Origin of the sequence: Amycolatopsis sp. cmx-8-4 (assembly GCF_046548675.1) — a bacterium.
In the GTDB taxonomy this organism is placed as follows: domain Bacteria; phylum Actinomycetota; class Actinomycetes; order Mycobacteriales; family Pseudonocardiaceae; genus Amycolatopsis.
Map to the genome: position 1 here is coordinate 1 of NZ_JAEBDZ010000037.1, position 57,671 is coordinate 57,671.

At 71.2% G+C, this 57,671-nt stretch carries 46 protein-coding genes and 1 pseudogene; 19 read left to right on the plus strand and 28 right to left on the minus strand.

Annotation, left to right across the window (positions count from 1 at the left end; all coding sequences use genetic code 11):
• The 5 genes from ACLJQZ_RS42325 to ACLJQZ_RS42345 form a co-directional block, all read left to right on the plus strand.
• Positions 1–3,201, plus strand: a 3,201-nt coding sequence (locus ACLJQZ_RS42325) for an SDR family NAD(P)-dependent oxidoreductase (RefSeq protein ID WP_410626676.1), incomplete at its 5' end; no start/stop codon positions are given.
• A gap of 32 nt (positions 3,202–3,233) precedes the next feature.
• Positions 3,234–8,525, plus strand: coding sequence for an SDR family NAD(P)-dependent oxidoreductase (locus ACLJQZ_RS42330; protein ID WP_410626771.1), 5,292 nt, complete (start codon positions 3,234–3,236; stop codon positions 8,523–8,525).
• 22 nt (positions 8,526–8,547) lie between these two features.
• Positions 8,548–11,649: a type I polyketide synthase gene (locus ACLJQZ_RS42335; RefSeq protein WP_410626772.1), complete on the plus strand. Its 3,102-nt coding sequence runs from the start codon at positions 8,548–8,550 to the stop codon at positions 11,647–11,649.
• Between the two features lie 20 nt (positions 11,650–11,669).
• The gene (locus ACLJQZ_RS42340) at positions 11,670–12,458 is read left to right on the plus strand and encodes an arylamine N-acetyltransferase family protein (RefSeq protein ID WP_410626678.1); all 789 of its coding nucleotides are present in this window, start codon (positions 11,670–11,672) and stop codon (positions 12,456–12,458) included.
• 13 nt (positions 12,459–12,471) lie between these two features.
• Entirely contained in the window at positions 12,472–14,046 is a 1,575-nt protein-coding gene (locus ACLJQZ_RS42345; protein WP_410626679.1) for a bifunctional 3-(3-hydroxy-phenyl)propionate/3-hydroxycinnamic acid hydroxylase, read from the plus strand.
• Positions 14,047–14,113: 67 nt separating this feature from the next.
• Here the strand turns inward: ACLJQZ_RS42345 and ACLJQZ_RS42350 are convergent, their stop codons facing one another.
• On the minus strand, positions 14,114–15,871 hold the full coding sequence (locus ACLJQZ_RS42350; protein WP_410626680.1) for an HAD-IA family hydrolase: 1,758 nt from the start codon (positions 15,869–15,871) through the stop codon (positions 14,114–14,116).
• The gene (locus ACLJQZ_RS42355) at positions 15,868–17,031 is read right to left on the minus strand and encodes a DegT/DnrJ/EryC1/StrS family aminotransferase (protein ID WP_410626682.1); all 1,164 of its coding nucleotides are present in this window, start codon (positions 17,029–17,031) and stop codon (positions 15,868–15,870) included. Before ACLJQZ_RS42355 ends, ACLJQZ_RS42350 begins: the two co-directional genes overlap by 4 nt.
• A 235-nt stretch (positions 17,032–17,266) precedes the next feature.
• Here ACLJQZ_RS42355 and ACLJQZ_RS42360 point away from each other — a divergent pair, with 235 nt between their 5' ends.
• Positions 17,267–17,701: a type II 3-dehydroquinate dehydratase gene (locus ACLJQZ_RS42360; RefSeq protein ID WP_410626684.1), complete on the plus strand. Its 435-nt coding sequence runs from the start codon at positions 17,267–17,269 to the stop codon at positions 17,699–17,701.
• 59 nt (positions 17,702–17,760) lie between these two features.
• On the opposite strand, the gene ACLJQZ_RS42365 is transcribed toward ACLJQZ_RS42360, so the two are convergent.
• Positions 17,761–18,777 (minus strand): 3-dehydroquinate synthase family protein, encoded by a 1,017-nt coding sequence (locus ACLJQZ_RS42365; RefSeq protein WP_410626686.1) that lies wholly within the window; start codon positions 18,775–18,777, stop codon positions 17,761–17,763.
• Positions 18,774–19,550: a hypothetical protein gene (locus ACLJQZ_RS42370; RefSeq protein WP_410626687.1), complete on the minus strand. Its 777-nt coding sequence runs from the start codon at positions 19,548–19,550 to the stop codon at positions 18,774–18,776. Before ACLJQZ_RS42370 ends, ACLJQZ_RS42365 begins: the two co-directional genes overlap by 4 nt.
• A gap of 168 nt (positions 19,551–19,718) precedes the next feature.
• Between ACLJQZ_RS42370 and ACLJQZ_RS42375 the strand changes: the two genes are divergently transcribed.
• Both ACLJQZ_RS42375 and ACLJQZ_RS42380 read left to right on the plus strand, forming a co-directional pair.
• Entirely contained in the window at positions 19,719–20,948 is a 1,230-nt protein-coding gene (locus ACLJQZ_RS42375) for a 3-deoxy-7-phosphoheptulonate synthase class II (RefSeq protein ID WP_410626689.1), read from the plus strand.
• Positions 20,949–21,058: 110 nt separating this feature from the next.
• Positions 21,059–22,525 (plus strand): MFS transporter, encoded by a 1,467-nt coding sequence (locus tag ACLJQZ_RS42380; RefSeq protein ID WP_410626691.1) that lies wholly within the window; start codon positions 21,059–21,061, stop codon positions 22,523–22,525.
• 229 nt (positions 22,526–22,754) lie between these two features.
• On the opposite strand, the gene ACLJQZ_RS42385 is transcribed toward ACLJQZ_RS42380, so the two are convergent.
• The gene (locus tag ACLJQZ_RS42385; RefSeq protein ID WP_410626692.1) at positions 22,755–23,015 is read right to left on the minus strand and encodes a hypothetical protein; all 261 of its coding nucleotides are present in this window, start codon (positions 23,013–23,015) and stop codon (positions 22,755–22,757) included.
• 62 nt (positions 23,016–23,077) lie between these two features.
• Here ACLJQZ_RS42385 and ACLJQZ_RS42390 point away from each other — a divergent pair, with 62 nt between their 5' ends.
• Positions 23,078–23,284 carry a hypothetical protein gene (locus ACLJQZ_RS42390; protein WP_410626694.1) on the plus strand — a complete coding sequence of 69 codons (207 nt, stop codon included), beginning with the start codon at positions 23,078–23,080 and terminating at the stop codon, positions 23,282–23,284.
• 110 nt (positions 23,285–23,394) lie between these two features.
• Here the strand turns inward: ACLJQZ_RS42390 and ACLJQZ_RS42395 are convergent, their stop codons facing one another.
• The 8 genes from ACLJQZ_RS42395 to ACLJQZ_RS42430 all read right to left on the minus strand — a co-directional run bounded on the left by ACLJQZ_RS42395 (position 23,395) and on the right by ACLJQZ_RS42430 (position 32,453).
• Entirely contained in the window at positions 23,395–24,015 is a 621-nt protein-coding gene (locus ACLJQZ_RS42395) for a histidine phosphatase family protein (RefSeq protein WP_410626696.1), read from the minus strand.
• Between the two features lie 45 nt (positions 24,016–24,060).
• Complete coding sequence (locus ACLJQZ_RS42400; protein WP_410626698.1) at positions 24,061–25,320, minus strand: sugar ABC transporter permease; 1,260 nt, start codon at positions 25,318–25,320, stop codon at positions 24,061–24,063.
• A complete protein-coding gene (locus tag ACLJQZ_RS42405; RefSeq protein ID WP_410626699.1) occupies positions 25,313–26,140 on the minus strand; it encodes an ATP-binding cassette domain-containing protein in 828 nt (275 codons plus the stop codon). The genes ACLJQZ_RS42400 and ACLJQZ_RS42405 overlap by 8 nt, the downstream gene beginning before the upstream one ends.
• A gap of 24 nt (positions 26,141–26,164) precedes the next feature.
• Positions 26,165–27,247 (minus strand): substrate-binding domain-containing protein, encoded by a 1,083-nt coding sequence (locus ACLJQZ_RS42410; RefSeq protein WP_410626701.1) that lies wholly within the window; start codon positions 27,245–27,247, stop codon positions 26,165–26,167.
• 13 nt (positions 27,248–27,260) lie between these two features.
• Positions 27,261–28,331 carry a 2-hydroxyacid dehydrogenase gene (locus ACLJQZ_RS42415; RefSeq protein ID WP_410626773.1) on the minus strand — a complete coding sequence of 357 codons (1,071 nt, stop codon included), beginning with the start codon at positions 28,329–28,331 and terminating at the stop codon, positions 27,261–27,263.
• A 23-nt stretch (positions 28,332–28,354) separates the two neighbouring features.
• Entirely contained in the window at positions 28,355–29,869 is a 1,515-nt protein-coding gene (locus ACLJQZ_RS42420) for an FGGY-family carbohydrate kinase (RefSeq protein WP_410626703.1), read from the minus strand.
• Entirely contained in the window at positions 29,862–31,451 is a 1,590-nt protein-coding gene (locus ACLJQZ_RS42425) for an FGGY family carbohydrate kinase (RefSeq protein WP_410626705.1), read from the minus strand. Before ACLJQZ_RS42425 ends, ACLJQZ_RS42420 begins: the two co-directional genes overlap by 8 nt.
• 186 nt (positions 31,452–31,637) lie before the next feature.
• Positions 31,638–32,453, minus strand: coding sequence for a DeoR/GlpR family DNA-binding transcription regulator (locus tag ACLJQZ_RS42430; protein ID WP_410626706.1), 816 nt, complete (start codon positions 32,451–32,453; stop codon positions 31,638–31,640).
• 479 nt (positions 32,454–32,932) lie between these two features.
• Here ACLJQZ_RS42430 and ACLJQZ_RS42435 point away from each other — a divergent pair.
• The 7 genes and pseudogenes from ACLJQZ_RS42435 to ACLJQZ_RS42465 all read left to right on the plus strand — a co-directional run bounded on the left by ACLJQZ_RS42435 (position 32,933) and on the right by ACLJQZ_RS42465 (position 40,306).
• Positions 32,933–33,630: pseudogene (locus ACLJQZ_RS42435) on the plus strand (SDR family NAD(P)-dependent oxidoreductase).
• 87 nt (positions 33,631–33,717) lie between these two features.
• Positions 33,718–34,719, plus strand: a complete 1,002-nt coding sequence (locus tag ACLJQZ_RS42440; RefSeq protein WP_410626707.1) for a LacI family DNA-binding transcriptional regulator — start codon at positions 33,718–33,720, stop codon at positions 34,717–34,719.
• Positions 34,720–34,841: 122 nt separating this feature from the next.
• Complete coding sequence (locus ACLJQZ_RS42445) at positions 34,842–36,599, plus strand: glycoside hydrolase family 35 protein (protein ID WP_410626708.1); 1,758 nt, start codon at positions 34,842–34,844, stop codon at positions 36,597–36,599.
• 39 nt (positions 36,600–36,638) lie between these two features.
• Positions 36,639–38,006 carry an ABC transporter substrate-binding protein gene (locus ACLJQZ_RS42450; protein ID WP_410626709.1) on the plus strand — a complete coding sequence of 456 codons (1,368 nt, stop codon included), beginning with the start codon at positions 36,639–36,641 and terminating at the stop codon, positions 38,004–38,006.
• Between the two features lie 11 nt (positions 38,007–38,017).
• Complete coding sequence (locus tag ACLJQZ_RS42455; RefSeq protein ID WP_410626710.1) at positions 38,018–38,971, plus strand: carbohydrate ABC transporter permease; 954 nt, start codon at positions 38,018–38,020, stop codon at positions 38,969–38,971.
• Between the two features lie 53 nt (positions 38,972–39,024).
• Positions 39,025–39,840 carry a carbohydrate ABC transporter permease gene (locus ACLJQZ_RS42460; RefSeq protein WP_410626774.1) on the plus strand — a complete coding sequence of 272 codons (816 nt, stop codon included), beginning with the start codon at positions 39,025–39,027 and terminating at the stop codon, positions 39,838–39,840.
• Between the two features lie 244 nt (positions 39,841–40,084).
• Positions 40,085–40,306, plus strand: coding sequence for a hypothetical protein (locus ACLJQZ_RS42465; RefSeq protein ID WP_410626711.1), 222 nt, complete (start codon positions 40,085–40,087; stop codon positions 40,304–40,306).
• Positions 40,307–40,323: 17 nt separating this feature from the next.
• Here the strand turns inward: ACLJQZ_RS42465 and ACLJQZ_RS42470 are convergent, their stop codons facing one another.
• A complete protein-coding gene (locus ACLJQZ_RS42470; protein WP_410626713.1) occupies positions 40,324–40,731 on the minus strand; it encodes a winged helix-turn-helix transcriptional regulator in 408 nt (135 codons plus the stop codon).
• Between the two features lie 251 nt (positions 40,732–40,982).
• Here ACLJQZ_RS42470 and ACLJQZ_RS42475 point away from each other — a divergent pair, with 251 nt between their 5' ends.
• A complete protein-coding gene (locus tag ACLJQZ_RS42475) occupies positions 40,983–41,363 on the plus strand; it encodes an ester cyclase (protein WP_410626714.1) in 381 nt (126 codons plus the stop codon).
• A 338-nt stretch (positions 41,364–41,701) separates the two neighbouring features.
• Here ACLJQZ_RS42475 and ACLJQZ_RS42480 read toward each other — a convergent pair whose 3' ends face one another.
• The 14 genes from ACLJQZ_RS42480 to pstC all read right to left on the minus strand — a co-directional run bounded on the left by ACLJQZ_RS42480 (position 41,702) and on the right by pstC (position 54,136).
• Positions 41,702–42,442, minus strand: a complete 741-nt coding sequence (locus tag ACLJQZ_RS42480) for a response regulator (protein ID WP_410626715.1) — start codon at positions 42,440–42,442, stop codon at positions 41,702–41,704.
• Positions 42,439–43,737: a sensor histidine kinase gene (locus ACLJQZ_RS42485; RefSeq protein WP_410626717.1), complete on the minus strand. Its 1,299-nt coding sequence runs from the start codon at positions 43,735–43,737 to the stop codon at positions 42,439–42,441. The genes ACLJQZ_RS42480 and ACLJQZ_RS42485 overlap by 4 nt, the downstream gene beginning before the upstream one ends.
• A gap of 68 nt (positions 43,738–43,805) precedes the next feature.
• Entirely contained in the window at positions 43,806–44,642 is an 837-nt protein-coding gene (locus ACLJQZ_RS42490; protein WP_410626718.1) for an ABC transporter permease, read from the minus strand.
• Positions 44,639–45,577, minus strand: a complete 939-nt coding sequence (locus ACLJQZ_RS42495; protein ID WP_410626720.1) for an ABC transporter ATP-binding protein — start codon at positions 45,575–45,577, stop codon at positions 44,639–44,641. The genes ACLJQZ_RS42490 and ACLJQZ_RS42495 overlap by 4 nt, the downstream gene beginning before the upstream one ends.
• A 153-nt stretch (positions 45,578–45,730) precedes the next feature.
• A complete protein-coding gene (gene uppS, locus ACLJQZ_RS42500) occupies positions 45,731–46,507 on the minus strand; it encodes a polyprenyl diphosphate synthase (protein ID WP_410626721.1) in 777 nt (258 codons plus the stop codon).
• Positions 46,508–46,519: 12 nt separating this feature from the next.
• Complete coding sequence (locus ACLJQZ_RS42505; RefSeq protein WP_410626722.1) at positions 46,520–47,233, minus strand: hypothetical protein; 714 nt, start codon at positions 47,231–47,233, stop codon at positions 46,520–46,522.
• Positions 47,230–47,526, minus strand: coding sequence for a PadR family transcriptional regulator (locus ACLJQZ_RS42510; protein WP_410626724.1), 297 nt, complete (start codon positions 47,524–47,526; stop codon positions 47,230–47,232). Before ACLJQZ_RS42510 ends, ACLJQZ_RS42505 begins: the two co-directional genes overlap by 4 nt.
• 54 nt (positions 47,527–47,580) lie before the next feature.
• Positions 47,581–48,381 (minus strand): M56 family metallopeptidase, encoded by an 801-nt coding sequence (locus ACLJQZ_RS42515; RefSeq protein ID WP_410626726.1) that lies wholly within the window; start codon positions 48,379–48,381, stop codon positions 47,581–47,583.
• Positions 48,382–48,749: 368 nt separating this feature from the next.
• Entirely contained in the window at positions 48,750–49,040 is a 291-nt protein-coding gene (locus tag ACLJQZ_RS42520) for a hypothetical protein (protein ID WP_410626727.1), read from the minus strand.
• Between the two features lie 38 nt (positions 49,041–49,078).
• Positions 49,079–49,507, minus strand: a complete 429-nt coding sequence (locus tag ACLJQZ_RS42525) for a hypothetical protein (protein ID WP_410626728.1) — start codon at positions 49,505–49,507, stop codon at positions 49,079–49,081.
• Between the two features lie 129 nt (positions 49,508–49,636).
• Positions 49,637–51,160 carry a substrate-binding domain-containing protein gene (locus ACLJQZ_RS42530; RefSeq protein WP_410626730.1) on the minus strand — a complete coding sequence of 508 codons (1,524 nt, stop codon included), beginning with the start codon at positions 51,158–51,160 and terminating at the stop codon, positions 49,637–49,639.
• Positions 51,157–51,987, minus strand: a complete 831-nt coding sequence (locus ACLJQZ_RS42535) for a phosphate ABC transporter ATP-binding protein (protein WP_410626775.1) — start codon at positions 51,985–51,987, stop codon at positions 51,157–51,159. Before ACLJQZ_RS42535 ends, ACLJQZ_RS42530 begins: the two co-directional genes overlap by 4 nt.
• Positions 51,988–52,013: 26 nt before the next feature.
• Complete coding sequence (pstA, locus tag ACLJQZ_RS42540) at positions 52,014–53,150, minus strand: phosphate ABC transporter permease PstA (RefSeq protein ID WP_410626732.1); 1,137 nt, start codon at positions 53,148–53,150, stop codon at positions 52,014–52,016.
• Positions 53,150–54,136 carry a phosphate ABC transporter permease subunit PstC gene (gene pstC / locus ACLJQZ_RS42545; RefSeq protein WP_410626734.1) on the minus strand — a complete coding sequence of 329 codons (987 nt, stop codon included), beginning with the start codon at positions 54,134–54,136 and terminating at the stop codon, positions 53,150–53,152. Before pstC ends, pstA begins: the two co-directional genes overlap by 1 nt.
• A 251-nt stretch (positions 54,137–54,387) precedes the next feature.
• On the opposite strand from pstC, the gene ACLJQZ_RS42550 reads away from it, so the two are divergent.
• On the plus strand, positions 54,388–56,691 hold the full coding sequence (locus ACLJQZ_RS42550; protein WP_410626735.1) for a hypothetical protein: 2,304 nt from the start codon (positions 54,388–54,390) through the stop codon (positions 56,689–56,691).
• A complete protein-coding gene (locus ACLJQZ_RS42555; RefSeq protein WP_410626737.1) occupies positions 56,688–57,593 on the plus strand; it encodes a sortase in 906 nt (301 codons plus the stop codon). Before ACLJQZ_RS42550 ends, ACLJQZ_RS42555 begins: the two co-directional genes overlap by 4 nt.
• The last annotated feature ends 78 nt before the right edge of the window (positions 57,594–57,671 follow it).

A 57,671-nucleotide genomic window follows, 5' to 3' on the forward strand; every position in this document is an offset into this window, starting at 1 on the left:
TCGGTGGTGGTGGCTGGTGATCCCGACGCGGTGGACGGGCTGCGGCTGCGGCTCGAGGCGGAAAACGTGCGGGCCCGGAGCATTCCGGTCGATTATGCGTCGCACACTTCGCACGTTGAGTTGATCCGGGACGATCTGGCGGTTTTGCTGGCCGATGTCGAACCGCGGACGCCGGTGGTCCCGATGTTCTCGTCGGTGGACGGCGCCTGGGTCGAGGGACCGGTGTTGGCGGGTGACTATTGGTTCCGGAATCTGCGGCAGCGCGTGAATTTCGGTGCGGCGGTGGAGGCGCTGGCGGAGTCCGGGTTCGGGCTCTTCGTCGAAGTGAGTACGCATCCTGTGCTGGTGATGGCGATCGAAGATGCGGTGGAGAGCTCTGGCGCTCTTGTGGTGCCGACGCTGCGGCGGGATCAGCCGGAGTGGCGGATGATGGTGTCGGCGTTGGCGCGGGTGCACGCTGCTACCGACTTGCCGGTCGATTTCGGGTTGCCTGAGGCGAGGCTCGACGTCGATGCGCCGTTGCCTACTTACCCGTTCCAGCACGAACGGTTCTGGCTGAAGACGGTCGGCACCACCGACCTTCCGGCGCTCGGCCTCGCCGAGACCGGGCACCCGCTGCTGGGCGCGGCCGTGCACCTGCCCGGCGACGGCGCGGTCTTCACCAACCGCCTCTCGGTCCGCGGCCAGCCGTGGCTGGCCGACCACGCGGTCGCCGGGACCGTGCTGGTCCCTGGCACCGCCTTGCTCGAACTCGTCGTCCGCGCCGGTGACGAGCTGGGCGCCGCCGTCGTCTCCGAGCTGGTGATCGAGACTCCGCTGAGCTTGCCTGCCGACGGCGCGGTGCAGCTGCGGGTCAAGGTCGGCGAGCCCGGCGAAGACGGACTCCGGCCGGTCTCGGTGCACTCGAGGACCGACGACGTGGCCACGGCCGACGCGGAGTGGACCACCCACGTCAACGGGTTCCTCAGCCGCATTCCCCAGCCGCCCACTGTCGAGGACCCGGCGGGCTGGCCGCCGCCCGGCGCCGAGGCCGTTGACGTCGGCGACTTCTACCCCCGCCAGCGCGAAGCCGGGTTCGAGTTCGGCCCGCTGTTCCAGGGACTTCGCGCCGCGTGGCTGCGCGACGGCGAGGTGTTCGCCGAGGTCGAGCTGCCCGAGGGCACCGAGGTCCCCAGTGGGTTCGTGGTGCACCCGGCGCTGCTCGACGCGGCGTTGCACGCGGCGGCGTACCTGCCCGGCCGGGAGGCCACGGCCGCGCGGCTGCCGTTCGCCTGGAACGGCGTGGCCGTGCATTCCGTCGGCGCCACGGCGCTGCGCGTGCACATCCGGGCCACCGGTGCGGACGACGTCGCGATCGAGGTCGCCGACATGACCGGGGCGCCGGTCGCCTCCATCGCCGCGCTGAGCACCCGGCCGGTCGACCCGCGCCGGCTGGAGGCCGCGGGGGTCGAGGACGGCCTCCTGTTCCGGATGACGTGGCCGACCCTGGCGGTCACCGCGGTCCCCGATCCGCTGCCCGGCCCGCTACTGGACCTGGCCGCACCCGGCGACCTCGCCGCGCCCGAGTGCGCCCGGGCACTCGTCCACCGGGCGCTGGAGGCGATCCAGCGGCACCTCGCGGCGGCGGAGACCGCGCCGCTCGTTGTGCGCACCCGCGACGCCCGGCGGGATCCCGCGATGGCCGCGGTATGGGGCCTCGCCCGGGCCGCGCAGACGGAGAACCCGGGCCAGGTCGTGCTGGCCGACGTCGACGACGTCCCGGCGTCCGCGCGGCTGCTGACCGCCGCGGTGGCGACCGGCGAGCCGCAGTTCGCCGTCCACGACGGCGTGGTTTCGGTGCCGAGGCTGGCCCGCGCCGGCCGGGCCGGCCGCGAACCGCGGCGGCTCGCCCCGGACGGCACCGTGCTCGTCACCGGCGGCACCGGCACGCTCGGCGGCCTGGTCGCCCGGCGGCTGGTCACCCACCACGGCGTCCGGCATCTGTTGCTCACCAGCCGCCGGGGCCCGTGCGCGCCCGACGCCGTCGAGCTGCACGCCGAGCTGACCGAGCTCGGCGCGACCGTCACCGTGGCCGCGTGTGACGTCGGTGATCGGGACGCCCTCGCCGAGCTCCTCGAAGACATCCGGCCCGAGCACGCGCTCACCGCGGTCGTGCACACCGCAGCGGTGCTCGACGACGGCGTCTTCACCACGCTCGACGACGAACGCGTGAACACCGTCTTCGGTCCCAAGGTCGACGGCGCCTGGTACCTGCACGAGCTGACGAAGGACCTGGACCTCGCCGCGTTCGTGCTGTTCTCGTCGGCTTCGGGCACCCTCGGCAACGCGGGGCAGGCGAATTACGCGGCCGGCAACGGGTTCCTCGACGGGCTCGCGGAGTACCGCCGCCACCTCGGCCTGCCGGCGACGTCGCTCGCCTGGGGCCTGTGGAAGCGGGCCAGCGAGATGACTGGATCGCTGCTGGACGGCAGCCGCGGTCACCTCAAGCAGGACGTCCGCGCGATGGGCGACGAAGACGGCATGCGGCTGTTCGACGCCACGCTCGGCCGGGACGACACCGCCGTGCTGGTGCCGATCGCCCTCGACCTCGGCGCGCTGGGCCGGTCGGCGAACCCGCCGGCGGTGACCCGGGGCCTGCTCGGGCCTGGCCGGGCCGCCGCCCGGACGCGGGCGGGGAACCCGGATCCGGCCACCGCCGGCTCCTTCGTCGACGGCCTGCGCCGGCTCACCCCGCCGGAACAGGTCAAGAAGCTCCTCGACGTCGTGCGCGCGCACACCGCGGCGACGCTCGGCCACCAGGGTTCGGGAGCGATCACCGACACACAGCCGTTCCGGGACCTCGGGTTCGACTCGCTCGCCGCGGTCGACCTCCGCAACCGCGTCGGCGCCACCACGGGCCTCCGGCTGCCGGCGACCCTGGTGTTCGATTACCCGACGCCCGTCGCCCTCGCCGAGCACCTGTGCGACGCGCTGGGAATCACCGAGGAACCGGCTGCCGACCGGGTGCTGGCCGAGCTCGATCGGCTGGCGGCGGCGTTCGACGAGGTGCTCGTCGAAGCGGCCGACCGGGCACCGGTCGCCGCCCGGCTACGCGAGCTCGCGGCGCGCTGGCGGCCGGCGGCGGAACACGCGGACCTCGGCGCCGCGGCCACCGACGACGACATCTTCCGGCTGGCCGAGGCCGAGCTGGACCTGTCATGAGCAGCACCGAGCGCACGGAGGAAGGCGTTGCCGTGACCAACGACGAGAAACTGCGCAACTACCTGAAGCGGACCTTGGAGGAGCTCCGCCAGACCCGCGACCGGCTGCGGCAGGCCGAGACGGCGCGCCGTGAGCCGATCGCGATCGTCGGGATGGGCTGCCGGCTGCCGGGCGGGATCGGTTCGCCGGAGGAGCTGTGGGAGCTGGTCGCGCGGGAGCGTGACGGCGTCGGCGCGTTTCCCACCGACCGGGGCTGGGACCTCGAGGACCTGTACGACCCCGATCCGGACGCGCCAGGCCGGTGCTACGTCCGCGACGGCGGGTTCCTGGCCGACGCCGGTGGGTTCGACGCGGAGTTCTTCGGCATCTCGCCGCGGGAGGCCATGTCGCTCAACCCGCAGCAGCGGCACCTGCTGGAGGTGTCGTGGGAGGCGCTGGAGCTGGCCGGCATCGATCCGGCGTCCCTGTCCGGCAGCCGGACCGGCGTGTTCGCCGGCGTCATGTACCACGACTATGCCCCGCCGGTGCGCGAAATCCCGCCGGAGCTCGAAGGGCTGTTGAGCGTCGGCAACGCGGGCAGCGCTGCGTCCGGCCGGATCTCCTACACGCTCGGTCTGGAAGGCCCGGCGGTCACGGTGGAGACCGCGTGTTCGTCGTCCCTGGTGGCGTTGCACCTGGCGGCGCAGTCGTTGCGGGCGGGGGAGTCCGACCTGGCGCTCGCCGGCGGCGCGGCGATCATGGCCACCCCGGACACGCTGGTGCAGTTCTCGCGGCAGCGGGGGCTGGCGCCGGACGGGCGCTGCAAGGCGTTCGCGGCAGCGGCCGATGGTACCGGCTGGTCCGAGGGCGCCGCGATGCTCGTCCTGGAGCGGTTGTCCGACGCGCGCCGCCACGGTCACCCGGTGCTCGCGACCGTGCTGGGCAGCGCGGTTAATCAGGATGGTGCGTCGAACGGTTTGACGGCGCCGAACGGGCCGTCGCAGCAGCGGGTGATCCGCCAGGCGCTGGCCAACGCGGGGCTGTCTCCTTCGGATGTCGATTTGGTCGAGGCGCATGGTACGGGTACGACGCTGGGTGATCCGATCGAGGCGCAGGCCTTGATCGCGACTTATGGTCGTGATCGGTTGCCGGGCCGTCCGCTGTGGCTGGGTTCGTTGAAGTCGAACATCGGGCACACGCAGGCCGCCGCCGGGGTGGCCGGGGTGATCAAGGTCGTCGAGGCGATGCGGCACGGGGTTCTGCCGAAGACGTTGCACGTGGACGAGCCGACGCCGCAGGTGGACTGGTCGGCGGGCGCGGTCGAGCTGCTGACCGAGGCCCGGCCGTGGCCGGAGACCGGACGGCCGCGCCGGGCTGCGGTGTCGGCGTTCGGCGCCAGCGGCACCAACGCACACGTCGTCCTCGAACAGGCACCGGTGCCGGACACCGCCGAGGCGGAAACCGTGACGGGACTGGTCGCGTGGCCGCTGTCCGCGGCGACCCCGGCCGCGCTGGCCGCCCAGGCCGGCCGGCTGCTCGCGCACCGCGGCGGAGATCCGGCCGCGGTCGGGCACGCACTGGCCACAACGCGGGCGCGTTTGGCGCACCGGGCCGTCATCCTGGGCACGGGCCCCGACGACTTCCGGTCCGGCTTGACTGCGCTGGCTGCGGGCGAGCGCGCCGCGAACGTGGTGACCGGCCGGGCAGTGCCGGGCCGGCTCGCGTTCGTCTTCTCAGGTCAGGGCAGCCAGCGGCTCGGCATGGGCCACCGGCTTCACCGGGAGCTGCCGGAGTTCGCCGCGGCCTTCGACGACGTCGCCGCCGCCTTCGACCAGCACTTGAAGGTCCCGCTGGCCGAGGTCGTGTTCGCGGCACCGGACGGGCCCGGCGCGGAGCTGCTCGACCGCACCGAGTACACCCAGCCCGCATTGTTCGCGCTCGAGGTCGCGCTCGTGCGCGCGCTGGCCCGGCACGGCGTCCGGCCGGACGTCCTCGCCGGGCACTCGATCGGTGAGCTCGCCGCCGCGCACGTCGCCGGGGTGCTGTCCCTGGCCGACGCCGCCACGCTCGTGGCCGCGCGCGGCCGGTTGATGCAGGCGCTGCCCGAAGGCGGGGCGATGGTCGCGGTGGAGGCGGCGGAGGCCGCGGTGCGGCCGCTGCTGATCGGGCATGAGTCCGAAGTGGACATCGCGGCGGTGAACGGGCCGACGTCGGTCGTGCTCTCCGGCGACGAAAACGTCGTGCTCAGCCTGGCCGGCACCCTGCGCGAACACGGCCACCGCACGAAACGGCTCACCGTGAGCCACGCCTTCCACTCGCCGCGGATCACCGCGATGCTCGACGAGTTCGGTGCGGTGGCCGCGGATCTGACCTACCACTGGCCGAGCCTGCCGATCGTGTCCGACGTCACCGGCCTGCCGGCGGACCCGGACGAGCTGACGACACCGGACTACTGGGTGCGCCACGTCCGCGCGGCGGTGCGGTTCCACGCCGCGCTGGGCACCCTGGCGGCCGAGGGGGTCACGACCGTGCTCGAGATCGGGTCCGGCGACACGCTCACCGCACTCGCGCGGGACGCGTCCGACGAGTTCGCCGCGGTCCCGTTGCTGCGCCGCAGGATCGACGAACACCGGTCGTTCATCGAGGCGCTCGCCGTGCTGCACACCCGCGGGCACCACGTCGACTGGACGGCGTCGACCGGCGGCGGGCACCCGCACCTGGCGTTGCCGACGTACTCGTTCCAGCACCGCCGCTTCTGGCTCGAGCCTGTGCGGACCACGGACCCCGGCGCGTTCGGCGCGGAGGGCACCGAGCACCCTCTGCTCGGCGCCGCGGTCGAGCTGCCCGGCTCCGGCGGGATCGTGTTCACCAACCACGTTTCGGTCGTGACGCACCCGTGGCTGGCCGACCACGTCGTCGGCGGCGCGGTCGTCGTCCCCGGTACCGCGCTGGCCGAACTGGCCGTCCGCGCCGGCGACGAGGCCGGCGCGACCCTGCTCGACGAGCTGGTGATCGAGGCCCCGCTGGTGCTGCCCGCCGGCGGCGGAATCCAGTTGCGCGTCCGGGTCGACGCGGAATCCGGCGGCGTCCGGGCGGTGTCGATCCACGCTCGTGCCGGCGGCGGGACCGGTGAGTGGACCCGGCACGCGACGGGCTCACTGACGACCGCGGCCGCCGAGCTCGCGGCCGACCTGCGGGCGTGGCCGCCGTCGGGCGCCGAGCCGGTCGCTCTCGACGGGTTCTACGACCGCCACACCGGCACCGGGCTCGAGCTCGGCGACCTGTTCCGCGGGCTGCGCGCGGTGTGGCGCCGCGATCAGGAGGTGTTCGCCGAGGTCGCATTACCCGGCGACGACACCGGCGGCTTCCTGCTGCACCCTGCCCTGTTCGACGCGGCGCTGTCGGCCGGCACCTTCCTGCCCGGCCGGGATACCGACGAGGTCCGGCTGCCCTTCGTGTGGCGGTCGGTCGCCCTGTTCGCCGCGGGCGCCACGGCGCTGCGGGTGCGGGTCCGCGCCGACGACCGCGATGGGCTCGCGCTGGACCTGGCGGACGGCACCGGCGAACCGGTCGCCGTCGTCGGCGCGCTGGCCACCCGGCCGGTCGACCCCGCCGCCCTGGCTCCCGCCGGCCGGGAGGCCGACCTGCTCTTCGCGACGACGTGGACCCCGGTCCCGGTCTCTGCCGGCCCGGCGCCCGAGCGCGTGCTGGACCTCACCGGCGCGGCCTCCGAAAGCCCGCTGTCCCGGACCAGGACTCTGCTCGGCGAGGCGCTGGACGCCGTCCAGGCCCACGTCGAGGCCGAGATCGGTGGCCCGCTGGTCGTTCTGACCCGCGACGCCCGCCACGACCCGGCCGCGGCCGCGGTGTGGGGCCTGATCCGGTCCGCGCAGGTCGAGCACCCGGGCGAGCTCGTGCTCGCCGACCTCGACGAGCGGTCACGGGACCTGCTACCGGGCGCCGTCGCCACCGGTGAACCGCAGCTTGCCCTGCACGACGGGACGGTGTCGGTGCCGCGGCTCGCCCGGGTCTCGCCCGAGCCGTCCGGCCGCGCCCTCGACCCGGCGGGCACGGTGCTCGTCACCGGGGGCACCGGCACGCTCGGCGCGCTGGTGGCCCGGCGGCTGGTCACCGGGCACGGGGTGCGGCACCTCGTGCTCACCAGCCGTCGCGGTCCGGCCGCCGAGGGCGCCGCGGCGCTGCGCGCGGAGCTGACCGCGCTCGGGGCGGACGTCACCATCGCATCGTGCGACGTCGGCGACCGGGCCGCGGTGGCGGACCTTTTGGCGGCGGTCCCGGCCGCGCACCCGCTGACCGCGGTCGTGCACGCCGCCGGGGCGCTCGACGACGGTGTCGTGACCGCGCAGACCACCGCCAAGCTCGAGACCGTCCTGGGCCCGAAGGCCGACGGCGCCTGGCACCTGCACGAGCTGACCGCCGGGCACGACCTAGCCGCGTTCGTGCTGTTCTCCTCCGCGGCGGGCACCCTCGGCGGCGCCGGACAGGCCGGGTACGCGGCCGCGAACGGGTTCCTGGACGGGCTCGCCGGTCACCGCGGTGAGCTGGGCCTGCCCGCGGTGGCCCTGGCGTGGGGCCTGTGGGCGCAGGAAAGCGAGCTGACCGCGGGTTTGACCCCAGGCAAGCGGGAAGTGCTGCCGCTGGCCACCGAGCAGGCGCTGGCGCTGTTCGACCGGGCCCTGGGCGCCGAGACCGGCTGCCTGGTCCCCGCGCGGTTCGACTTCGCCGCGGTACGCCGGTCCGGTGCCGTTCCCGCCGTGCTGCGCGAACTCGCCCCGCCCGCCCGGCGCACGGCCGGGGAGCAGCGGGTTTCGGCGGTGACGTTCACCGACCAGCTGCGGCGGCTCGGGCCGGCCGACCGCACGCGCAAGCTCGTCGACCTGGTCCGCACGCACGCCGCCGACGTGCTGGGCCACGACGGCGCGGCGTCGATCGGGACCGCGCAGGCCTTCAAGGACCTCGGGTTCGACTCACTGGCCGCGGTCGACCTGCGCAACCGGCTCGCCGCGGCGACGGACGTCCGGCTGCCGGCCACGCTCGTCTTCGACCACCCGACCCCGGTCGAGCTCGCCGCCCGGCTCGCAGAGGAGCTGTTCCCGGCCGGCGACGCCGAAGAGATCGACGCCGAGGCGGAGGCGCGCGTCCGGCGGGTGCTCGCTTCCGTGCCGCTGGACCGGTTCCGGGAGCTGGGGGTGCTCACGTCCCTGCTCGAACTCGCGGAGTCGGCCGCCCCGGCCCTTCCCGCGGCCGAGGCCGGTTCGGTGAGCCCGATCGCCGAAATGAGCGTCGAGCACCTGGTGGCCCGCGCGCTCGGCACCGCCCGCTGAGGACCGCTGACCGTTCCGACGAATTCCGGAGAAGCGCATGACCACGACCGAATCGACCCTCGTCGAAGCGTTGCGGACGGCCCTGACCGAGAACGAACGGCTCCAGCGCGAGCTGGCCGACGCGAACGCCCGGGCCACCGAGCCGATCGCGATCGTCGGGATGGCCTGCCGGCTGCCCGGCGGGGTCCGCTCGCCCGAGGACCTCTGGACCCTGCTGGCGGAGGGCAGCGACGGCATCGGCGGGTTCCCCGGCGACCGCGGCTGGGACCTCGAAGGCCTGTACCACCCGGACCCCGGTCATCCCGGCACCAGCTACACCCGCGAAGGCGGGTTCCTGGCGGACGCCGGGGAGTTCGACGCCCGGTTCTTCGGCATCTCGCCACGTGAGGCGCTGTCGATGGATCCGCAGCAACGGCTGTTCCTGGAGACCGCGTGGGAGGTCTTCGAACGCGCCGGCATCGACGTCACCTCGTTGCGCGGCAGCCGGACCGGCGTCTTCGCGGGCGTGATGTACCACGACTACGGCGCGGGCCCCGGCCGGACGCCGGCGGAACTCGAAGGTTTCCAGGGTTCCGGCGTGGCCGGCAGTGTCGTGTCCGGCCGGATCTCCTACAGCTTCGGGTTCGAAGGGCCGTCGGTCACCGTCGACACCGCGTGCTCGTCGTCGCTGGTGGCGCTGCACCTGGCGGCGCAGTCGCTGCGGTCGGGTGAGTCCGAGCTGGCCCTGGCGGGCGGAGTCGCGGTGATGGCCCAGCCGTCGACCTTCGTCGAGTTCTCGCGGCAGCGCGGGCTGGCACCGGACGGCCGGTGCAAGGCGTTCGCGGCGGCGGCCGACGGCACCGGCTGGTCCGAGGGAATGTCGTTGCTGCTGCTGGAAAGGCTCTCCGACGCTCGTCGCAACGGCCATCCGGTGCTGGCCACCGTGCGTGGCAGCGCGGTCAACTCCGACGGCGCATCCAACGGCCTGACCGCGCCCAACGGGCCGTCGCAGCAACGGGTGATCCGGCAGGCGTTGCGCAACGCGGGTCTCGTCGCCCGCGACGTCGACCTTGTCGAGGCGCACGGGACCGGCACGAAACTGGGTGACCCGATCGAGGCCCAGGCCGTCATCGCCGCGTACGGCCGGTCCCGCGAACCCGGGCGTCCGCTGTGGCTGGGTTCGTTGAAGTCGAACATCGGGCACACGCAGGCCGCCGCCGGGGTGGCCGGGGTGATCAAGGTCGTCGAGGCGATGCGGCACGGGGTTCTGCCGAAGACGTTGCACGTGGACGAGCCGACGCCGCAGGTGGACTGGTCGGCGGGCGCGGTCGAGCTGCTGACCGAGGCCCGGCCGTGGCCGGAGACCGGACGGCCGCGCCGGGCCGCGGTGTCGGCGTTCGGCGTGAGCGGCACCAACGCGCACGTCGTCCTCGAACAGGCGGCCGAGCCACCGTCACCGGAACCCGACCCGGTTGCCGTGCCGTGGACGCTGTCGGCGCGGACGGCGACCGCGCTCGCCGCCGCTGCCGGGCGGCTCGCCGGGTACTTGGCCGACCGGCCGGAGCTGGACGCCGCCACCGTCGGCCAGGCGCTGCTGACCGGCCGCGCGCACCTCGAGCACCGCGCGGTCGTCCTCGGCGGCGACCGGAACGAAATGCTGTCGGGCCTCGGCAAGCTCGCCGACGGCGAGGCCGGCCCGTCGGTGGTCTCCGGCAAGGTCGCCACGGGCACCCTGGCGTTCCTGTTCTCCGGGCAGGGCAGCCAGCGGCCCGGCATGGGCCGCGAACTGTCCGGCGCCCACCCGGTGTTCGCCGCGGCCTTCGACGAAGTGTGCGAGGAGCTGGACCCCGGGTTGCCGCGCCGGCTTCGGGACGTCGTCTTCGCCGAACCCGGCGGACCCGAGGCAGAGGCGCTCGACCGCACGGAGTTCACGCAGCCCGCCCTGTTCGCTTTCGAAGTCGCGACCGCGCGGCTGCTGCTCTCCCGCGGCATCCGGCCGGACGTGCTGGCCGGGCATTCGATCGGCGAGCTGGCCGCCGCGTACGTCGCGGGCGTGCTTTCGCTGCCCGACGCGGCCACGCTGGTGACCGCGCGGGGCCGGCTGATGCAGGAGCTGCCGCCGGGCGGCGCGATGGTCGCCGTCGCGGCCGGGGAGGACGAAGTCGCGGCACTCCTGTCCGGCCACGAGCAGGCGGTGAGCATCGCGGCGGTGAACGGGCCCGGTTCGGTGGTGCTCTCCGGCGCGGAGGACGAGGTCCTCGCTCTCGCGCGGGAGTTCGGCGAGCGGGGGCACCGCACCAAGCGCCTGCGGGTCAGCCACGCATTCCATTCGCCGCTGGTCGAGCCGATGCTCGCCGAGTTCGAGCGCACCGCGGCCAAGCTGACCTACCGCGCGCCGGAAATCCCAGTCGTCTCCAATGTCACCGGGCGCCTCGCCGAAGGCGGCGACCTGGTGACGCCCGGCTACTGGGTCCGGCACGTCCGTGAGCCCGTCCGCTTCGTGACCGGCATCCGCATCCTCGAAACCGAGGGCGTGACGACGTTCTTGGAGGTCGGGCCCGGCGACATGCTCACCGCGATGACCCACGAAAGCCGGACCACCGCGGCCGAAGCGATCCCGGTGCTGCGCCGCGACAACGGCGAGACCCGGTCGCTCGACGTCGCGCTCGCCCGGCTGCACACCCGCGGCCGCACCTGGTCCGCGACCGGTCGGCACCGGCACGTTCCGCTGCCGACCTATCCGTTCGAACACAAACGTTACTGGCTGGAGACGACCGCTGTGACCCGAGAAGAAACCATGATCACCGTTCCGGAGCCGGTCGAAGAGGTGGCCGCCGACGAAGATACCGCGCAGGTCCTGCTGGACCGGCTCGCCGCGCTGCCCGCCGGCGAACGACGGCAGGAGCTGATCGCCATGATCATCACGCTCGCCGCCGACGCGCTCGGGCACGAAGACGCCGGCGAGTTCGACGAGGAGACCGGGTTCTTCGACGTCGGATTCAGCTCGCTGACCGCCGTCGAGGTTCGCAACGAGCTCAACGCCCGTACCGGCCTCGAACTGACGCCGATGCTGCTGTTCGACTTCCCGACCCCGGCGATGCTCGCCGACCGCCTCGAAGAGCTGCTATTCCCCGCCCACGCCTGAACCACGGAGACGGAGACCCCATGTTCGACCTCGACCGCTACCTCAAGCACCTCGGCTACACCGGCACCCGGGAGCCGACCGCGGAGAACCTCCGCGAACTGCACCGGCGGCACATGACCACGGTGCCGTTCGACAACTCGCGCAACGCCCCGAAAGGCCTGGCGATCTGGGACGACGTCGACGCCGGGGTGGACGTGTTCTTCGAGGCGCTCATCACCGAAGGCCGCGGCGGGATCTGCCACGAGCTGAGCGGGCTGTTCCGCGGTCTGCTGACGGAGTTCGGCTACGACGTCAAGGTGATTTCGTCCGGGGTGCGCGGCGCCAACGACGAGTTCGGTCCCGACCTCGAGCACATGCTGAACCTCGTGGAGATCGACGGCGAGCGGTGGCTCGCCGACGTCGGGTTCGCCGGCCCGTCGTTCACCGAGCCCGTCCGGGTTTCCGCCGACGTGCAGAGCCAGAACGGTTTCGACTACCAGGTCGTCGAGGATGGCGAGCACCTGGTGCTGCGCCGGCGCGCGGAGGACAAGGACTGGCAGGCCGTCTACCGCTTCACGACGCGGGAGCGGGAGCTCGCCGAGTGGAAGGCCATCGTCAGCGGGGAGAACGACGACCCGTACTGGCACTGGGCCGGCGAGATGATCGCGGCCGGCACGGTGATCTACGGCCGGGCCTACGAAGGCGGGCAGCTGCTGCTGGTCGGCCGGCGCCACCTGACCGCCGAGGACGGCCGCGAGCAGGTGCGGGTGCTGGCCAGGACCGCCGACTACGAGTCGGCCGTTCGGCACATCCTGCGCCAGGACGCCTGAAAGGCGGGGTGAGATGGAGTCGCTGGACACGGACGTGCTGATCGTCGGGGACGGCCCGGTCGGCCAGACGCTGGCGGTGCTGCTGGCCCAGCGGGGCTGGGTGGTCACCGTGGTGGACCGGTGGCCCGAGCCGTACACGATGTCCCGGGCGGTCGCCTTCGACAGCGAGGCCGCGCGAGTACTGGCTGCGGCCGGGATCACCGGGTACGTGGCGGGGGACACCGAACCGTCCGGCCGCTACGTCTGGCAGAACGCCGAAGGCCGGATCCTGCTCGACATCCGCGGCAACGAGGAAGGCTGGTGCCACTGGCCCGACTCGACGTCGATGTACCAGCCCGCGCTGGAGGCGGCGCTGACCGCACGTGGCCGTGAGCTGCCGACGCTGCGGGTGCTGCGCGGGGTGGAGGCAATCGAGGCCGCCGACCACGGCGAGCACGTGGAGCTGGTCGTCACCGACCGGGCCGGGGCGCGGACGACGTTGTCGGCGCGGTGGCTGGTCGGCTGCGACGGCGCGAACAGCTTCGTCCGCAAGCGGATCGGCGGCGAGCAGACCGACCTGAAGTTCTCCCGGGACTGGCTGATCTGCGACGTCGTCCCGCACGAGCGGCGCGCGTTCGACCCGAACAACCTGCAGATCTGCGACCCGGCCCGGCCGCGGACCGCGGCCTCGGCCGGCCCGGGGCACCGGCGCTGGGAGTTCATGCGGGTCGAAGGCGAGTCCATCGAAGAGCTCGACACGCCGGAAAGCGTGTGGCGATTGCTGGACCTTTTCGGGATCACGCCGGACAACGCCACGCTGCTGCGCCACGCGGTGTACACCTTCCAGGCCCGGTGGGCCCGGACCTGGCGCGCTGGCCGGCTGCTGATCGCGGGCGACGCCGCTCACGTGATGCCGCCGTTCGCGGGGCAGGGCATGTGCTCCGGGATCCGCGACGCGGCCAACCTAGCCTGGAAGCTGGACCTGGTGCTGCGGGACCGGGCGGGGGAGACGCTCCTGGACAGCTACCAAGCCGAGCGGGCCAAGCACGTCCAGCACGCCGTCCGGATGTCGGTCGACCTCGGCAAGGTCATCTGCCAGCTCGACCCGGCGGCCGCCGCCGACCGGGACACGGTGATGCTCGCGGCGCGCGAACGCGGCGTCGGGTCCGGCGCGCCGCAGGCCCCGGTGCACCCGTTGCGCGGCGGTCTCCTGCAGGCCGGTGGCGAGGGCCTGACCGGCCGGCTGAGTCCGCAGGCCCGGGTACGGCGGGGGGCCGAGACCGGGCTGTTCGACGAGGTCGTGGGTACCGGGTTCGTGCTGCTGGCCCGGGAGGACCCGCGGCCGCACCTCGACGCGGACACGCTGGCCTTCCTGAACGACCTGGGGGCCCACGTCGTCACTGTGGTGCCCGAGGGCGAAGAACCGCCCGCAGGCGGGGTCGCCGACGTCGACGGCCGGTACCTGGCCCACCTCGCCGAGGCCGGCGCCGGCGCGATCCTGGTCCGGCCGGACTTCTACGTCTACGGCCAGGTTTCGTCGGTGGCCGAGGCAGGCACGCTCGTCACGGACCTGCGGGCCCGGATCTCGGCGGTCACCGTGACTGGCTGACGCGATACCGGAAACGAGCGAGGCCCTCTCACCGTTGAGGGGGCCTCGCTCGTTTCCGGTATCGCGTTCACTCGTGTCCGCCACCCCGCAGGGCACCGGCAGGCCGCGGCGGGCACAACGGAACCAGGTCTGCCGGGCGCCGGACGACGAGATCGGGACCCGCGGCCAGCAAGGCCACTTCGTCCGTCTCGCCCCACAACGCGGCGACGGCGACCACGCCCGCGCCCTTGGCCGCGGCCAGGTCCGTCACCGCGTCGCCGACCATGACGGCCTCCTCCGGAGCGACGTCCAGCAGCTCCAGCGCCTTCAGCACTATGTCTGGGGCCGGCTTGGGCCGGGCCACCTCGTCCGAACCGAGGACGTGGTCGAAGAGCTCCAGCACTCCGAGGTGATCGAGCAGGGCACGGGCCCGCCAGCCCGCCTTGCCGGTGGCGACCGCGAGCTTCACCCCGTGGTCGTGCAGCAGGCGCAGCAGCTCGGGCACCCCGCGGAACAACGGCACGTCACCGGTGAGGCGCGTGCTCTCGCTGACGAACGGCTCCTCCATCTCCAGCGGGAGACCCATGATCCGCATGATGTCGGGGAAGTACCGGCCGAGGTGGCGGTTGTACTCCGCGAACGGCGGCTCGCCGGACCCGACGACCTCCCGGTAGGCGAAGGTGAACGCCCGGCGCATCACGTCGAAGCTGTCGACCAGTACCCCGTCGAGGTCGAACACGATCGCGCGCAGCGGCCGGTCCGGCGACGGCGCGGGCACCGAGGCGGCCTCCGCCGGCGACGCCGAGCGGTACAGCCGCTCGATGGCGTCGATGGTGCGGCGGGTCTCGCCGATCGCGACCGAGCGCGACCGCGGGTCGGCCCAGCGGCGGGCGAGGTCGTCGAGCAGCCGGTCGTACTCCGCCCCGATCGGTTCTCGTTCGACCGGCACGACCGTCGTCTCGCCGTCCCGGGTCAGGGTGAGCGTCGAGCCGTCTCGCCGGTTCGGGCTGAACCCGAAGGTGCAGCCGAGGCTGAGTATCCCGGTGCTGCCCTCGACGACGATCGTGGTGACGTCGGTCGCCTGGTGCGACGCCCAGCCGGCCGTCAGCGAAACCGACACGCGGTCTTCGGTGACCAGGAAGCCCCTGGCGGTGTCTTCGACGTCACCGGTGGCGGGACTGGCGGGGGCGTCGTCGCGGCGCCAGCGGGCACGGGCGGCGTCGTCGTTGATGAAGTCGTCTGAAACCGCGCCGACGACGTGCCGGAACTTCCCGTCGCCGAGCAGCGGTGCGACGGCGTCGAGCAAGTGCCAGCCCAGGTCGAGAAGCGCGCCGCCGCCGGCGTAGCGGCGCCGCGTGAACCAGCCGACGCCGTCGGGGATGCCGCGGGCGCGGACCCAGCCGAGCGAGATGTGCCGGACCCGGCCCACCATGCCCGCCAGCTCCAGCAGGGCGCGGACGTCGGTGCGGTACCGCGCGGCGCTGCCCGCCAGCACGGGTGCACCACCGCTGCGCTCGGCGGCGGCGAGGCGATCCACCTCGGCGGAGGTGAGGCACACCGGCTTCTCGACGAACGTCGGGATGCCGCGCGTCAGCAGCACTTCAGCGATGTCGGCGTGCAGGTGATTCGGTACCGCGACGACGGCGAGGTCGGCGAGGCCGACGGGCAGGTCGGCGACCGAGGCGAACTCCCGGAGGTCACCACCGGACACCGCCGCCCGCGCGGCCGGGTCCGGGTCCACGACGGTCACGACGGTGAAGTCCGGGTGCGCGGCGAAGCGGGGCAGCCAGATCGTCCGGGCGGCCCAGCCGGCGCCGATCATCGCGACTCGCACGGGCGTGCTCACGCCGCCGCCAGTGTCTCGGCGAGGATCTCGGCCACCAGGTGCATCTGGTCCTCGGTGCCGAGCAGGGTGCGGTGGTGCAGCCAGATGGTGTCGGCGTACACGGCCTCGGTGTTCGGGCAGCGCGCGGCCAGCTGGTCGACCGACAGCTCGGGCGCGCCGGTCTCCCAGAAGCCGGGGCACCGGTAGATCGCGCGGAACGCGGCGAACGCGGGCAGGCCGCGGTCGATCAGCGCGTCGACCAGCTCGTTGCGCCGCTGCTCGGTGATGCCGGGAACGCGGAACATCATCATGTAGTGCGGGTTGCGGTCGCAGCGTTCGTCGCGGCCCTGGGCTTCGACGCCATCGATCTCGTCGACCAGGCTCGAAAGCAGCGTCGCCCGCTGTTCGCGCAGCGCGATCTGCACGTCGAGCCGGGCCAGCTGGGCGCGCAGGACGGCGGCGGAGAACTCGGTCATGCGGAAGTTCGAGCCGGAGGTGGCGTGAAAGTAGCCGCGGTCTCCGGGCGGTCGGCCGCAGCTGTGCCGCAGGAACCCTTCGTCGTACTGGGCCTTCTCCGGGAAGATTACCGCGCCGCCTTCTCCGGCCGTCATGAGCTTGCCGTTCTGGAAGCTGAACGCGGCGACCGAGCCGAGCTCGGCGACGCGGCGGCCCTGCCACTGGGCGCCGTGGGCGTGGGCGGCGTCCTGGATCAGCGAGATGCCGCTGTCGGCCGACAGCTTGCCCAGCGCGTCCATGTCGGCGAAGTGCCCGGCCATGTGCACCGGCATGATCGCCTTCGTCCGCGGGCCTATCGCCGCCTCGGTCGCGGCGGGGTCCAGGCAGTAGGTGGAGGGGTCGACGTCGACCGGGACGACCGTCGCGCCGAGCCGCTGGGCGGCCTGGGACGACGAGATGAAGGTGAACGCCGGGACGATCACCTCGGTGCCCGGGCCGACCCCGAGCACCTGCAGCGCCAGTTCCAGGGCGTGCGTGCCGTTGGTGACGGCCAGGGCGTACTCACCGCCATGGTAGGCCGAGAACTCCTCCTCGAACGCGGTGACCTCGCCGCCACCCATGCGCCACCACTGCCCCTGGTCGAGGGCGCGAGTCAGGCCGGCGCGCTCGGTGTCGTCGAACTGCGGCCAAACCGGAAACTCCGGAACCTTTCGCGAAACGCTCACGATCCGTATCCTTCTGCTCGCTGTGAATGTGTTCTGAATCGGACGGGGTTTCGGGGGAACCGCACTTAATTTTCCGGCGGCGCGCCCGGACTCGACGCTACCCGAGCAAAACTGTGCGGCCCACCCCCTAATCTCCCCCTCAATGAATTGAGGACGTCCACAGTATCGACGCCGTCACAATTGCTGCTAGGAATGGGACGCGTACATTCCCGCGGACGAACACGAGGTGAGGACAATGGGACGGCTGCTACTGCTGAACGGGCCCAATCTCGGCATCCTGGGGCGGCGCGAGCCCGAGATCTACGGCACGGACACGCTGGCCGACATCGAGAAGGCGGTCGCGGAGGAGGTCGCTGGCCGGGGCTGGACCGTTCACGCGGTGCAGGATGACTCGGAGGGCACGCTGGTCCGGACGGTGAACGAGCACCCCGACACCGTCGGCGCCATCGTCAACCCGGGCGCACTGATGATGGCGGGCTGGAGCCTGCGCGACGCGCTCGCCGCCTACCCGCGGCCGTGGGTGGAGGTGCACATCTCCAACATTTGGGCGCGGGAGGCCTTCCGGCACGAGTCGGTCATCGCGCCGCTGGCCCACGGGATCGTCGTCGGGCTGGGCGCCTATGGCTACCGACTGGCCGCGCAGGCGTTGCTGCACCTGGCCGACGACTGAGCCGGAACGTGACGCGGGGGTGCCGGATCCGGCACCCCCGCGTCACGTTCCTCCCCGGTTCAACCCCGTGGCATCGCGGCGAGGCACTCCGCCACCGCGAGGTCGGGCACGCCGCGCACCAGCTCGGCTCCGGCCGGGCCGTCGAGCACGAAGGCCAGGCCGTCCAGTGCCTTCTTGTCCTGGTGCATCACCTTGACCAGCTGGTCGAGGTCCGCGGTGTCCGGGAGCTGCCACGGCAGGCCGTAGTGCCGCACGACCTCGAGGTGCTCATGGACCCGGGCGCGGCCGATCCGGCCCAAGTGCCCGGCGAGGCGGCCGGCGAACACCGTGCCGATGGCCACTCCCTCGCCGTGGCGCACCGCGAAACCGCTGGTCAGCTCAAGCGCGTGGCCGAGGGTGTGGCCATAGTTCAGCAGGTGGCGGAGGCCGGTGTCGCGTTCGTCGGCCGACACGATCGCCGCCTTGCGGGCCACGCTCGCCGCGATCTGCTCGGCCACCGGCCGGTTCCGCAGGTCGCCGGCGCCGATGAAGTGGCAGCGCGCGATCTCGCCGTAGCCGTTGACCCGTTCGCGCGTCGGCAGAGTCTCGAGGTAGTCGGTGTCGCATAGGACCGCGCGCGGCTGCCAATAGGCGCCGACGAGGTTCTTGCCCTCCGGCAGATTCACCGCTGTCTTGCCGCCGGTGCTGGCGTCGACCTGGGCCAGCAGTGACGTGGGCAGGTGGATCACGGAGATCCCGCGGTGGTACAGCGCGGCGGCGAGGCCGGCCGTGTCGGTGGTCGTGCCGCCACCGCATGAGATCACCACGTCCGAGCGGGTGAGACCGGCGCGGGCGAAGCGGCGGCACAGTTCTTCGACGGTGGCGAGGTTCTTGTCCGGTTCGCCGTCACGGGCCGTCACAAGCTCGTGCGGAACGCCCGGATCGGGCACCCACTCGGCGGGCCGGGCCGAGACGACCACGGCTCGCCGGGCGCCGAGCGCGGCGACGACCCGGGGGAGGTGATGACGCACGCCGGCACCGATGTAGACGCTGTAGGACCGGTCGCCGAGCTCGACGCGGACCTCGTGCCCGTTCACGCCGGCCGGCCCGATGACACCGGCACTCGCCGGGCCCGCTCGGCGAACTCGTTGCGGACGGTGAGCGCGGCCACCGCGCTGCAGGCCGGCGCGACGCCCAGCCGGTCCTGGGTCCGCGTCATCTGGCTGAACAGCAGGTAACGGCCGGGCAGGTCACAGCCGGGCCGCTGGGCGGCCACGACCTCCTGGGTCCGGTCGAGGTAGCGGCGGAAGATCTCGTCGGGCGCGTCGGCGCCCTTTCCCGCGCGCAGGCTCGCTTCGACCGCGAGGCTGACCCGCAGGCCCGGCGTCAGCGCGGCAGAGAAGTGCTGCCAGCAGTGGAAGAGCAGCGTGCCACGGTCGGCGGGCGGCACCAGCCAGGCCACGCCACGAAGGTGGGAGAGCGTCAGGCCGAGGTCGTCGGCCGGGGCGCCGTCGGCGAGGACGGCCAGGGCGAGCTCGCTCGACACCGCCGCCAGCTCGTCGGCGACGTCGCGCTCGCTTTCGTGCGGGTTCCGGACCGGGCGGGCGACGCCGTGGGTGAACGAGCTGCTCCAGCCGGGTGGCAGCGGCTCGGCTCGCAGCCAGCCAGCCGCTTCCTCCAGCACTCTCGGCGTCGCGTCGGCCCAGACCTCGACGGAGAACCCGGCGGGGTCGTCGGCACGGTCGAAGAAGAAGCAGCCTCCCGGGTCAGCGGCGGCGACGTACCGGGCCGTGCGCGCCACTGCCGGGGGCACGATCGACGTCGCGCCGCCGGGGGCGTAGAGCTTGGAGAACAGCCATTGACGTGTCACAGCGACCTACCTCGATCGTCGGGAAGAATCGGACACTCGCGGTCACCGATGCTAATGATCCGCCGTCATGGGCAGCAATAAGGTAATGACCAGAAATGCTGTGCCGAACAATTCAGGGCGCTCTTAGGGGTACCGGTAGGGGTTCACCCCATCGGCTTTAATGGAGGCATGCAGCCGACGATTTCGCCGCATTTCACGATCGACCGGACCGGACTCCCGCCCGCGCACGCCGACGCACTGGTCGAGGCGCTGCGCCGCCCCGCCGCGCAACAGCCTGCCTGGCCCGACCGCGAACACGTCGCCTCGGCGACGGCCTTCCTGGCCACCTTACCCGCGCTGGTCGAACCCGCCGAAATCCGCGCGGCGACCGGCGAGCTGGCTCGCGTCGCCCGCGGCGAGGCCGTGCTGCTGCAGGGCGGCGACTGCGCGGAGACCTTCGCCGGCGCCACCGAAGCTCACATCCGCGGCAACGTCACGACCCTGCTGCGGATGGCTACCGTGCTCGCCGAAGGCACCGGCCTGCCGGTCGTCTCAGCCGGGCGGCTCGCCGGGCAGTACGCCAAACCGCGCTCCGGCATCACGGACGGCCTGGGCCTGCCGGTCTACCGCGGCGACATCGTCAACTCCGCGGAACCGGCGCCGGCCACCCGCGCGCCCGACCCGGGCCGACTGCTCGAGGCCTACCGCGTCTCGCGCGCCACCCTGGACCTTGTACGCGGCCGCTACCCGGGTGCGCTCTTCACGAGCCACGAAGCACTCCTGCTCGACTACGAGGTGCCGCAGCTGCGTCACGACGACACCGACGGGCGGGTCTACTGCGGCTCGGCGCACCTGCTCTGGATCGGCGAGCGGACGCGGCAGCCCGACGGCGCGCACGTGGCCTTCGCGCGACTGCTCGCCAACCCGATCGGGCTGAAGATCGGCCCCGGCACGACGCCCGCGCAGGCTGCGACGTACGTCGAACAGCTCGACCCCGGCGGCGAACCAGGCCGGCTGACCCTGATCAGCCGGATGGGGCACCGCCGGGTGCGGGACGTGCTGGGCCCGATCGTCGAGCGGGTCACCGCGACCGGGCACCCGGTGATCTGGCAGTGCGACCCCATGCACGGCAACACCCACGAGTCGCCCGACGGGTACAAGACCCGGCACTTCGACGACGTCGCGGACGAGCTGGCGGGATTCTTCGAGGTCCACCGGCAGCTGGGCACCCACCCGGGCGGGGTGCATCTGGAGTTTACCGGGGACGCGGTCACCGAATGCCTCGGCGGCCCGGGCGACCTCGGCGACCACGGCCTGGCGGGACGCTACGAGAGCACCTGCGACCCGCGGCTCAATGCGGCCCAAGCCGTCGAGTTGACCCACTGGATCGCCGCGGAATACCGCAGCGGATCGGCATAGGTCACATGGATGTGACCGTGTCACACGAAAGTGCCTTCTTTCGCGACTCGGGACAGGCACGCACAATGGCGGCTGTAACAAACGATGCACCAATGGAGGGGACCTGTCTCATGGGCCAGCCTGCCCAGCAACCGAGCCGATCGCTCTGGCTGTCACTCATCGTGCTCTGTGCCGGCCAGATGATGATCGTCATCGACCAGAACATCGTCAACGTCGCCCTACCGACCGTGCAGAGAAGTCTCGGGTTCTCTCCCGAGAACCTGGTCTGGGTCGTCAACGCCTACGTGATCCCGTTCGGCGGGCTGCTGATGCTGGCCGGCCGGCTGGGTGACCTGATCAGCCGTAAGAGCGTGTTCATCACCGGGATCACGCTGTTCAGCGCGGCGTCGCTGTTGTGCGGCTTCGCCGGCAACGAGTTCACGCTGATCGTGTTTCGCTTCGTGCAGGGGGTGGGCGGCGCGATCGCGTCCGCGTGCGTCCTCGGCATGGTCGCGACCACGTTCACCGAGCGCCGCAAGCAGGCGCAGGCCATCGCGGCCTACAGCTTCGCCTCGGCGGGCGGCGGCGCGATCGGCCCGCTGCTCGGCGGCGTGCTTACCGACCTGGTCAGCTGGAACTGGATCTTCTTCATCAACGCCCCGATCGGCGCGGTCGTCGTACTGGTGGCGTCGCGGGTCGTCCCGAAGGACCGCGGTCTCGGCCTCAGCAAGGGCGCGGACTTCCTGGGCGCGCTGCTGGTGACCGCAGGGCTGATGCTGTTCGTGTTCACGATCGTCAACGCCGAGCAGGCGGGCTGGGGTTCCACGCAGACGCTCGTCCTGGGCCCGGTGGCGATCCTGCTGCTGGTCGGGTTCGTGGTCCGCGAGGCCACCGCTGCCCAGCCGTTGCTGCCGCTGAAGATCTTCCGATCGCGCCCGCTGACGGCGGCCAACATCGTGCAGTTCCTGATGATCGCCGGCATGTTCGGTCTGCTGTACTTCGGCACGCTGTACGTCCAGCGGGTGCTGGGTTACACGTCGCTGCAGGCCGGTCTGGGGTTCGTGCCGATCGCGGTGGTGATCGCGGCGATCTCGCTCGGCCTCTCGACGCGGCTCATCATGAAGTTCGGCCAGCGGTCGATGCTGTTCACCGGCCTGGTGCTCATCATCGTCGCGTTCGTCCTGCTGTCCTTCGCCCGGGCGAAGGGCACCTACGTCGTCGACTTCCTGCCGGCGACGTTGGTGATGGGCGTCGGGTTCGGCCTGGCGGCACCGGCGATGATGGGCCTCGGCATGTCGGCGGTCCCGGCGAACGAGTCGGGCGTCGCTTCGGGGCTGTTCAACACGACGCAGCAGATCGGCGGCGCGATCGGCCTGACCGTGCTGAGCGCGTTCGTCAGCGCGCGGACGAGCGGCCTGACCGCCTCGGGTGCCTCGGAGACGGACTCGCTGCTCGGCGGCTACCACATCGCGTTCCTGATCGCGGCCGGCTTCGTGTTCGTGGGACTGGTGTTCGCGGCGGTCATGCTGCGCACCGGCGCCGCGGGCCAGGCCGAGACGGAGAAGGACGCGGCCGCGTCGGACCTGGCCGTCTCGTAGACGCCCCGCGTTCGACGCGAAGAAGGGCGCCGGCGGATCCCCAGCTGCCGGCGCCCTTCTTCGCACAGACCGGACCCAGCTCACCGCCGCCCGGCACCCTGCCGTGGTGGCGGCATCCGTATGACCAGGCTATTCGGCGTTTCGCCGGCCTGGTCTGGCAGTACGATGCCCGCCTCCAGGCCTGAAAAGGGTGTCCGGAACCGGCTAGTGTCTCGTGATTCTGGTGTCTTTACTTGGAGTTGTTGTCGACGAGTTTCTTGATGTTGGCCTGGACGAGGCAGACCTTGGCGAGGATGTCCCCGGCGGTGGCGGTCCAGATGAAGGATGTGGCATTGGTGTTCCAGTGGGCGATGTAGCTGCGGATCTGGGCGGTGAGGATCTTCACGGAGCTGAAGGTGCCCCGCCGGATGGATTGGCGGGTGATGATGCCGAACCAGATCTCGATCTGATTGAGCCAGGACGACCCGACGGGGGTGAAATGGAACCGCACATTCGGGTTCTTGGCGAGCCAGGCTTGTATCTCAGGTGTGCCATGGGTTCGAGGTCGAGGACGTGCGTGTCACCCTGAACAAGAAACTGGCCCTGAAGCTCGCCGTCAGCGTGCCGGCGGCGGCGCGACCGACGGCGGGCCGCGCGAAGGTGGCGCTGCGGAACTCGCGCGGCGTGCAGTTGGGTGACTTCACCGGCAGCGCAAAGTGTTCCGGCACGTCGTCACCGGTCCAAAGTCCTCATAGGACCGATGTCGGCGGAGTCGTGTAACTCGCACGTGCGCGTCGGGATATCGCTGGTGTCTCCGCCGCCGCACCTCTGGCTCGCTGGCAGCCAGACGCCGCAGTTCGAGTGACGACGACGGCGAGCGGGCGGCTTCGTCACGAGTTCACCTCGCGCGCCGGGTCGCCGTTGAATTGTAGGAGTACTCCGGTGTTGCCGGTGAGTCTGATTTCGGTCAGTCCGACACTGCGCATCTCGGGGAACACCCGGCGGTAGTCGGCGTGGTAGATGCCCAGGAGCTCACAGAGCAGCAGCCGGATCAGCGTCGAGTGGGTGACGACCAGGACCCGGCCGTGGGGGAATTCGCCGGAGACGTCGTCGAGGACGGCCAGTACCCGCTCGATCGCCGTCACCGGGTCCTCGCCGCCGGGCAGGTGGTGGCCGACCGGGTCCTGCGTGAACGCTGTCCACGTGTCCCCGAACAACTTCGTCATCTCCCCGGCGGTCCGTCCTTCGCCGTCACCGAAGTCGAGTTCGCGGAGCCGGTCGTCCACTCTGGCCGGGAGCCCGGTGGCTTCGCACACCGGAGCGAGCGTCTCGCGTGCTCGTTGCAACGGCGAGCTGAAACACGCCGACAGCCCCGCCGTCGCCGACCACCGAGCCAGGTGTGTGGCCTGCTGCCGGCCTGTTTCACTCAAGGCGATGTCGCTGCGGCCGGCGTACCGGTTGTCCGCGTGCCACACCGATTGGCCGTGGCGTACGAGCACGACGTCCGTCATCTGGGGTTCCCTCCCGTTGATGTTCCCGCCGGCGTGTCCATCGGCTCAGGCGGCTCCGTGGGACCTGCGGGACTTGCGGGCCAGCGAATCGAGGGACACTGCGAGGGCGAGGACGGCTCCGGTGACCATGAACCGGAACGAGGAATCGAGGTTGAGCAGGGTCAGGCCGCTGGAGATGGATTGGATGACGATGATGCCCAGCAGCGCCGCGGATGCCTTGCCTCGGCCGCCGAAGAGGCTGGCGCCGCCGATGACGGCGGCGGCGATCGCGTTGAGGTTGACGTCTCCGGCGCCGCTGGCCTGGTTCGCGGCGGCCAGTCGTGCGGCGGCGAGCACGCCACCGAGGGCGGCCAGGGTGGAGCAGAGCAGGAAGACCGAGGTGTAGACCCTGGTGACGTTGATTCCGGTGCGACGGGCGGCTTCGGCGTTGCCGCCGACGGCGTAGACCGAGCGACCCCATCCGGTGCGGGTCAGCAAGTAGTGGAAGACCAGGACCAGGCCGACGAAGGCGACGAACATCCAGCCGATGCCGCGGCTCTGGTTGAGGTACCACGCCGCGAAGCCGAGGCCCGCGAGTGCGACGACGCTGCGCAACGCCAGCAGCGACGTCGATCGTGCGGACAACCCCGCCGCGCGGCGTTCGCGGGCCAGGGAGTATCCCGTGGCGAACATCGCGCCGGCGGCGAGCACGACCAGGATGTAGGACAACCAGGCCGGCACGAAAGCCAGCTGTGCGAAGAACACCAGTTGCGAGTCGAACGGCAGGTTGATCGCGCCCTTGCTGCCGAGCAGGTACAGCTGCAGGCCGAGGAAGCCGAGCAAGCCGGCGAGCGTGCCGACGAAGCTCGGCACGCCGAACCGGGTGAACAGCTGCGCGTACACCCAGCCGATCACGGTGCCGGCGCCGAGCGCGGCCACGACAGCCAACCAGCTCGGCCAGCCGTGGTTGACGAAGGTCACCGCGGTGACCGCCGCGGCCAAGCCGCTGACCGAGCCGACGGACAGGTCGATCTGGCCGACGAGCAGGACGCAGACCACGCCGAGGGCGATGACGCCGACCGAGACGCATTCGACGGCGAGGTTGCCGAGGTTCGCGCTCGACAGGAAGATCGGGTTCAAGGCCTGGAACACCGTCCAGATGATCACCAGACCGACGACGATGGGAAGGACGCCGAGGTCTCCGGATCGCACCTGGTCGGTGAAGGCGGCGAGGGCACCGCGGACGCCGGTGTCGTTGCGCAGCCGCTCGTCGGTGCGGTCGATTTCGGTGCGCCCGGCTGGGGTGGGCGTGCTGACGTCAGTCATCCTGGTCGGTTCCTCTCGTGCTGGCCGCGGCGGTGGTGCGGGCCGTGCGGCGGGTCACGGCGTTGTCGGTCGCGCCCGTGATCGCGGCGATGATCCGTTCGGACGAGGTCGTCGCGGTGTCGAACACGCCGTTGTTGCGGCCGAGGCGCAGGACCGCGATGCGGTCGGCGACGGCGCGGACGTCGTCCATGTTGTGGCTGACCATGATCACGCCCAGGCCGCGCTCACGGAGGGTTTCGATGAGGTTGAGCACTTCGGCGGTCTGGGCGACGCCCAGGGCGGCGGTCGGCTCGTCCAGGACGATGATCTTGGGGTCGCCCAGCAGCGATCGGGCGATCGCCACCGTCTGCCGTTGCCCGCCGGACAGGGCCGCGACCGGGACGCGCACGCTGGGGATCTTGGCCGAGAGCTGTCTGAGCAGATCCCAGGACCGGGTCTCCATCGTTGTCTCGTCGAGGCGGGAGCGGCGTAGTTCCCGGCCGAGGAACAGGTTTTCGACGACATTGAGGTTCTCGCACAGCGCCAGGTCCTGGAACACCGTCGCGATGCCCAGCCGGTGCGCATCCGCCGGGCTGGTAATGCGTGCCTGCTCGCCGCCGAAGGTGATGGAGCCGGCGTCCGCGCGGTGGACGCCGGAGAGAACCTTGACCAGGGTGGACTTTCCGGCACCGTTGTCACCGACGATGGCCATGACCTGTCCGGCCGCGACGTCGAGGTGTACGTCGGTCAGCGCGGCGACCGCGGCGAAGTTCTTGCTGATGCCGGCCAGTGACAGGATCGGCTGGTCGGAACCTCTGGTGCTGGGGGAGGGGGATGGCATTGTGTCCTCGCTGTTCCCGGTTGGTCAGGCGATGCCGGCGCGGGCGCACGCGGCGGCGTACTGCGGGGTACAGATGGCGCCGGCTTTCAGTTCGTTGCTGCTCACCAAGGCTTGCTTCAGGTTGCCGGTCGTGACCACGGTCGGGTCGAACAACTGGGTGGGAGTGTTGAACAGTGTGGTCTTGCCGGCCGGCTTCTTGCCCTGGGCGAACTGGATCGCGACGTCGGCGGCGGCTTCGGCGACGATCTTGATCGGTTTGGAGATGGTGTTGTACTGGTCGCCGCTCACGATCCGCTGGGCGGCGGCGAGCTCGGCGTCGTTGCCGGTAACCGGGGGAACCGGGACGACGCCCGCGGCCTTGAACGCGGCGATCGCGCCGCCGCCGGTGCCGTCGTTGGCGGCGACCACGCCGGAGATCTGCCCGCCGAACCGGGTGATCTGGCCGCTGACCCATTCCTGGGCTTTGGCCGGCTGCCAGTCGGGGGTGTCGTATTCGGCGAGCAACCGGATGCCGCTGGTGTCGAGGGCGCTGTGGATGCCCTTTTTGATCAGCCCGGCGGCGGCGTCTGTGGGGGAGCCGTTGACCTCGAGGATGCCGCCTTGGGCGCCGGTCTGCTTGAGGTGGTCGACCAGCGACTGGGCGATCTTGGCGCCGATCTTTTCGTTGTCGAAGGAGATGTAGTAGTCCGGTGGCATGGTGGGGATCGGCCGGTCGTAGGCGATCACTGCCGCGCCCTGGGCGTGGGCGGTGTTGACGATGGTCGCGGCCGCGGTGGAGTCGACCGGGTCGAGCACGATCACCTTGGCGCCCTGTGCCAGAGCGGAGTTGGCCTGCTGTTGCTGCTGGGAGGCGTCGGCGTTCGCGTTGGCGTAGATGACCGAGCAGCCTGAGCAGAGCTGCTTGACCTTGGCCTCGAACAGCGGGTGGTCGGCCAGTTCGTACCGGGTCGAGGCGATGTCGGGCATCAAGAACGCGACTTTGGCCTGGGCGGCGTTCCCGGCGGCGCCGGAGCTGCCGGTGGCGCCGGTGGTGTCGGCGCAGGCGCTCGTGACACAGGCCAGGGTGACGGTGAGGCCGAGGAGGGCCAGCTTGCCGGGTGTGTTCATGGTGGACTCCGCTTCAGTGGGGATCGGTTGTGGTCGGGCGGTTTTCCAGGACTTCGGGGTTCGCGCAGTGCGCGGGCTCCGCGCCGCGCAGCCATCGGGTCGCTTCATTGGCGACCATGGCGGCGGCGCGCTGGGCGACGTCTTTGGTCGCTCCGGCGAGATGGGGAGTGAGCACGACGTGGGGTGCGTCGCGGATGGGGTGCTCGGCCGGCAGCGGTTCGATGTCGTAGACGTCCAAGCCCGCGGCGAACAAGTGCCCCTCACGAAGAGCGGCCGCCAGCGCGGTGTAGTCCAGCAGCCCGCCGCGGGCACAGTTGACGAGGACCGAACCTCCCGGCATCAGGGCCAGTTCCGCGGCGCCGATCAGTCCGCGGGTCTCGGGGGTCAACCGAGCATGCAGCGACACGACCTGTGAGCGGGCGAGCAACTCCGGCAGTGGCGTCACCACGACGCCGGGTGGCAGGGTGGCGGGATCGACGAAGGGGTCGTGGACGAGGACGGTCGCGCCCATGGCGACCAGAACGGCGGCGAGATGGCTGCCGACCGCGCCGGCGCCGACCAGACCTACCGTGTTGCCGTGGATCTGCAGTCCAGTCGCGTCGTAGGCGTAAAGATCGCTCTTCCACAGCCCCTGAAGCACTCCGTGATGACTGTCGGAAACGCGGCGCATCGCCGTGAGCATCAGCCCCAGGGTGTGCTCGGCGGTGGACACCGCGTTGCGTCCGGGGGCGTAGGTGACGGTGACGCCGTGCTGGGTCGCGGCTTCCAGGTTGGCGTTCACCGGGCCACCGCGGCTGACGGCGAACAGCTTCAGGTCGGGACAAGACTCCAGGACCCGGCGGGTCAGGGGCGCCATCTGAGTCAGGCACACCCGAACGCCCTGCAGGGCGTCGATGAGGGCGTCTTCCGAGCCGGACGCCTCGTCGACTTCGGCGATCGCGCGGAACGGCTCGTGCGGCCACGGTAGCTCGAGTTCACGCGCGTCCCAGGCCGCACGAACGGCTCCGGCCAGAAGTGCGTCAGCGAGCAGGCGGTTGAGGACGAAGTGGTCGCCGGCGAGGAGAATGGGGACAGGTTCTGCCATGACGATTTCCTTCCCGGGGTTGTTCAACGGGCGGCGAAGCGAGTTCGGTTGCGCAGCTTGGCTTGTGTCGCGACCTCGGTATCCAGCCACGCACGGTCGGCGAGTGCGGTGACGAAGGCGTCGTAACCCGGCGCCAGGGCCTCTGCGCGGTCTGAGTCGGGCTCGAGCGTGTCGCGCACGCGGACCAGCCGGCGGGCCGCAGCCGGGATGTCGCCGTCGGCGGCCCCTGCGGCCAGCACGGCCATCCCGCGCGCCGGCTCCGGATCGGCGGGCAGCCGGACCGGGACCCCGAGCAGGTCGCAGCGCAGCTGGTTCCACCAGGAGTTGCGCGACCCGCCGCCGGTGAAACTGACCGGTCCGGTGACGTCGGCGCCGGCGCCGCGCAGCACGTCGAAACACAACCGTTCGACGTGGGCGACGCCGGTGCACACGGCGGCGAAGACCCGCGCGGTGCCGGAGCCGGGCCGGTCGAGTCCCGTGTCGCCGAGGAAGCCGCGGGCGTGGGGCGCGACGAACGGGAAGCGTTCCCCGTGGCCGGTCAGTGGGTAGCACAACGGGACGTCGGAGACGCCGGCCGCGGTTCTGGTCAGGGCGTCGAGGTCGGCGTCGGGGAACAGGGCTCGCACGGCGCCGGCGCCGCTGCTGGAGGCCCCACCGGGCAGCCACAGGTCTCCGTAGGGTGCGCGGTGGGAGTACACGGCTCCGGTCGGGTCGTGCAGCAACGCGGTGCTGACGCCCTTGAGCGCCAAGGTGGTGCCGAGGACCGAGTTCCATTCCCCGGGGGCCAGCGCCCCGGCGCCGAGCTGCGCGGCGCAGCCGTCGGTCATCCCGGCCACGACGGGCGTGCCGGCGGGCAGGCCGGTTCGTTCGGCCGCGTCGGCGCACACCACCCCGAGCGTGGTGCCCGGCGGGACGACTGGGGGCAACACGGCCGGGTCCAGCCGAAGGCGGTCGAGGACCTCCGGCGGCCAGCATCGGTCGAGCTGGTCATAGCCAGTTTTGAGCGCGTGGCTGGAGTCGGATGCGACCGGGTGGCCGGTGAGTGCCGCGGCCACCACGTCCGGCTGGTGGGCCACGCGAGCGTCGGGCGTGAGCAGGTCGTGGTCGCGCCACCACAGGAGTTTGGGCAGGGCCCAGGCCGGTTGGATCCGGTAGCCCAGTTTCTGCCAGAGGTCGGCTCCGGCGCTTTGCGCTTCGCCGGCCAGGGTGCCCGCACGGGCGTCGTCATACATCAGCCCGGGTGTGCGGGGCGTTCCGTCGGGGTCGGTGAGCAGCACCGTTCCCGAGGTCGCGCACACCGCGATGCCGCCGACCGGTCGTGCGCCGGTCGCCGCGGTCACCGTGGCGAGCACATCGACGGTGGCGGTCCACCAGTCGTGCGGGTTCTGCTCGTGGCGGTTGCCGTCACGGTGGCCGTGCAGTGGCTGTGCCGCGCGGGCGATGGTGGCGCCTTGGTCGTCGACCGCCACGGCCCGGCAGCTCTGGGTGCCGAGGTCGAGGCCGATCCAGACGACACCGCTGTCGGTGGGATCAGGCACGGAGTCCCGCTTCCTCGGTCGGCGCCGGGTTCGGGGGGAGTGCTCGGTTCGCGCTTGGGTGCCAGCGCGGCCAGCGGGTGGCCACCAGTTCGCGGGTGTGCAGGAATTCCGCGTGTTCGCTGTCGTGGAAGGTCGCCAGCTCCGGTTCCGGGTCGAACTGCTGTCTTGTCCGGACCAGTGCGGCCGCGGCGGCGGTGAGATCCTGGTATCGGCCCAGGAGCGTCGATGCGTGTACGTAGGCGCCTTTGGCGCCGACCTGGCTGTCGGTGGTGACGATCGTGGGGATCCCGGTGATATCGGCGATGACCTGGCACCACAGGGAGCTGGCGGCACCACCGCCGCAGAGCCGCAACCGCGTGGGCCGGGTGGGGCCGGCGTCCAGGCAGTCGCGGATCACGTGGGCGAGTCCTTCGAGGACCGCACGTGCGAAGTGCTCGGCCCGGTGTCCGAAACGCATGCCGGTGATCAGGCCGCTGGCGGTGAAGTCGAGAAAGGGTGCCCGCTCGCCCGCCGGGGACAGGTAAGGCAGGATTCGCAGGCCGTCGGCACCGGGGCGAGCCTGCGCGGCGCGCGCGGTGACCGCGGCTGGATCGGGCAGGCCGAGCAGGTCGGCCAGCCAGTCGATGACTCCGCAGCCGGCCAGCGTCGGGAAGGCCCGCAGGAGCACGTCCGGTGAGTCCGGTGAGTCCGGTGAGTCCGGTGAGTCGAGGACGAGCGTCAGGCCCGCCGGTTCCCCTGTGGTGTCGGCGTTGTCGATCATGACCTCCGTGCAGAGAGTCGTGCCCAGAACGCAGGCCGCCTGGCCGGGCTCGGTTGCGCCGACCCCGATCGCCGTGGACGCGATGTCGTAGGGAGCGAGGACGATCGGAAGCCCTGCCGGTAGCTCGAGCTGTGTGCTCGCCTCGGCAGACAGCTTCTGTACCCGGTCGGCGGCGCCGAGCACGGGCGGCACGAGGTGCCGCTGCGCGGTGAGCCCGTACAGCTCGAGCAGCGCGTCGCTGGGCTGGGTGCGTCGGAGATCCAGCCAGGGGGCCGAAGCGTCGGAGGTGTCCATGCCCAGGACTCCGGTCAGCCGGAGGAACAACCAGCTCCCGCACGTCAGCACGGAAGCGGCACGGCTCGTTGTGTCCGGCTCTTCGACGATCAGGGCGCGCAGGATGGCGTTGGGCAGGCCCGCGTTGGTCAAGGAGGCGTTGATGCGGAACGCCTCGTCGAGGACAGCGCGCGCCCGCCAGTCCTCGACGATGCCGGCGGCCCGTCCGTCGTTCCAGAGGACCGCCGGTCGCAGTGGACGGTGATGCCGGTCGACCAGCCAGGCGCCGTCTCCCTGGGCGGTCAGCGCGAGGAACTCCACCGGACGGTCGACGCGACGCGTCGCCTCCCGGACCGCGGAGGTCGCGGCCTCCCAGACCGCGTCCATGTCCTGTTCCGCGCGCTCGGGGCTGGGGTGCGAGACCGTCGTGCCGCGGTTGACGACGAGGAGCTCGCGGCCGTCCTCGTCGAACACGACGGCCTTGATGACCGTGGTCCCCGCGTCGAGACAGACGGCGACGGGACGATTCGCGCGACCACTGGCAGCCATGGGGTGCTCCTCGGGATGCACGTCACGCCTCGGTGCGTGAGTGACCCGTATTACACGCGTACCCGCCTCGACTTAGCAACTTCTAACATTGTGGATTGATAACCGACGGCTACTTATCGTGATAATACCTGTTAGGGGCGGCGATAAGCTTCAGATCAACGATCCTGAGTAACCGTTAACTTAACATCACGTACCATCGCTTGCCGCTGCAGCGTCGACGGTGACGCCTCGCCTGCGGAGGTCGGTGAGGACGTTCGAGGGCGTCTCGTCGTCGACGATGACGCGGTCGATCGTCGGCAGGTCCACCAGACGGTGCAGGGCCCGGCGCCCGAACTTGGTGTGATCGATCAAGGCGACGGTCCGCGACGACGCGGCGATCAGGGCGCGCCGGGTGATGACTGTGTCCTGGGACTGGATGAAGCAGGTTCCGTCGGTCACCGCTGTCGTCGACATGATCAGCAGGTCGGTACTCAGGTCGGCGGCCGCGACGGCGGTCGCCTGGCCGAGAAACGAGTCGTAGGCCGCGATGTAGCGGCCGCCGAGCCCGATGAGTTCGATGTCGACCTGGCCGGCGAGAGCGCGGATCACCGGAAGGAAGTGGGTCACCACGGTCAGCGGGGCTCGTTCGGGCAGCAGCCGGGCGACGGCCAGGGCGGTTGTGCTGTCGTCGAGTGCGATGACCTGGCCGGGCTGGACCTCGGAGGCGACGACCTCGGCGGCCATCGCCTTCTTCGCGGCTGCTTCGGCTTGCATCCGGTGCTGCAGGTCTCCGTGGAACGTCACGGTCGGCGCGCTGGTGGCGCCGCCACGGACCTTGTGCAGGAACCCGCGCTCGGTGAGCGTGTCGAGGTCGCGGTGAACGGTCATGATGCTGACGCCGAACTCGTCGGCCAAGGCGTCGACGCGCATGAACCCGGCCTCGGAGATGAGGCGCTGCATCGCGGCGCGCCGCAGTTCCGGATTGCCGCCGTGTCCTGAGGTGGAGCTGACTCGTTGAGGCACCCTGTCAGCATCGCATCCGCTGCCGCGTGCCTCGCGACATTCCGCTTCGGTAGCGGTCGTAGCGAAGTGGATCGCGCCGGCCGGGCTTCCCCGGTGCCGCCTCTGCCTCGACCCTGGCTTGCCGGTCGCCCGTAGTGTCGTTCTCCCGAGCGCGCTGCCGGTGGCGTGAGATCGGCCAGCCGGTATGGGTGGTCCCGTCCGACGGCGGTCACCCGCAAAGTGCACCAGGAACGCGACACGTGCCCGAGGGCGTCGTGGCCCGCTCGCGCGACGCGTTTCGCCCAACGGCGGCGCCGCGGTCGAAGGGGAACAGCCGCTCTCGTCAGGTGCGGATCCTCGCGCCCAGTCCGGCCCTGGGTGGTGTGGTTGTGGACCCTTTCCGCGTCCCGGTCGCCGACGCGACGTCGATGGTGGTTTTACTGCTCCTGCCTGCGGAACGTCCTCTGGCGGGGCGCCGCGGCCAGCCGAACAATAGCCACATGACGACTACATTCATCACCGGAGCGAACAAGGGGCTTGGCCGCGAGACCGCCCGCCGTCTCGTCGAACTCGGCCACACCGTGCTCATCGGAGCACGCAACCCCGATCAGGGCGCGCAGGTCGCCGCGGCGCTCGGCGCGCGGTTCGTCCGCATCGACGTGACCGACGACGGGTCCGTCGCCGCCGCCGCTGCTGACGTCGCCGAGCACGAGGGCTCGATCGATGTTCTGTCAACAACGCCGGGATTGCCGGGCCGCCCGGCGATCCCGCCACCTTGACCGGTGCCGATGTCTTCGATGTCTTCGACGTCAACCTGGCCGGTGTGGTCCGGACAACCACGGCGTTCCCGCCGCTGCTGCGCCGATCACCGGACCCGGTCATCGTCAACGTCAGCAGCGGAATGGGGTCGCTCGCCTATACCCACGACCCGTCGAGGGCGGAGTCTTCGGTGGTCGCACCGCTCTACACCGCCTCGAAGGCGGCTCTGACGATGCTGACCACCCACTACGCCAAGGCTTTCCCGGACATCCGCATCAACGCCGCCGACCCCGGATACACCGCGACCGACCTCAACGGCAACAGCGGACCTCAGACCGTCACCGAAGGCACGGACGCGATCGTCGCTCTGGCCATGGAGGAGCCCGGTGCGGGCTCCGGACGTTTCGTCGACCGAACCGGTGAGATCGCCTGGTCCTGAACGGTCGCCGGCGACGACCGACCGTGCCGCGCAACCGCTCGTGGGCCACCGCTCTACTCTCAGCCTGAGAGAGGAGAGTGTCTGGTGGTGACAAGCTCTGGACGGCAGCCTGCACGCCCCAAGCGAGCGACGATCGAGGACGTCGCTCGTGAGGCGGGCGTGGGACGGCAGACGGTGTCGCGCGCGCTCAACGACCAGGCCGAGATCGCGCCGGAGACCAGGCAGCGCGTGCTTGAGGCCGCGGCACGGCTGGGTTATCGGCCCAACGCGATGGCCAAGGGCATGCGCATGCAGCGGTCGGACGTGATCGGGCTCGTCGTGTCCGACATCGCCAACCCGTTCTATCCGGCCGTGGCGCGGGGCGTTTACGACCAAGCCGAGGCGTCGGGCTGCAGCGTGGTGCTCTACAACACGGATGCCGAGCCGGTACGAGAGCGCGCCGCTCTCGAAGACGTGCTGTCCAGGTCGGCCCGCGGGGTGGTCGGGTTCTTCTACGGCACGTCCGAGGCGGCGCTAGCCGGGTATGCCGCCGTCGTCCCGCTGGTCGTCGCCGACCGGCTGCTCACCGACCCGGACATGATGTCGGTCAGCAACGACTTCGCCGCCGGCACCCGGGCCGCGGTCGCACACCTCGTCCAGCGCGGACACACCGAGCTCGGCATGCTCGACAGTTCCGTCGGGGTCGCGGTGGACGAGCGGCGGACCTCGTTCCTGGCGGCGTGTCGTGACTTCGGCCTGGGGGACCTCTCGGAGCGCGTCGTCCAGGGTCCGCCGAGCATCGAGGGCGGAACCGCGGCCGCGACCGCGCTGCTCAGCGCGTACCCGCAGGTCACGGGGGTCTTCGCGTTCAACGACCTGATGGGTGTCGGCGCCGTCCAGGCCGTGGCCGCACTCGGCCGGCGGGTCGCCGCCGACTGCGCGATCGTCGGGTTCGACGACCTGGAGATGTCCGCTTACCTCGATCCACCGCTGACGACGGTGCGCATCGACAAGTACGTCCACGGCCAGATGCTGGTGAAGACACTGCTCGCGCAGGAGCCGCAACGCCTGGTCCTGCCCGTGACCCTGATTCCGCGCGCGACTGCGTAGATCACCTTCATTCGCGAGATCCGAAGCGCGTCTTGACGCGCCAGAACCCGCGGCTCATACTTCCCGGGAACATTCCCGGGAACGTTCCCGGCCGGCGTGGAGAGGTGCCTATGGCAGGTTCGGTGACGATCGGGGAGTCCGGCGTCCTCATCGACGGGACGCCTACCCGTGTGCTGTCCGGAAGCATCAACTACTTCCGGATCGTGCCCGAGCAGTGGCGCCCCCGCCTGCGCTGGGCCCGCTACATGGGCCTCAACACCATCGAAACCTACGTCCCGTGGAACCTGCACGAACCACAACCCGGCGAATTCGGGTTCAACGGCATGCTGGACCTCGCCGCGTTCCTGCGCGCCGCCCAGGACGAAGACCTGCACGTCATCCTCCGCCCCGGGCCCTACGTGTGCGCCGAATTCGACTTCGGCGGGCTACCGGCCTGGCTGCTACGCGCGGACGGGATGCGCCTGCGCAGCAGCGAGCCCGCGTATCTCGCCCAGGTCGATAGCTGGTTCCGCGAACTCCTGCCGAGAGTCGCGCAGCTGCAACACGACCAGGGTGGCCCGATCATCGCGATGCAGGTAGAGAACGAATACGGGGCCCACGCCAAGGCCTTCGGTGGCGACGCCGGCTACCTGACCTGGCTGGTCGACACCATCCACGAGCACGGGATTCGCGTGCCGCTGCTGACCAGCGACCAGGACGATGACGCCATGGTCGCCGCCGGTGGCCTGCCCGGGCTCTGGCGGACGATGAACTTCGGGTCCGAGCCGGAGCGGGCCTGGGACACCCTGGCCGCGCACCAGTCCGGCCGGCCGAAGATGTGCATGGAGTTCTGGAACGGCTGGTTCGACCACTGGGGCGAAGAGCACCACACCCGCGATCCGCAGGACACCGCGGCAGTACTGGACCGGATGCTCGCGGCCGGCGCGTCGGTCAACTTCTACATGTTCTGCGGCGGCACCAACTTCGGCTTCACCAACGGCGCCAATCACTTCGAGCACTACCAGCCGACGATCACCTCCTACGACTACGACGCGCCGCTGTCCGAGCACGGGACGCCGACGAAGAAGTTCGAGGCCTACCGTGAAGTCCTGAGCCGGTACACGACGCTGCCGCGGATCGAGCCACCCGCGCCGGCGGCCCGGATCGGCGGACACGCGGTCGACCTGCTCCGTATGGTGCCACTGCTCGATGCCCTGGACGCGCTGTCGGTCACGCACACCGCGTCCAAGCCGATGACCATGGAGCAGCTGGGGCAGAACTTCGGCTTCACCGCCTACAGCTTCGACATCGCCCGCGCCCGCACCTACGTTCTGTCCATCCCCGGTGTCCGCGACCGCGCTCAGGTCTTCACAGACGGAGTTGAACGCGGCGTGCTCGAGCGCGAGAGCGGCGTGACGAGCATGGTGCTGCGGGTCGCCCGGCCCAGTACCACGGTCACCGTGCTCGTGGAGAACCTCGGCCGGATCAACTACGGCCCCGAACTCGCCGACGCCAAGGGCGTTCTCGGCGACATCCTGCTCGACGGCGCACCCGTCGACGGCGAGATCACCATGCGGCCACTGCCGCTGGACAACGTGGACACGGTCGACTTCGCCACGGCAAAGCCGGCGGAGCACGACATCGCGGGCCCCGTGTTGCTGACCGGCGAACTGCTCCTGGACGAGGTCGGAGACACCTTCGTCAGCCTGCCCGGCTTCAGCAAGGGCCTGGTCTGGGTCAACGGCTTCAACCTCGGTCGCTACTGGGACCGCGGCCCGCAGCACACCCTCTACCTGCCCGGTCCGCTGTTGCGCCGCGGGAGCAACGCATTCCGCGTGCTCGAACTCCACCACGTGCTCAGCCCCCGCATCCTGCTGACCGACACCCCCGATCTCGGCTGAGCGGCTCCACCGAACCGAACCACACGAAGGACAGACGCAATGAGGCGTACTCCCCACCCCAGCACCCCGTCCCGTCCACGCCGGCTGCGGATCGCCGCGCTGGCCGCCGCGATCGGCCTGACCGTGGCCGCCTGCTCCAGCGGCGGTGGCGACGCCACCGCCGACGCCGGGGCGTCCTGCGCGCCGGCCGGCGGCAAGGTGGAACTGTCGTTCTGGTCGTGGGTGCCGGGCATCGACAAGGCCGTCGCCGCCTGGAACGCCGGGCACCCCGACATCCACGTCACCGTCGAGGTGACCCCGCAGGGCAACCAGGGCACGTACAACAAGATGTTCACGGCGTTGAAAGCGAATCAGGCTCCGGATCTCGGCCAGATCGAGTTCGATTCCCTGCCCGGGTTCCGGGTGCAGCAGGGCCTGCGCGACATCGCCGGCTGCCCCGGCGTGGCGGACGCCAAGTCGAAGTTCGTCGACTGGACGTGGACGCAGGCCTCGGTCGGTGGCGACGGTGTCTTCGCGATCCCGCAGGACACCGGCCCGATGGCCCTGTTCTACCGCAAGGACCTCTTCGACAAGTACAAGATCCCGGTGCCGACCACTTGGGACGAGTACGCCCAGGCCGCCAAGACGCTGCATGCCGCCGATCCCGCGTTGACGATCACCCACTTCCCGCAGAAGGACGTCAACTGGTTCGCCGGGCTCGTCTGGCAGGCCGGGGGGCACTGGTTCGCCCAGGACAACCAGCAGTGGAAGGTCAGCCTGACCGACCCGGCCTCGGCCAAGGTCGCCGACTACTGGCAGAACCTGGTGAGCCAAGGGCTGGTGTCGAACCTGCAGGGCTTCTCCGAATCCTGGAACAAGGCCCTGGACTCCGGACAGGTCGCCACCTGGACCGGTGCGGTGTGGGGCGTCGGCACCATCGCGACGGCCGCGCCTTCCACCGCGGGGAAGTGGGCCGTCGCGCCGCTACCGCAGTGGACCAAGGGCGAGCGGCGCTCGGGCAACTGGGGCGGGTCGACAACGGCGGTCCTCGCCGGATCGAAGCACCCGGCCGAAGCCGCGCAGTTCGCGTTGTGGCTCAACACCGATCCGAAGGCCCTCGCCATTCTGCAGACCGAGGGCGGCATCTACCCGGCGACGACCGGAGCCCAGGCCACTGCGCACGCATCGCCGGCGAACACCACCTTCTTCGGCGGGCAGGACGTCGACGCCGTCTTCCGCGAAGCAGGCAAGGGAGTCAGCCAGGACTTCACTTGGGGGCCGTCCATGGAGCAGACCTACGCGCACGTGCGTGACGGCTTCGGCGCCGCTCTGGCGGGCAACGGCACGCTCACGAAGGCCCTCACCGACGCGGGGGCGGCAACCGTCACGGACCTGAAACGCCAATCCATCCCCGTGGCGTCGAACTAAGGGATCCGCTGATGACCGCCGTGACTCCGATCCGTCTCGACACCGATCGGACGGATACCCGCCGGGCACCCCACCAGGGTGCCCGGCGGGGGTACCGCGCCTCCCGCACGGCGTGGCTGCTGCTGGCCCCGTTCCTGATCGGGTTCGTGCTCTTCTACCTGATCCCGGTCATCGTGGCCGTGGTGAAGAGCTTCACCACGGTGACCCGCGCCTCGACCTACGGACGGGCGAGCGAGGTCTTCGCCGGCCTCGGCAACTACACCGCCGCACTGGGAGACAACGGGTTCACCGGCTCGCTGGGCCGGGTGCTGCTGTTCGGCGTGATCCAGATCCCGATCATGCTCGGGCTCGCGCTCGTCTTGGCGCTCGCTCTCGACTCCGCTGTCGTCCGGTTCCGCCGGTTCTTCCGGCTCGCGTTCTTCCTGCCCTACGCCGTACCAGGAGTGATCGCCGCGGTCATGTGGGGCTTCTTCTACGCCCCCAACCTGTCGCCGATCAACCAGGTCCTGGCACCGTTCGGGGTGCAGCCGGACCTGTTGTCCGGCAATGTCATCCTGTACTCGATCGCCAACATCGTCACGTGGGCGTTCACCGGCTACAACATGCTGATCCTCTATTCGTCGCTGCAGGCCATCCCGCCGCAGTTATACGAGGCGGCGCGGCTCGACGGCGCGTCCGGCTGGGCGATCGCGTGGCGGATCAAAGTGCCGATCATCGCGCCTTCGCTCGTGCTGACTGCGGTGTTCTCGATCATCGGCACGTTCCAGCTGTTCACCGAACCCCAGGTCATGGCCGGGGTGTCCACGGCGGTGTCGTCGACGTACACGCCGTCCATGGCGGCCTACGCGCAGATCTCCGCGCAGAACTACGGTCTCGGTGCGGCCATGAGCGTCATCGTCACGATCGTGATCGGCGTGCTGTCCGTCGTCTTCTTCCGCATCACGCGCAATCGAGCCGCCTTATGACCAGATCGGTGTCCACAGTGTCCCGCCGCAGTCGCGAGGCACGACTGTCCGTGGTGCCCACCGCGGCGATGTTCGTCGCCGGCGCCTACTTCCTGCTGCCGGTCTTCTGGCTGGTCGTGTCGTCCACCAAATCGGCCGCGGACCTGTCCTCGACGTTCGGGCTCTGGTTCTCCGACAACCAGCTCGGCCGCAACCTGGACCGGACTCTCAGCTACGGCGACGGTGTCTACCTGCGCTGGCTGGCCAACAGCGCCCTGTATTCGATTGTCGGCGCCGCGGCCGCCACTCTGTTGTCGGCGATGGCGGGCTACGCACTGGCGAAGTTCACCTTCCGCGGCCGCAACGCGACCTTCTCCACCATCCTCGCCGGCGTCCTCGTCCCACCGACCGCGCTGGCCGTGCCGCTGTTTCTCATGCTCGCCGGAGTGGGCCTCACCAACAGCATCTGGTCGGTGCTGCTGCCCAGCATGATCAGCCCGTTCGGGGTCTACCTGGCCCGGGTCTACGCCGCCGCTTCGGTGCCCGACGAGCTGCTCGAGGCCGGTCGCATCGACGGCGCGAGCGACTTGCGAGTGTTCTTCACCATCTCGCTGCGGTTGATGGCGCCCGCGCTGGTGACCGTGTTCCTGTTCCAGTTCGTGGCCATCTGGAACAACTTCCTCCTGCCGCTGATCATGCTGACCAGCGATCGGCTGTATCCGGTCACGCTCGGGCTGTACACGCTGAACACCCAGCTCACCCGCGATCCGGGCCTGAAAAGCATCGTCGTCACCGGTTCCCTGCTGTCCATCATTCCGCTCGTCCTCGCTTTCCTTGCTCTGCAACGCTTCTGGCGCAATGGGCTGGCCGCGGGCAGTGTGAAAGATTGACGAACCCTGGGTAGCGCGTGACCACAGGGCGAAGGGGTCGCCTTGCCGGCCCATGCTGTCGGCGCCGTTGACGAGGATAGAAATGACTGGCATGGACTGGGCCGTCTGGCACCCCACTGTCGATGTGCGTCGGCCGGTCACCGTGGCCGGGTGACCTGCGAGCAGCACTCAGCTCGCGGGTCTGCCCGGGGGCGCACACCGGTGCGGTGACGTTCGAGCGCGGCTGACCGAGAACGAGATCCGGGTGACCATTCAGGTGGCCCTCGGCTCTGCCCCGGACGGGTTCACGGAGAAGCCGTCCGACACGCCCGGCGTCCTGAACCGGCGGTTGTGGGCCGACCTCAGCCGGCTCAAGACCTTCCTCGAACGCAACTGCCAGATCACCGGTGCCTCGCGCGGCGATGCTCCGACAACTCACAGGACACGCTTCAGATGGGAAGCGGACATCGCGGGTGCTTCACGGTAGTGGCCGCTGAGCTGTTCCTACGCGGTGGTGCCGCGGGAGCTGGACGCGTCGTGCAACTGGTGCTGCTCGAGGATAGCCGGCATCCGGTCCTCGACCCAGGTGACGAGGCCGGTGACCAGTTCGGCCGCCTCGTGGCCCCGCGGGGTCAAGCTGTACTCCACGCGAGGCGGAACCTGTGGGTACGCCTCGCGGTGGACGAATCCGTCCCGCTCCAGAGTCCGCAGCGTCTGGGCGAGCATCTTCTCGCTGACCCCGTCGATCCGCTTGCGCAGCTCGCTGAAGCGGTAGGTGCGCTCGCTTAGCGCACTCAGCGCCAGTACGCCCCAGCGGCTGGTGACGTGCTCCAAGACCAAGCGTGCCGGACACGTCCGGTCATAGACGTCGAATCCCGACGTCCGCGATCGAGGCTCCGTCGTCACTCTCATGTCGCCGCCCTAACTTACCTTGAAGTGGGTACTTCCGAAACGAAAGCGTCATCCTTAGCGTAGAAGACGAAGCAAGCATTGCCGATGGCCCCGTTGCGGGAGGACAGGATTTCGTGCACTGCTTCTGTCAATCGACCGGCGGCGGCATCACGGGAGCAGCGAGAGGCTCTTCCGGATCCCCGCGAGCCACCATCGATGGCCGGCCGCGCAGCTGTGCTGTCCAGGCGTTGCCATCACCCGAATGGAGCAGAATGTCCGACCTGGAGCAGAACAAGAACATCGTCGTGGACTACTACCAGACCGCCTTCAAAGGCAACCCGGAGAAGGCGGTCGCCGACCACTTCGGTCCTCGCTACGTCCAGCACAACCCCGACGCGCAGGACGGCCCGGAGGCCTTCATCGGCTTCGTTCGCTACCTGCGCGGCGAGTACCCGGACCTGCGGCTGGACATCAAGCGTGTGATCGCCGAGGGTGACATGGTGGTTACCCACTCCCACCTGGTTCTGGAGCCGGGCAAGCCCGGTCGCGCGCTTGCGGACTACTTCCGTCTGGAAGACGGCAAGGTCGTCGAGCACTGGGATGTCATCCAGGAGGTGCCCTCCAGTTCCGCGAACGACAACAGCATGTTCTGACCATCGCGTCGCAAATGCGGCATCGGCCGACCTCGACGAGGTGGCTCACCGCGCCCTGGTCTTCGGCTTCGCGACCTTGTCCCGCTACGGCTCCATGCTTGCCGGAATCCACTCACGTCGTCCGCGCGCGACTACCCGCCACGACTCGTCAGCTCCCCTCAAGGAGGTGGACTTCGCACTTCCCCAGCTGTCTTCGGCGGTCCAAGACCACTCCGACGCCGGTCACTGGCAGGGCCGGGTCGTGTGGTCGCCGCTGCGGATGACGCGGAACGTGATGGGGCCGCGCGTTGCCGAGCGCCACATCGGCACAGCGGTCGTAGCCGCGGATGGCGGACTGGTTAGGCCAATCCTGGCGGTTCACGGTGTTTACCGCCGCACTCGCGCACCGCGATCCTCGCGCGCTGGCTCGGCGGGTTCGGTTGAGTGAGCCCGAGGTCGTAGGCGAAGATCACAGCCTGGACGCGGTCCCGGGCGCCCAGCTTGGCCAGTACCCGGCCGACGTGGGTCTTGACCGTGGATTCCGACAGCACCAAGCGTTCGGCGATCTCGCCGTTGGTCCACCCGTTGCCGATGGCCACCAGGATTTCCTGCTCGCGTTCGGTCAAGGACAGCCAGCGGGGATCGGTCCGGGACGGCGGATCGGCGCTGCCGGCCGGGAGCCGCTGGGCGTAGGTGTCGAGGAGCCGCCGGGTCAGCGCCGGGGCGATGACGGCGTCGCCGCCCGCGACCGCCCTGATGCCGGCGAGCAGTTCTTCGGGATGGGCGTCCTTGAGGAGGAACCCGCTCGCTCCGGCGCGCAACGCGGCGTGGGCGTACTCGTCCAGGTCGAAGGTGGTCAGGACGAGGACGCGGGACCGGCCGCCGGTGGCGAGGATCTGCCGGGTGGCTTCGATGCCGTCCATGCCGGGCATGCGGATGTCCATGAGGACGACGTCGGGCCGCAGTTCCGCGGTCCGGCGCACGGCTTCGGCGCCGTGCGCGGCTTCGCCGACGACGTCAGTGTCCGGCGTCGCGTCGAGCAGCATCCGGAAGCCGAACCGTTGCAGGGGCTGGTCGTCGACGATGAGGACGGTCGTCACAGCGCACCGCCGGGTGAGACGGGGATCGGGGTGAGGTCCAGGACCGCTTCGACGGCCCACCCACCGCCGGCGGTGGGGCCGACGGTGACTGTGCCGCCGTACAGGGCCGCGCGTTCCCGCATCCCGGCGATCCCGTGCCCTTCCTCGGCGGGTGGCCCGAGCGGTGTGGCGGCATCGGGCGGGCCGGTGTCCTGGACGCGGATGCGCAGCGCCGGGCCCTCGACGGCGATCAGGACGTCGGCCCGGGTGCGCGGGCCGGCGTGCTTGAGCGTGTTGGTGAGTGCCTCCTGGACGATCCGGTAGGTCATCAGCTGTACCCCGCGATCGAGGGTGTCCAGTTCACCGGCGGACCGGAGGAGGATCTCCGGTCCGGCGGCGCGGATCCGCGTGCACAACGCCTCGACGTCGCCGATTCCCGGCTGCGGGGTCAGCTCGGGTGCGTCCGTCTTCTCCCGCAGGACACCCAGCATGCGCCGTAGCTCGCCCAGGGCCTGGCGGCCGGTGTCGCCGACCAGCTCGAGTGCTTGCTTGCTGCGTTCGGGGGTGCGGTCGGCCGCGTAGGCGCCGCCGTCGGCCAGGGTGATGATGACGGACAGGTTGTGGCCGATGATGTCGTGCATCTCGCGGGCCATCCGGGTGCGTTCGGTGACGGCGGCCAGCTTGCTGCGCTGGTCCCGCTCGATCTCGAGCTGCCGCGCGCGGTCGCGCAGGCTCGCCAGCTGGGCCCGGCGGATCCGGACGGCCAGCCCGAGCGCGACGGCCGCGGTGACGGCGGTGAGCAGGAAGAACAGGGCCTCCCAGAAGGACACCGCGCGGGAGACCCGGGCCGCCACGGGGAGCAGGAGCGTGACCACCCCGGCACCCGCCCAGGGCAGGTGCCGCAGCCGGGCGTGCAGGGTGACGCTGTAGAGCGCGACGAGCAGGGCGACGTCGGCGCGCAGGAAGACCCCGAGCGACCACTGGACGACGAACACCGCCGCGGTCAGGGCCAGCGCGACGGAGGGGGCCCGGCGCCGCCAGAAGAGCGGCAGGAGCAGCCCGGCCTGCAGCGCCAGCGTGCCGGCCGCCGGCAGGTGGGTGAACGTGAGCAGCAGCTCCTCGGGACCGTGCCCGTCGTCGGTGCCCGGGACCAGGTCCGGCACGCAGAACAGCAGGAACAGCGCGGCGATCACCGCCAGGTCCAGGACCCACGGGTGGCGCCGGTCCCACCGCCGCAACCGCTGACCGTACGCCGTCAGGCGCGCGACCAGCGGGGATCCGGTCCACGACGGCGTCGCGGCTTGGTCGTCGTGCACGGGTCTCACCTGCTCATCGTCGCGGAAAACCGCCGGCGCGGCACCAAGGCCGCACCGGCGGTGAGGCGTCAGGCGTCGGACCGCGCCAGCCGGTAGGCGGCGCCGCCCAGCGCGAGGACCGTCCAGCCGACGAAGACCAGCATCCCGGCGGCAGGCGCCAGCGTGGTGGCGTCGTGGGTCAGCGCGAACATCGCCTGCCCCGCGTCGCTGGGCAGGTACGGGCTGATGTCGCCCTGCCACGACTTCGGCAGCAGCGAGATCAGGCCCGGGATCAGCATCAGCGCGGCGACGAGGACCGAGATGCCACCGGCGACCGAGCGCAGGAGCGCGCCGAGCGCCACCCCGATCACGCCGACCAGGCCCAGGTAGAGCCCGGTGCCCAGCAGGCTGCGCAGCACGCCCGGGTCCGACAGCGACATCGCCGCGGGCGTCCCGGCCACGATGGCGTTGCCGAAGACGAAGGCGAGGAACGCCCCGACCGTGCCGACGAGCAGCGCGACGACGCCGAACACGGCCGACTTGGACCACAGCACCGGCAGCCGGCGCGGGACCCCGGTCAGCGTCGAGCGGATCATGCCGGTGGAGTACTCGCCGGCGGTCACGAGCACGCCGAGCACACCCAGCGCCAGCTGCGCGAAGTTCGTACCGAAGAGCGACAGGCTCAGCGCGGTGGCGTCGGCGAAGTCCGGGTCCAGGGGCTGGCCGGAGCCGATGTTCGACTTGTACCGCGCGGCGGAGATCAGCCCGAAGGCGACCAGGAACACCAGGCCGAGGCCCAGGGTGATCCAGGTGGAGCGCAGGGACCACAGTTTCGTCCACTCCGAGCGCAGGACGTGGCGCCCGGTGACCCGGTAGACCGGGCGGGTGGTGCGGGTGGGAGCTTCCGGGGTCAAGGTGGTGGTCATGCCGCCCTCCCGAGCGCGTCGATGCCGGTGGTGACGCCGTGGTACTCGACGGCGTCGCGGGTCAGGTCCATGAAGGCCTCCTCGAGGGAGACCGTCCGGGCGGACAGCTCGAACAGGGCGATGCCGTGTTCGGCGGCCTTGGTGCCGATGGCGCGCGCCGAGAGGCCCTTCACCTGCAGCTCTTCGGAACCGGTGCGGCCCGCGATCTCGACGCCGGGACCGGCCAGGACTTCGCGCAGGCGTGCGGGGTCCGCGGTGGCCACCTGGACGGTGTCGCCGCCGGCGTCGCGGATGAGGTCGTGCACGGTGGTGTCGGCGAGCAGGCGGCCCCGGCCGACGACGATGAGGTGCTCCGCGACCAGCGCCATCTCGCTCATCAGGTGCGAGGAGACGAACACGGTGCGGCCGTCGGCGGCGAGCCCGCTGAGCAGGGTGCGGATCCAGAGGACGCCCTCGGGGTCCAGGCCGTTGACCGGCTCGTCGAGCATGATCGTGGCCGGGTCGCCGAGCAGGGCCGCGGCGATCCCGAGCCGCTGGCCCATGCCGAGGGAGAAGCTCCCGGCGCGCTTCTTCGCCACCGACTGCAGCCCGGCCAGCTCGATCACCTCGTCGACCCGCCGTCGCGGGATGCCGTGGGTCTGGGCCTGAGCGAGCAGGTGGTCGAACGCCGAACGTCCGCTGTGGACGGACTTCGCTTCGAGCAGGACCCCGACCTCCTGCAGCGGCGAGGTGTGCTCGGCGTAGCGGCGGCCGTTGACCTTGACCGAGCCGCTGGTCGGGGCGTCCAGTCCGACGATCATCCGCATCGTGGTGGACTTGCCCGCGCCGTTGGGCCCCAGGAACCCGGTGACGGTGCCCGGCCGGACAGTGAAGTCCAGGTGGTCGACCGCCGTCTTCTCCCCGTACCGCTTGGTCAGCTGGTGTGCCTCGATCATCGTTCATCCCCTGGATCCGCGGACCGGTCGCCCCGGCCCGTTCCCTCGCAACGGTAGGAAGAGAATCGAGCCGCGACGTGGTACCGCGGGAGGCAATCCGGCGCGGCGAGTAGTACCGCGGTACGACAGCGCCGCGCCGCCGGCTGTCCGGCGTCAGGCACCGAACCGGCGTTGCCGGCCCGCGTAGTTGCGCAGGGCGCGGAGGAAGTCGATCTCGTGGAAGGCCGGCCAGTAGGCGTCGCAGAAGTGCAGTTCGGCGTAGGCGCCTTGCCAGAGCAGGAAGTTGGACAGGCGCTGCTCGCCGCTCGTGCGGATGATCAGGTCGGGTTCCGGGTGCTCCGGCGCGTAGAGGTGGGCGGCGACGTCGTCGACGGTCAGGGTGTCCGCGACGTCGGCGAGTGTGCTGCCCGAGGTCGCGCGCTCGATGAGGAGGTCGCGGAGGCCGTCGACGATCTCCTGGCGGCCGCCGTACCCGATCGCCAGGGTGACGTGGGCGCCGGTCGGGCAGTCCCGGGTGGCTTCGGCGGCGTGTTTCAGCGCGTGTGCCGTGCCGGCGGGCAGCAGGTCGATCGCGCCGGCCACGTGGACCTGCCAGTGTGCGCCCGGCCGGGCCAGCCGGTCGGTGGCGAGCCGTTCGACGACGTCCATCAGGAACGCCACCTCGCCGTCGGCGCGGTTGGTCAGGTTTTCCGTGGAGCACAGGAAAACCGTGACGTAGCGGATGCCCAGGGACTCGCACCAGGACAGCACGCGTTCGGCGTGCTCGGCGCCGTACTGGTGGCCGAGGCTGGGGTTGGCCATGCCTTGTTGCCGGGCCCAGCGCCGGTTGCCGTCCATGATCAGCCCGACGTGGTCCGGCAGGTCCGTGCCGGTGAGCTGCATGCGCAGGCGCCGGGTGTACAGGGCGTAGAGGGGCGCGGTGACGCGCATCTTCTCCACCTTTCAGACCGCGGTTTCCGGGGACCGCAAGACCAGCGGGACGGCGAGCAGGCAGAGGCCGAGCGCGGCCGGGGCGGGTGCCGGAGTTGTGATCGCGGCGACCAGCTGCGTCAAGCCGATGGCCGCGGCGGCCGCGCCCAACACCCGGACGCCGAGCCGGTAGCGCCGCGCGGGCACCTCCACGCCGACTCCGGCGACGGTCCGGCCGACCTGGATCACGGCCAGGACCCAAGCGCCCCACCAGCACAGGAGCAAGGTGAGGCGGGCAGGCGGGGCGAAGGAACCGCCGCTGCTGTGGACGACGGCGACAACTGCGGCGCCCAGCACGGCCGGTCCGGCGAGGGCGCGCAGGAGCCGTAGCCCGATGGCCATCAGGGTGGCCGGGGCCGGCCGCGGCGCGACGAGGAGCAGGCCGGTGACCACCACAATCGCGCACAGGTCGAGGACCGGGGGAAGGCCGCGGGTGTCCTCGACCGTCAGATGAGCGGCGAACCAGCCGATGCCCGTCACGACCACCGCCATCGCGGCCACCCGGGCCTGGCGCTGGGCGACCGAGCGAGCGGGCCAGACGGCGGGGTGCAGCCACACGTCGGCCGCGCTCGCGAGCAGGTTCGGCCACGACCGGGGGTAGGCCTGGACCTCCGCCGTCAGGTCGGCGCCCCAGCGGTCCCGGAACGCCCGCGGGTAGAGCCGGACCAGCCACTGGGCGACGGTCATGCCGGCCGCACGCCGAGCCGCCGGAGTCCCGCGTCGGCCACCCTGGCCATGGCCCGCAGCTCGCGCTCCAGGACGGTCCGTCCCTGATCGGTGATCTGCACCGGGCGCTGACGCCCTTCCCCGTCGAGGGCTTCGACCAGCCCTTTCGCCTCCAGGCGGGCGAGGGCGCCGTAGAGGCTGCCCGGCCCCAGTCGTTCGCCGGTCAGCTCGTCGATCGCGGTGTTGACGGCGTAGCCGTGCAGCGGTCCGTCGGTCAGCGCGTAGAGCACGAGGATCTGGGCGTCGTTCGGCATCCGCGTCACGCTACTACGCGTCGAGTAGTACGCGCAACGTAGTGATGGGGGGAATCAGTTGGACTGGTGTCCCGCTTGGGCCGATTCGATGGTGCTGTGCAGGTCGGTGACCGAGTCCAGCGCGGTTCCCGCGGACCACGCTGTGATGCCGAAGACCACTGCGGCCGCGAGCAGCGCGACGGGAAGGCGGCGGCGCTGGGCCGTCAGCAACGCCTTGACGCGGCGGGGGACCGGGCCACCGGTCGCGGCGAGCGCGAACGTCGGCCGGGACGGTCCGGCCAGCGCGGCTTTGGCCACGGCGCGGGCGACCACCGTGCGGTCGCCCACCTGCTCGGCGGCGGCCTCGTCGGCCCAGCGCTCCAGAGCGAACCGGGCGGCCGTGCACAGCGGGCGCAGCAACGGGTTCAGCGTGCCGGCCAGCGTGACGGCGACGAGGAAGTGGTGGTGGCGCAGGCGAAGATGGGCGCGCTCGTGGGCGAGCAGGGCGGTGCGTTCGCGCGGGGAGAGGGCGTTGAGCATGCCGCTGGAGATGGCGATCCGGCCGCCGCGGCCGGGTGCGGCGAACGCCACGGGCTCGTCGCCGGGCAGGGTGACCACGCCCGGTTCGCGGCTGTGGTCGTCGAGTTCGCGGGTCAGGTCGCGGATCCAGCGCGTGTAGCCGATGGCGGCCCGGACGAACGCGTCGGCGAGCATGAGGAGCAGCAGCCCGCAGGCGGCCGCCACTGGCAGGTTGATCGGGTCCAGGCCTCGCAGCACCTCGGGTGACCAGTGCCCGGCGCGCGCGACCGCCGGGACGAGCGTCAGGCCGGCGAAGGCTTGCAGGGCCAGGGTGATGGTGCTGCCCGCGGCCGGCACTAGTAGTGCTTTGTTAGGTTTGTTGATGCTTGTTGCGGTGCAACGGTTTCACAGTTTGGCGGCAGGTCAGGCGTGCGCCGGTCCAGGTCGCGAGGAGTAGTTGCAGCTCGCGGATGGCCGTGTAGAGGGTCAGGCCGGCGCAGCCGCTTTTGGGTCGCCTCGCAGCAGGGTGAGAAACAGGTGTGCGGCGGTGACCAGAGTGACGTGGCGATGCCGGCCCTGCCAGGAGCGGCCCTCGAAGTGCTGCGACGGTGTCGCGCTGGGCGGCGGTTCGGGCAACGTCAGACCGAGGTCATGGGCACCGTCAGCCGCGGCGGCGGTGACGGCGCCGTCGTCGGCGATGCGGTAGCCGTAAGTGCCGGCGAGGGCTATGACGGCTGCGGCTCCGGCCGGCGCCTGCCCTTCAGGAGGTTCGTGGCCCAGCGGTAGGCGGTGCGCACCAGGTCCGGTTCCGAGCCTCGCAAGTGGGCCACGACGTCGTTGCCAGACCACAGCATGTGTGCGACGGTGTCGCCGGAGGTCGGGGTCAGGCCGATGGTCCAATGGCGGCCGTCGGCGATGATCGTGCGTTCGGCGTTGTGCCAGTGTACTTCGGGGCCGGTGCTGGTGATCGTCCAGGTGTGCAGTGCGGCGAGGCTGGCGATCGAGGTCGGTGGCATCGGGCCGGGGCCGCTGCGGTCTGGGGGAGATATCAAGGTCAGCCCGCGTGCCGGTAAGCGGTGAGGCGGATCCGCAGGTCACGGACGGAAGCCAGCTCGATCGAGAAGCTGACGACCGGCCGGTAGCCGGGTTGGCCGGTTTCCCGGCCGCACGGCCCGGTCAGGTAGACGAAGCCGTCGTCGTGGTCTTGTCGCGGCCGTGACCACGTCGTCGCGGCCTCGGGGTGGTGGCTGCCCGGCGTGCGGGACCACCAGTAGGCCGGCGTTTTCATGACCTCGCCCAGCGAGGCGATCAGCCCGGACAGGTCCACATCGGACACGCCCAGACCTCGTCCGGCCCACACCCGCGGCAGCGCGCGGGCGGCGGTGTGGTCTTCGACGAGCGGGGCGCAGCTGAAGACGGCCTCGGTTCCCTCGGTGCGGACGGTCCAGCGTTCCATCGCCCGGGTGGGGCAGATGACGGGCATGACGGCTCGCTTCCTCCCCAGGACGTGGCACAGCGCCGTGGTCTGGACTGTGTCGCCCGTGGATTACACCACTACCGGGGCCGGGACTCCGAGCGTCCTGTCGCGTGGCGTGTCCCGGCGAGGTCTCGGTCAGGACCGCCTGAGCCGGCGGAGGACGCCGCGGGCCGCGAGCGGAGCCAGGATCACGACGAGCAGCACCAGCGCGGCCCACCCGCCGAATCCCGGGCTGTCGGCGCCGTGCTGGTAGGCGGCCGGGTCGGCGTCGCGCCAGTTCTTCGAGCCGCCGTTGGCGAGCTCCTCTTCCGGCGTCGCGGTCGCCGTCGCGGTGCCCGCCGAGGACGACGGCCCGGTGGCCGGCGCGACCGTGCCGCCGGGACCGTTGCCCGTCAGCTTCGCGACGCCGCCGAGCTGCTCGAAGGGGTCCGGTGGGCTGCCCGCGCCCGCGCCGAGGTTGCCGTGGAACGTCGGGTTCGCGCAGTTGGCCGCGTTGAGCTGCTTCGCGGGCTTGCCGGTCAGCCGGGCGTTGGCGTTCATCATCTCCTGCGACAGGTTGGGCGGCAGCGGGGAGTAGCCGATCCGTGCCATGTTGACCTGGCCGTCGCACGCGATGTGCTCGAGGAAGCCGGTGATGGTGTCGGTCTTGCCCTGGGCGTCGTAGCCGCCGCGGCAGGTGTCGCGGCCGGTCGTGCACGGCATCATCAGGTACGAGTAGGCCGAGACCGGGTACGTCTTCGGGTCCGGGTTGGTGTAGACGCCGTCGAGCTTCTGGCTCAGGTCCGGCCGCAGGTCGGCCTTGGTGAGCGCGGCGGCGATGTTCTCCGCGAACGGCTGCGTGTACTGGTGCGCCTGGTTCTCCACCCACGCTGTCGGAGCGTTGTAGCGCAGCGCGTAGCTGAACTCGTCGTAGCCGATCGAGAACGGGACGCTGCCCTTGCCGACGGCCTGCGCGATCTGCTCGGAGTCGGCGAACAGCTTGTAGAAGTCGGCGTCGGGACCGCTGTAGGGCAGCTGGATCGGCCGGACGCCGTCGGGCAGCGGGCCGATGCCGGTGCCTTCGTTGCGCTGCACGAACGCCTTGTACGGCCCGGGCGCGGAGTGCGCGACGAAGTCGTAGAACAACGCCGTGGTGCCGGACTGCCCGGTGCGGCCGAGCAGCGTGATCGGCTGGTCCGGTAGGGCTTTCCCGCCGTTGGTGGCGCTGATCGCCGGGTCGTTCCAGCGGGTGATGTCCCGGCTGAAGATCCGGCCGATGACCTCGCGGGTCAGGTGCAGGTAGTCGACCTTGTTGCCGGCTCCGTCGGTGACGTTGTACATCACCGCGACCGCGCCGGCGACGTCCGGGACGTACTGGTAACCGCGCTGCTCGGCCGACTGGCCACCGCCACCGGCCGCGATCAGCGACGTGATCTCGGCTTCGGTGCCGGCGAAGTCGACCGTGCGGTCGCCGTACTGGTTGACGCCGGTGGGGGAGCCACGGGTCGCGTAGTTCACCGGGATGCCGCGCGAGTTGGCGCCGTTCTGCCAGTCCGCCATCGCCGGGCCGACGTAAGTCGAGCCGGAGCCGGTGATCTTGTCGAGCGCGGCGGCCTCCGGTGCGGTGAGCAGCAGCACGCTCAGCACCGTCGACGCGAGCGCGGCGACCTTGCGCATCATCCGAACCTGCCGTTGACGTAGTCGTGGGTGCGTTCGTCCTCCGGCGAGCCGAAGATCTTCGACGTCGGCCCGTGCTCGATCACCCGGCCCGGCTCGTTCTCCGCGGCGAGGAAGAACGCGCAGTGGTCCGAGACGCGCTGGGCCTGCTGCATGTTGTGGGTCACGATGACGACGGTGACCTCGTGGCCGATCTCGGCGATGGTCTGCTCGATCCGGCGGGTGGACGTCGGGTCGAGCGCCGAGCACGGTTCGTCCATCAGCAGCACGTTCGGCTGCACGGCCAGCGAGCGCGCGATGCACAGCCGCTGCTGCTGCCCGCCCGACAGCGCGCCACCCGGGGCGCTCAGCCGGTCGCGGACCTCGCGCCACAGCCCGGCGCGCTGCAAGCTCTGCTCGACCAGGGCGTCCTTGTCGGCGCACTTGACGCCGGCCAGCTTGAGCCCGGCGAGCACGTTGTCGCGGATGGACATCGCGGGGAACGGGTTCGGCTTCTGGAACACCATCCCGATCCGCAGCCGGACGTGCTGGGCGCGGGTGCCGTCGGCGTAGATGTCCGTGCCGTCGAGCATGACCTCGCCGGCCAGGCTCGCCGACGGGACGAGCTCGTGCATCCGGTTGAGGATCCGCAGGAACGTCGACTTGCCGCAGCCCGACGGTCCGATCAGCGCGGTCACCTCGCGCGCGGGCATGTGCAGCGAGACGTCCTCGAGGACCAGGCGGTCGCCGAACCACGCCGCGACCCCGCGCGACTCCAGTTCGGCGGCGCCGGGCGGCGGGCCGCCGGTGAGGCGCACCGCGGGAGCGGGGTCACCGTCCACAGCGTCCATTTCGGACAGTTCGATGGTGGTGTCGGTCACCGGGTCTCCTGGGTCGGTTTCGCGGTCGTCCGCCGGGCCCGGCGCTTGGACCGGTCACGCCCGGCGACGCGGGCGAGGGCGAACAGGGTGAAGATCAGCAGGATCAGCACGAGCGCGCCGACGTAGCCGCGCTGCTGGACGTTCTCCAGCGGCTCCTTGATGTAGCGGTAGACGAACAGCGGCAGGCTTTCCTGCGGGCTGCCGATCGGGTTGGCGTTGAGGAAGACCGCGCCGAACGAGGTGAACAGCAGCGGTGCCGTCTCGCCGGCCACCCGCGCGACGCCGAGGATCACCGCGGTCGTGACGCCCGTCCGTGCGGTCGGCAGGACCACCGACCAGACCGTCCGTGCGCGGCTCGCACCGAGAGCCAGGGACGCCTCGCGCAGGCCGTCGGGCACCAGCCGCAGCACGACGTCGATCGTGCGGGTGACGGTGGGGAGCATGACCATGGTGAGCGCCAGCGTCGCCATCAGCCCGCTGTAGCTGAAGAACCCGACGCCGGCCTGGATGCCGGGGATGATCAGGGCCGCGTAGACGAACAGGCCCGCGACGATCGAGGGCAGCCCGCTCATCGCGTCGACCATGATCCGGACCGGCCGGCGGAAGCGCGACCGGGTCTCGTTGAGGAAGATCGCCGTCAGCAGGCCGAGCGGCACGACCAGGACCAGCGTCAGCGCGGTCTGCTCCAGGGTGCCGACGATCGCGTGCAGGCCACCGGTGGCGGTGACCGGGTCGGTCGGGCCGACGGTCGACATGTCGTGGTCGAAGAAGCTCCACCGCAGGTACGGCGCGCCGTGCACGACGATGTAGCCGAGCAGGAACAGCAGCGGTACCAGCAGCCCCAGCGCACCGGTGACGACGACCGTGGAGACCAGCCGATCGGTGGCCGCGAGCCGGCCCAGCCGGTCCCGGGTGACCAGGTAGAGCATCGCCAGGTACAGCCCATAGGCCACGACGAGGTCGGCGAGCCAGCCGGGCGAGGTCAGCAGCAGGTGCAGGACGAACCACGTCAGCAGCACCGCCGAGACCGCGCAGCCGAGCGCGGCGAAGCGGTCCTGGCGCGTGGTCGGGGAGGTGCGGCGCTTGACCAGCGGCTTCGGCCGGGTGACCGAGCGTTGCAGCGTCGCGGTCATCAGGCGTCCACCCCGGCTCCGGAGCGGCTGCGGGAGATGATCACGGACGCCGTGAAGTTCGTGGCCAGGGTGAAGACGAACAGCACCAGCCCGGCGGCCATCAGCCCGCTCAGGGCCAGCCCGGACGCGCCGGAGTTGTTCGCGATGAAGCCGGAGATCGTCGCGCCGCCGAACTGCAGGACGTGCGTCGCGATCTGCGGAACCTGGGGCAGCAGCAGGGAAACCGCGATGGTCTCGCCGAGCGCGCGGCCCATGCCGAGCATCGACCCGCCGATGATCCCGCCGCGGCCGAACGGCAGCATCACCGTCTTCACCATGCCCCAGCGGGTACTGCCGAGCGCGAGCGCGGCCTCCTTCTCCCCGGGCGGCGTCTGGGCGAAGACTTCGCGGATGACCGACGTCGTGATCGGCAGGACCATCAGCGACACGACCAGCCCGGCGATGAACATCGAGTTGAGGTACAGCGTGTTGTCCTGGTGCGCGAAGGGCGGGAACCAGCCGAAGTTGTCGGTCAGCCACGCCGAGACCGGGACCACCTGCGGCCCGAGGAAACTGAAGCCCCACAGGCCGTAGAGCAGGCTGGGGATCGCCGCCAGCAGGTCGACCAGGCCGGTCAGGAACCCGCGCAACCGCCCGCTCGCGTACTCGGTGATGTACAGCGCGGCGAGGATCGAGAGCGGGACCGCGACGCAGATCGCGATCAGCGCCACGACGACCGTGCCGTAGAGCAGGCCGAGCACCCCGAGTGCGCGGTTGGCGGCGTCGAACTTGACCGTGGTGAAGAAGCCGAAGCCGCTGGCGTCGAACGCCGGACCCGAGCGGTAGACCAGGAAGAACCCGATCACGACGAGGATCGCGAGCATGGCGAGGCCGGCACCCGTGGTCACCCGCCGGAACGCGCGGTCCGCGCGGGAGGGCAGATCGGCGATGGCCCGCCGGACCGGGGACCCGGGAGGCGGCTCGGGCCGGGGGAGCACGACGGTCACTGGTGGCCTTCCTCCGGGGGACGACGGTTCGAGGGCAGCAGGCAGCGCCCCTGCCGCGGCCAGTATGTGCGGGACCCCGCGGGGAAAGGTGTACGTCCGGAAAACGCCCGACGGGACGTACGTGAATCAGTTTCGGGACCGGTGCCCGGTCCATTGACCGTGCCCTCGCGCCTCGGGGAGGTTGGGGCTCGGGCGCGCGCCGGCACGGTGCGCGCCGTCTGTCAGCGTGCCGTGGAAACCGGGGGCCTTCCGTGTCTTTCGTCCTGCTCAGGCGTGTCGGGCTGGTGCTCGCCTGCGGCGTACTGGCCGTGCTGGGAAGCGCTGTCCCGCCGCCGGCCGGCGCTCAGGAGAGCCCGCCCGCGTATTCCCTCAAGACCGTGCCGGCCGACCTTTCGCACGTGCAGGACGGCGATCCGCTGCAGGTGGTCGTCTCCGGCCTGCCCGCCGGGAGCCTGGCCCTGCTCAAGGTCTGCCCCACGCAGCTGCCCGACAACCTGCTGAAGCCGGACTTCTCCAGTGGCGCGCTGGAGTGGGTGCCCGACCACGACTTCGGGTCCCGCGTCCGCGGGTACTGCGCCGAGGAGTTCAGCGACGAACTGACCGGCCAGCGCTCCGGCACGCACAACGTCACCCGGGTCCGCAGCCGCACCAGCGGCGACGTCGCCTTCAGCGTGACCGTCCCTCGTGGACAGTCGAAGCCCGGCTTCGTCGGCTTCGACCCGAAGTACACCAACTTCGACAAGAGCGACAGCTTCCCGTGGGCCGACAACCCGCTCGTGTCGACCGACCCGAACACCGGCACCCAGATCCGGACCCGGTCGTGGACCTACTCGTGCGACGAGAACACGCCGTGTGCGCTGACCCTGGAGATCGTCGGCACCGACGCGACGGGCGTCCCGTTCGACGTCTTCGACAACTCGCGGGTCTTCCGGCCGGCCGCGCCGGGCCTGGCGGTGCGCGGGTGCGGCGGGATCGGGGCGCAGACCCTCAACGCCAGCATGCCGGAGCGGTTCGGGCGGACGGCGGTGGCGTGGAACCAGCTGCTGTGCGGCCCGACCGGCGGCTCCCAGCCGACCACGATCGTCGGCGAGACCGAAGACGCCGGCCTGAAGTCCTTCGACACGGGCGGTTCCGACCTCGCGGTCACCGGCTCCGGGAGCGCGCTGGCCACGCAGACCGTGCGGGCGCGGGAGTACGTCCCGGCCGGGCTGAACGCCGCGGTCGTCGCCGCGGTCGGCTGGTCGCCCACCGACGCCGACGACAACGGCTCCCCGCTGATCTCGCAGGTCACCACCCCGTTCTCGATGACCTTCGACGAACTGGCCCTGATGCTCAGCCACGGCGGCCAGAACCCCGACTCGACCGGCCGCGGCGGCATCTTCCGCGACGACTCGGCGTTCGTCGCCCGGAACCCGGTGCTCGCCAAGATCCAGGCCTCACCGCTGCCGAGTGAGTTCCTGAACCCGGTCGTCCGCGCCGGCGCCGACCCGACCGGGTTGTTCTGGGGCCTGACCGGCGAGGCGGGGATCGGCACCGTGCCGGCCACGATCGGCGGGGTGCTCACCCGCACCGCGCCGGCGTCGTGGAAGTTCCCGGACCTGAAGGAGATCTACGGTGCCGCGGCGGGGAAGTCACCCGGTGCGGTCACCGACCTCGGGGTCCTGGACCCCGGTAAGAACCCACAGCACAACGTCGACGCCAAGGTGGGCCAGCTCGCGGTGCGCAAGGTCGTCGACGGCGTGATGACCGGCACCAGCTCGAGCTGCTTCGGCGGCTGCCTCGATTGGGTCGTCACCGACCTCGCCACGGCCCGCGCGTACGGCTGGACGCCCGTCGCCCTGCCGAACGCGTCCGGGAAGTTCGTCGAACCGACCGAGGCGAGCCTCCAGGCCGCGGCGAGCAGCATGAAGGAAGGCCCGGACGGCACCCTGCAGCCCGGCACCGCCACCGATCCCGCCGCGTACCCGCTGACCTTCGCCGAATACCTCGCCGCCCCGGTCAACCCGCTGGTCGACGCGCAGTGCGCGCCGCTGAAAGCCAAGCAGGAGGAGCTCGCGACCGTGCTGCGGATGGCCCGCAACGGCGGCCAGGGCGCGCTGGCGCCCGGCCTGGCGCCGCTGACGCCGGCCCTGGCCGGGGCGGCCGAGTCCCGGGCGGCCAAGGTCGGGACCGGGACGGCCGCGGGGGCGTGCCAGGAGCGCGACGACGCGAAGAACCCGCCGCCGGCCGGCTCGACGGGCACCGGCGGCGGCGTGACCGCGGCGTCGAACAACCCGGGAGCCACCTCCGGGACGCCGGCCGCGGTCACCGGACCGGCGCCGGCCGCGATACCGACCCCGGCGAGCGTCCTGGCGGCGAAGAACCTCGCCGACTCGGTGGCGATCCCGCCGTTCGCCGGCGCGGGCGTCCTCGGTGCGTTGATTCCGTTGCTGGCGTTGATGGTGCTGACGACGCTGCCGTCGATGACGGCGTACGCGACGGCGGGACGCCCGGCGCCACCCTGGCTTCGCCGGGCCGTCGCGCGTCTCCGCTTCGGCCGTGGCGGTCGGGCATGAGCACGGTGACCGACGTTCCGGCGGAGTCCGAAGAGGACACCCGGCTGCTGGCTTTCAGCCCCGCGTGGATCGCCACGACGGTGTTCGCCTGGCTCGTCACGACGGTGGTCGCGCTGGCGCTGGTCGTCTACGCGCTGGGCCCGATGGTCCAGGCCGGCGACCAGCGCACCGCGCTCGCGACGATCCGCGGCGAGATGGACCGGGCGCTGGGGGCGAGCCAGAGCCTGCTCGGGGCGGCGCTGCCCACCACGCCGGTCGAGTTCGGCGCCCCGGCCGCGGTGCTGGAGATCCCCAAGCTGCGGCTGCGGCAGGTCGTCGTCGAAGGCGTGTCGAGCGCGGAGACGGCGTCCGGCCCCGGGCACGTGCCGGGCACGTCCGGGCCGGGCCAGCCGGGCAACGCGGCGATCGTCGGCCGGTATTCCGGCTACGGCGGGCCGTTCGCGTCACTGGCCCGGCTCGCGCCGGGGGACGAGCTGGTCGTCGCCACGCCTCAGGGCGTCTCGGTGTACCGGGTGCAGAACGTGGTCACGCGCGCGCTGGACGAGGGAGCGGACTACGGCAAGACCCCGGACGACCGCCTGACCCTGGTCACCTCGACGTCGTGGTGGCCGCTGGCCGGCACGCAGGCCACGGTGGTGACGGCCGGGCTCGAGGGCCGTCCGTTCCGGCCGACCCCGCAGAACGGCCGCGCCGACGTCCAGGACGGCCGCACCGGCGACCCGGGCGCCTGGGCCGCGCTGGCCCTGGCGTTCGGCGGGTTCGTGGTGGCCGCGGCGGGTGCGACCCTGCTGTACCGCCGCTGGCGCCCGGTGTCGACGTACGTGATCACGGCGCCGATCCTGCTGACGCTGGTGTCGCTGGCCGCCTTGGCGCTGTGGAAGCTGTTCCCGGCCTGGGCTTGACGGCTCGATTCCCGAGGGCCCGGTGCGCGACCGCACCGGGCCCTCGGCGTTACCGGACTCCTCTGCCGCGGCCTGTCG

What these genes read in the sequence shown, in the direction of transcription:
- ACLJQZ_RS42340 (WP_410626678.1), top strand. Translation starts at nt 11,670, where the DNA reads ATGTTCGACCTCGACCGCTACCTCAAGCACCTCGGCTACACCGGCACC.
- ACLJQZ_RS42345 (WP_410626679.1), top strand. Translation starts at nt 12,472, where the DNA reads ATGGAGTCGCTGGACACGGACGTGCTGATCGTCGGGGACGGCCCGGTC.
- ACLJQZ_RS42360 (WP_410626684.1), top strand. Translation starts at nt 17,267, where the DNA reads ATGGGACGGCTGCTACTGCTGAACGGGCCCAATCTCGGCATCCTGGGG.
- ACLJQZ_RS42375 (WP_410626689.1), top strand. Translation starts at nt 19,719, where the DNA reads ATGCAGCCGACGATTTCGCCGCATTTCACGATCGACCGGACCGGACTC.
- ACLJQZ_RS42380 (WP_410626691.1), top strand. Translation starts at nt 21,059, where the DNA reads ATGGGCCAGCCTGCCCAGCAACCGAGCCGATCGCTCTGGCTGTCACTC.
- ACLJQZ_RS42395 (WP_410626696.1), bottom strand. Translation starts at nt 24,015, where the DNA reads ATGACGGACGTCGTGCTCGTACGCCACGGCCAATCGGTGTGGCACGCG.
- ACLJQZ_RS42400 (WP_410626698.1), bottom strand. Translation starts at nt 25,320, where the DNA reads ATGACTGACGTCAGCACGCCCACCCCAGCCGGGCGCACCGAAATCGAC.
- ACLJQZ_RS42405 (WP_410626699.1), bottom strand. Translation starts at nt 26,140, where the DNA reads ATGCCATCCCCCTCCCCCAGCACCAGAGGTTCCGACCAGCCGATCCTG.
- ACLJQZ_RS42410 (WP_410626701.1), bottom strand. Translation starts at nt 27,247, where the DNA reads ATGAACACACCCGGCAAGCTGGCCCTCCTCGGCCTCACCGTCACCCTG.
- ACLJQZ_RS42415 (WP_410626773.1), bottom strand. Translation starts at nt 28,331, where the DNA reads ATGGCAGAACCTGTCCCCATTCTCCTCGCCGGCGACCACTTCGTCCTC.
- ACLJQZ_RS42425 (WP_410626705.1), bottom strand. Translation starts at nt 31,451, where the DNA reads ATGGCTGCCAGTGGTCGCGCGAATCGTCCCGTCGCCGTCTGTCTCGAC.
- ACLJQZ_RS42450 (WP_410626709.1), top strand. Translation starts at nt 36,639, where the DNA reads ATGAGGCGTACTCCCCACCCCAGCACCCCGTCCCGTCCACGCCGGCTG.
- ACLJQZ_RS42455 (WP_410626710.1), top strand. Translation starts at nt 38,018, where the DNA reads ATGACCGCCGTGACTCCGATCCGTCTCGACACCGATCGGACGGATACC.
- ACLJQZ_RS42470 (WP_410626713.1), bottom strand. Translation starts at nt 40,731, where the DNA reads ATGAGAGTGACGACGGAGCCTCGATCGCGGACGTCGGGATTCGACGTC.
- ACLJQZ_RS42475 (WP_410626714.1), top strand. Translation starts at nt 40,983, where the DNA reads ATGTCCGACCTGGAGCAGAACAAGAACATCGTCGTGGACTACTACCAG.
- ACLJQZ_RS42490 (WP_410626718.1), bottom strand. Translation starts at nt 44,642, where the DNA reads ATGACCACCACCTTGACCCCGGAAGCTCCCACCCGCACCACCCGCCCG.
- ACLJQZ_RS42495 (WP_410626720.1), bottom strand. Translation starts at nt 45,577, where the DNA reads ATGATCGAGGCACACCAGCTGACCAAGCGGTACGGGGAGAAGACGGCG.
- uppS (WP_410626721.1), bottom strand. Translation starts at nt 46,507, where the DNA reads ATGCGCGTCACCGCGCCCCTCTACGCCCTGTACACCCGGCGCCTGCGC.
- ACLJQZ_RS42505 (WP_410626722.1), bottom strand. Translation starts at nt 47,233, where the DNA reads ATGACCGTCGCCCAGTGGCTGGTCCGGCTCTACCCGCGGGCGTTCCGG.
- ACLJQZ_RS42510 (WP_410626724.1), bottom strand. Translation starts at nt 47,526, where the DNA reads ATGCCGAACGACGCCCAGATCCTCGTGCTCTACGCGCTGACCGACGGA.
- ACLJQZ_RS42520 (WP_410626727.1), bottom strand. Translation starts at nt 49,040, where the DNA reads ATGCCACCGACCTCGATCGCCAGCCTCGCCGCACTGCACACCTGGACG.
- ACLJQZ_RS42525 (WP_410626728.1), bottom strand. Translation starts at nt 49,507, where the DNA reads ATGCCCGTCATCTGCCCCACCCGGGCGATGGAACGCTGGACCGTCCGC.
- ACLJQZ_RS42530 (WP_410626730.1), bottom strand. Translation starts at nt 51,160, where the DNA reads ATGATGCGCAAGGTCGCCGCGCTCGCGTCGACGGTGCTGAGCGTGCTG.
- ACLJQZ_RS42535 (WP_410626775.1), bottom strand. Translation starts at nt 51,987, where the DNA reads ATGGACGCTGTGGACGGTGACCCCGCTCCCGCGGTGCGCCTCACCGGC.
- pstA (WP_410626732.1), bottom strand. Translation starts at nt 53,150, where the DNA reads ATGACCGCGACGCTGCAACGCTCGGTCACCCGGCCGAAGCCGCTGGTC.
- ACLJQZ_RS42555 (WP_410626737.1), top strand. Translation starts at nt 56,688, where the DNA reads ATGAGCACGGTGACCGACGTTCCGGCGGAGTCCGAAGAGGACACCCGG.